Here is a 56,140-nt window from a genome sequence, read left to right as displayed (position 1 = left end):
GGGGGCCCCTGGGGGGGGGGGGGGGGGGCGGGCCGGGCGGGCGGGGTTGTCCGGGGGGGGCCGGCAACGCCCGCCCCCCCCCCCCGGGGGGGGGGGGCCCCCCCCCCCCCGGCCCCCCCCCCCCCACGGCGTCATTCGCTCGGCACGACGTGCCGTTCCTCCGCGAAGTGGCAGGCCGATGCGTGCTTGGCCGGGCCCTCGGCGTCCCGGAACTCCGCGGGCACCTCCAGCGGCGGGACGACCTCCGCGCACAGCGGCTGCGCCTTCCAGCACCGCGTGCGGAAGCGGCAGCCGGACGGCGGATTCGCGGGCGAGGGGACGTCACCGGCCAGCAGGATGCGTTCGCGGCGCTCGCGGGCGTCCGGGTCCGGCACGGGCACGGCGGACAGCAGCGCCTGGGTGTACGGGTGCGTGGGATGCTCGTAGATCTGCTCGTCGGTGCCGGTCTCGGCGAGGCGGCCCAGATACATCACCGCGACCCGGTCGGAGATGTGCCGGACGACCGACAGATCGTGTGCGATGAAGACGTAGGAGAGGTCGAACTCGTCCTGCAACTGGTCCAGCAGATTGACCACTTGGGCCTGGACGGAGACATCCAGCGCGGAGACCGGCTCATCGGCGACGATGATCTCCGGCCGCAGCGCCAGGCCCCGTGCGATGCCGATGCGCTGCCGCTGCCCGCCGGAGAACTGATGCGGATAGCGGTTGATGTACTCCGGGTTGAGCCCCACCACATCCAGCAGTTCCTGGACCTTCTTGCGGCGGTCTCCCTTGGGGGCCACCTCGGGGTGGATCTCATACGGCTCGCCGACGATGTCGCCGACCGTCATCCGCGGGTTCAGGGAGGTGTAGGGGTCCTGGAAGACCATCTGGATGTTGCGCCGTACGGCCTTCATCGCGCGCCCGGACAGCGTGGTGATGTCCTGCCCCTGGTAGCGGATCTGACCGGACGTCGGACGCTCCAGCCCCACCAGCATCTTGGCGAGCGTGGACTTCCCGCAGCCCGATTCGCCGACGATGCCGAGCGTCTCGCCCTTGCGCAGGTCGAACGTGACCCCGTCGACGGCCTTCACCGCGCCGATCTGCTTCTTGATGAGCACGCCCTGGGTGAGCGGGTAGTGCTTGACCAGGTCGCGGATCTCCAGGATCGGCTCGCCGAGCGCCGCCCGCGCCTGGGGTCCGTCACCGTGCGCCATCGAGCGTCTCCTTCCAGAAGTGGCAGGCGCTGGCCCGGCCGGGGCCCACGTCGTAGAGCGGCGGACGGTCCGTCAGGCAGACGTCCTGGGCGAGCGGGCAGCGCGGGTTGAAGGGGCAGCCCGGTGGGATGGCGGTGAGGTTGGGCGGCAGGCCCTTGATCGCGTACAGCTCGCGGCCCTTGCGGTCCAGGCGCGGGATGGATTCCAGCAGGCCTCGGGTGTAGGGGTGCGCGGGCGCCTTGTAGAGCTGGTGGACGGGCGCGGTCTCGACGATCCGTCCCGCGTACATCACCGCGATGGTGTCGGCGACATCCGCGACCACGCCCAGGTCGTGGGTGATCAGGATGAGCCCCATGCGGTACTCGCGCCGCAGCTCCGCGAGCAGATCCATGACCTGCGCCTGGACGGTGACGTCGAGGGCCGTGGTCGGCTCGTCGGCGATGATCAGTTCGGGGGCGAGCGCCAGCGCCATCGCGATCATGATGCGCTGGCGCATCCCGCCGGAGAACTGGTGCGGATAGTCCCCCACCCGCTCCCTCGCCGCGGGGATCCCCACCCGCTCCATCAGCCCGACGGCCTTCTCCCGGGCCTCCTTGCGGGACAGTCCCTCATGGACCCGGAACATCTCCCCCAGTTGCACCCCGACGCTCAGGACCGGGTTCAGGGAGGACAGCGCGTCCTGGAAGATCATCGCCATCTTCGCGCCGCGGACCCTGCGGCGCTCCTCCTTGTTCAGCCGGAGCAGATCGCGCCCCTGGAAGACGACCTCGCCGCCGGTCACGAACCCCGGCGGGGAGTCGAGAATGCCCATCACGGCCTGCGCGGTGACGGACTTGCCGGAGCCGGACTCCCCCAGCACCGCCAGCGTCTGCCCCGCCGCCACGCGGTAGCTCACGCCGTTGACGGCCTGGGCGACGCCGTCCCGGGTGCGGAACTCCACCCGCAGATCGCGTACGTCGAGCAGGACGTCACCGTCCGCCGTCGGCGCCGCGTCGTCCGGCGGGGCCGGGTCATCGCTCGGGTTGGTCATCCGCCCGCTCCTCAGCGCAGCTTGGGGTCGAGGGCGTCGCGCACCGCGTCGCCGAGCATGATGAACGCCAGCACCGTGATGCTCAGCGCGCCCGCGGGCCACAGCAGCATGTGCGGCGCATTGCGGATGTAGGTCGAGGCCGCGGAGATGTCGATGCCCCAGGAGACCGTCGGCGGCTTCAGGCCGGCGCCCAGGTAGGACAGGGTCGCCTCCAGGGCGATGTAGGTGCCCAGCGCGATGGTGGCGACGACGATGACCGGCGCGACGGCGTTCGGGGCGATATGCCGCAGCAGCAGCCGCCCGTTGCCGGCGCCCAGCGCCCTGGCCGCCTGGACGTAGTCGTTCTGTTTGGCGGTGACCACGGCGCCGCGGGCGATACGGGAGATCTGCGGCCAGCCCAGCAGCACGATGAAGCCGACCACCGGCCAGACGGTGCTGCTGGTGATGACGGAGAGGAAGACCAGGCCTCCGAGGATCACCGGGATGCCGAAGAAGATGTCCGCGAGGCGTGAGAGCAGGGTGTCCCACCAGCGGCCGAAGAACCCGGCCAGCCCGCCCAGCAGGCTGCCCAGCAGGGCGGCGCCCGCGGTGGCGCAGACGCCGACGGTGATGGAGGCGCGGGCGCCGTAGACCACCCGGGTGTAGACGTCCCGGCCCTGGGTGTCGAAGCCGAAGGGGTGGCCGGGCCGGGCGCCCTCCTGCGCCCTGGCCAGATCGCCGCGGTAGGGGTTCTGGGTGGCGATCAGCTGCGGCCAGATCGCGATGATCACCAGGAAGACGATGACCAGCGCGGAAACCACGAAGACGGGGTTGCGGCGCAGATCGTGCCAGGCGTCGCTCCACAGGCTGCGCGGTTTGCCCGTGGGCACACCCCCCGGCGGGCCGGCCCCCGGGACCCGCTCCAGCGACTCGGCCTCACCGATGGCCAGCGCGGCGGGGCCGCCGTCACCGTGGCCGATGGCTTCCTTCGACACATAGGCCCCATATGGCTCGTAGGGCTCAGGCATAACGGATCCTCGGGTCGAGGACGGCGTACAGCAGATCGACCAGCAGATTCGCGACCAGGAAGACCAGCACCAAAATCGTGACGAAGCCCACCACGGTCGGCGAATTCTGCCGCAGAATTCCCTGATAGAGCTGGAATCCCACGCCGTGGATATTGAAGATGCGCTCGGTGACGATGGCGCCGCCCATCAGCGCACCGATGTCCGTGCCGATGAAGGTGACGACGGGGATCAGCGAATTGCGCAGCAGATGACGGGTGATGACCCGGTGTCCGGGCAGCCCTTTGGCGACGGCCGTACGGACATAGTCCGCGCGGGCGTTCTCCGCGATCGACGTACGGGTCAGCCGGGTGACATACGCGAGCGACACCAGCGCCAGCACCAGCCCCGGCAGCAGGAGTTCATTGAGCGGCGCCTCGGTGGAGACGGTCGGCGCCGCCCATCCCCACTGCACGCCGAACAGAAACTGCATCACATAGCCGCTGACGAAGGTGGGGATGGACACCACGACGAGGGTGAGCAGCAGCACCGAGGTGTCCACGCTCCGGCCGCGCCGCAGCCCGCTGAACACTCCCAGCACCACACCCGCGATCATCTCGATGACGATGGCGACGAGCGTCAGCCGCAGCGTGACGGGAAAGGCGTCCGCCATCAGCTCGGTAACCGACTGGCCGTTGAAGGCGGTGCCGAAATTCCCCTGGAAGATCTGCCCCATGTAATGCACGTACTGCTTCCACAGCGGCTGGTCGAGATAGAGATCGGCACGGATCTGAGCGGCGGTGGCGGGGTCCGGCGCCCGGTCGCCGAACAGTGCGGCAACGGGGTCACCGAGCGCGTACACCATGAAGAAGATCAGGAACGTGCTGCCGATGAACACCGGGATCATCTGGAGCAGCCGCCGGATCACATAGCGTCCCATGAGCGGGGCCCGGTGGGCCTCACACCACCTTGATCTCGTTGTAGACCGGCACGCTGAACGGATTCAGCGACACATTGCTGATCCGTTCGGAATAGCCGGCGCTGCCGTTCTGGTACCACAGCGGGATGGCCGGCATCTGCTCGGCCAGGATCCGCTCCGCGTCCTGGAATTTCGCGACCGCCTTGCCGGTGTCGGTCTGCGCGTTCGCCTCGTCGACCAGATTGTCGAAGTCGGCGTTGCTGAACTTTCCGTCGTTGGACGCCGCATTCGTGTAGTACAGCGGCTGCAGGAAGTTCTGGATCAGCGGATAGTCCATCTGCCAGCCGGCCCGGAACGGCCCGGTCATCTGCTTCGCCGAGATCTTGTTGCGGAAGTCCGCGAAGGTGCCGACCGGTGCGCCGACGCACGCCTTGTCGCTGCCCAGCGCGTTGTTGATGCTGTTGCAGATCGCGTCGATCCAGTCCTTGTGCGACCCGGTGTCCGCGTTGTAGGCGAGCGTCATCTTCCCGCCGGGCAGCCCGCCGCCCTCTGCGATCAGCTGCTTCGCCTTGGCCGCGTCGAATTCACAGGCGGGCCCGCACAGGCCCCCCTTGAATCCGCCCTTCTCCCCCAGCACGGGCGAGGTCCAGTCCGTGGCGGGCGTCCGGGTCTTCTGGAAGATCTCCTTGGTGATCTGGTCGCGGTCGATGGCCATCGAGATGCCCTGCCGCAGCTTCGCCTTCTCGCCCTCGCCGCCCCAGTCCTTGTCGTACATGGGGAAGGTGAGGGTCTGAATGATTCCGGCCGGCTGATTGATGTAGCGGTTCCCGAGATCCCGCTTGACGTTCTTGAGCTGCGCGGCCGGCACATCGTCGACGAGGTCCAGATTGCCCGCCTGGAGATCGGTGTACGCGGTGTTGTTGTCGGTGTAGACGCGCAGGTCGATACCGCCGTTCTGCGCGGGGTCCGAGCCCGGGTACTTGTCCCACTTGCGCAACTTCAGCGCGGAGCCCTTGGTGTACGAGTCCACCGTGTAGGGGCCGTTGCCGACCGGCTTCTTCAGCCAGGCGTCGTGATCCTTGTAGAACGCCGCCGGCAGCGGCATGAAGGCCGTGTAGCCGAGGGTGTCGGGCCAGCTGGAGAACTTCTGGTTCAGCTTGACGGTGAAGGTCTTGTCGTCCTTCACCACCAGCCCGGACAACGTCTTGGCCGTCGGGGTGCCGCTGCTCGGATGCACCTTGTCGAAGCCGTCGATGTACTGGAAGAACGAGGCGTTCTTCTGCTTGTTGCTGAGCAGCGCACCGTAATTCCAGGCGTCCACAAAGGACTTGGCGGTGACCGGCTCGCCATTGCTGAAGGTCCAGCCGCCCTTCAGCTTCACGGTGAAATTCTGCGAGTCCGTCGTCTCGATCGAGTCCGCGATGACGTTCTCGGCGGCACCGGTCTTGGGGTTGTAGCGCTTGAGCCCCCGGAAGACCATCTCCATGACCTTGCCGCCCTGCACCTCATTGGTGTTCGCGGGCTCCAGCGGATTTTGCGGATCCCCCCAGGACGAGCTGACCACCCCGGCACTTTCCGAGCCGCCGCCGCCCCCGCCCCCACAGGCCGTGGCCGCGAGGGCGACGGCGACGGCGCATACGGCCCACTTCGCGCGCGTGGCTCCACGCATGGGGTGCTGCCTCCTCAGGTTTCCCAACACGCTTTGGCCATATAAGAGCGCAAAAGGGGGCATAATTCACCCAGCGCTGACCTCACGCGCTCCGAAAACCCGGGAAACCCCCCGAACGGCCGCGACCGGACGCCCGCATCGGCCGCCCGCGCGGGCCGGCTCACCGGCCGGCTTGACGCCCCCGCTCCCGCTGACCATGATCGGCGGAACCGAACGGGGGCACACGGGGGAGCGGACGGGAAGCATGGGTCACGTTGACGCGCACCACCGGGGGCGCGGGGACCTCGCCGGAGCGATCGGCAGCGCCGCGATACTGCTGCCGTCGAACCTGATCACCTGTTACATCCTCTTCGTGGCCCTGGTTTCGGCACCCGAGGGCCCGTGGGACGAGGCGGCCTCGGCCGGCACCGTAGAGACGGCCTCCCTGCTGGCCGGGGCGCTGGCGCTGGCCGTCACCCTGCTGACGCTGTTCGTCCTGGCCACGCAGTGGCTACGCAGCCGCTGGTGGCTGGCCGTGCCGGGCCTGCTGCTGGCCGGCTCCGTCATCCGCTGGCTCTTCCCTTCGGCGTAGCCGGCGCCTCGGCGGCCAGCGCCCGCAGGACCCGCAGGAAGGCGTCGCGGTCCACCGCCGGGAACGGTGCCAGCAGTTCGTCCTCGCCGCGCTGGATGTCCGCCTGTACGGCATCGCGGAGCCGGCGCCCCCCGGGGGTGAGCGACAGCAGCCGCACCCGGCGGTCGCCGGGGTCGGGGCGGCGGTCGATCAGATCGCGCGCTGCCAGATCGTCGAGTACGGCGATGAGCCGGGTCTTGTCCGCCCCGATGGCCTCGGCCAGCGCCGCCTGGGAGCGGATCGGGGTCGCGTCGAGCCGCAGCAGTACGGAGTAGGCCCACATGGTCAGCCCATGCGCGTCCAGGACCGGCCGTTCGGCCGCCATCAGGGCGCGACCCAGCGGCACCATCATCGCCGCGAGATCCGGCCGGCCGGACCGGGCCCCGCCGCCGGACGCACCCTCATTGCCGTCTGCACCGTCTCGCTCCACACCCATGGCCAGAAAAATACCGGTTGACAGATCATAAGCACGAGCACATCGTAAGCACATGCATACGACTTCGCCGCCCATGAATTCCGATCCCCGGCGCCTCCCGCTCCCCGTCCTGCGCGAGCTGCACGCCCTCGCCCTCCGGGACTCCGTAACCGCCGTGCGGCGCATCACCGCCGCCGACCTCGCGCGCCCCACGCCCTGCGCGGCCTGGACCCTGGGGGATCTGCTCGCCCATATGACCGCCCAGCACCGCGGCTTCGCCGCCGCCGCGCGGGGCGACGGGGCCGACCGCGCGCACTGGGCGCTCCCCCGGCCCGGACCGGACCCCGTCGCCGACCACGCCGCCGCGGCCGGGGAGGTCATCGCGGCCTTCGCCGCCGTCGGGGACCCCGGATCCCCGTTCACGCTCGCGGATCTCCCGGCCGCCCCGACCGTCCCCGCCCGCCGGGCGATCGGCTTCCACCTGGTGGACTGCGTCGTCCACGGCTGGGACGTCAGCCGGGCCCTGGACCTGCCGTACGCGCCCGGCCCCGACGTCCTGCGGGCCGCCCTGCCCGTCGCCGAGGCGGTGCCGGACGACGGCCGCCGGACGGCCCCGGGCAGCACCTTCCGCCCCGCCCTGCCGGCCGACGGCGACGGCGGCCCGCTGGAGCGGATCCTGACCCTCCTGGGCCGGTCACCTTCCTGGACGGCGGCGGCACCGTGCTGAGGTCGTCGTGGATCCCCGGCCCCGTACCCCGGCCGCCCGGCCCGGTGCTGGTCAGCGTCACCGACTTCCGCTTCCCCCGGCACGCCGACCTGCCGGGCATCTGGCGCGCGGCCACCCGCCTCGCCGCGGGGTGGCCGGAGCTGGAGGGGGCGGTCGGCGTGTGGCTGTGGGCGGCCCCGGCCCGGCGCCACTGCGGGGCGGTCGCCGTCTGGCGCGACGGCGCGGCCCTGCACGGGTTCGTCGGATGGCCGCCGCATGTGGCCGTCATGCGGGCGTACCGGGACCGCGGGCGGCTGACCTCGGCCACCTGGACGGCGGACCGCTTCGAGCCGTCCGCCGTCTGGGCCCGCGCGCGGACTGCCCTCCGGCAGCCGCCGCCGTGAGGTCGCGCGTGCCTCCCGGTGCCGGGCGACGGGTCAGGCGACGTCCTTGCGCGTGACCGTCACATAGCCGACGAAGCCGAGGATCGCGATCAGCCAGTAGAGGCTGACCGGCCCGGTACCGAGTCCCAGCCCGCCGTGGCGGACGGAGGTGGCCATCCAGTCCGCGACGGAGGCGCCCAGCGGCCGGGTCACCACATAGGCCCACCAGAAGGCGGGCACGGCGCCCAGGCCGAACGTCCGGTGCCCCAGGGCCGGCAGGGCCATCGCGACGGCGAACCCGCCGATGGAGCCGAGATATCCCCAGCCGAGGGTGCCGGCGGTCATATCGCCGGCCGCGGTGCCGAGCGCGAAAGTGGCCAGCACCGTGGCCCAGTAAAAGCATTCTCGGCGGCGGGTGTGAATCCCGTGAATGGACAGGGTTTTCTCGCTCGCGTACCAGAGCACGAAAATCACGGCGAGGAGGGCGAGAAAGATCAGCGTGGCCGTCAGATAGGGAATTCCCAGACCGACGTGGGCCGTATCGGCGGCCATGGTGCCGAAGACGCTCACCAGCACGATGGCGGTCCAGTAGACCCAAGCGACATAGCGCCGTATCCGAAGCTGCACCACCAGCGTGACCAGCAGCAACACCCCCGCAACGCCGACGGCGACCATCGGGTCGAGAAGATGGGCAAGGTAATCCGAAAGGGTTTCCCCCATACCCGTCGTCAGCAGTTTGATAATCCAGAAGTAAGCGGTGACTTCCGGGACCTTGCTCAGCGCATGCGGCGCCCTGTCCATTACCGTCCGGCCGGGACGGAGTTGTTCTGTCGTCATGGCCGGAAAGGATGGCACACCGGCGGTGCGCTGCGATCATCCCCCATGCCGTGGCGGAAAACGTAAGAGCGGGGTATGAAAAGCCGGGCCATTCGGTGTGAATTCCGGCGGCCCGGGAAACGCCGACGGGGCGCCCTCCCGAAGGAGGGCGCCCCGTATCGGACGGTGGCGACGGCTCAGCCGTGCTTGGCGCGCGAGGCGCTGCGGCCGCGCTCCTTCTGGTCCAGGACGACCTTGCGGATGCGGACGGCCTCCGGGGTCACCTCGACGCACTCGTCGTCGCGGCAGAACTCCAGGGACTGCTCCAGGGAGAGCTTGCGCGGCGGGACGATCGCCTCGAAGGAGTCGGCGGAGGAGGAGCGCATGTTGGTGAGCTTCTTCTCCTTGGTGATGTTCACGTCCATGTCGTCGGCGCGGGAGTTCTCGCCGACGATCATGCCCTCGTACACCTCGGTGCCGGGGTCGGTGAACAGCACACCGCGCTCCTGGAGGTTCGTCATCGCGAAGGCGGTGACGGCGCCGGAGCGGTCGGCGACCAGGGAGCCGTTGTTACGGGTCTTCAGCTCGCCGAACCACGGCTCGTGGCCCTCGTGGATGGAGTGGGCGATACCCGTACCGCGGGTGTTCGTCAGGAACTCCGTACGGAAGCCGATCAGACCGCGGGAGGGGACGACGAACTCCAGACGGACCCAGCCGGAGCCGTGGTTGGACATGTTGTCCATCCGGCCCTTGCGGGTGCCCATGAGCTGCGTGACGGCGCCCATGTGCTCCTCGGGCACGTCGATGGTCATGCGCTCGACGGGCTCGTGGGTCTTGCCGTCGACCTGCTTGGTGACGACCTGCGGCTTGCCGATGGTCATCTCGAAGCCCTCGCGGCGCATCTGCTCGACGAGGATCGCGAGCGCCAGCTCACCGCGGCCCTGCACCTCCCAGGCGTCGGGGCGCTCGGTGTCCAGGACGCGGAGCGAGACGTTACCGATCAGCTCGCGGTCCAGGCGGTCCTTGACCTGACGGGCGGTGACCTTGCGGTCCTTTATCGCCGCCTTGGCGTCCGCGCCCTTGCCCGTGCCGCCGCGGCCGACCAGCGGGGAGGTGTTCGTGCCGATGGTCATCGAGATGGCCGGCTCGTCCACCGTGATGAGCGGCAGGGCGATCGGGTTCTCCGGGTCGGCGAGGGTCTCGCCGATCATGATGTCGGGGATACCCGCGACGGCGCAGATGTCACCGGGGCCCGCCTTCTCGGCCGGCTTGCGGGTGAGCGCCTCGGTCATCATCAGCTCGCTGATGCGGACGTTCGCCACCGTGCCGTCGCGCTTGATCCAGGCGACGGACTGGCCCTTCTTCAGCTCGCCCTGCTCGACGCGGAGCAGCGCGATACGGCCGAGGAAGTTGTCCGCGTCGAGGTTGGTGACGTGCGCCTGGAGGGGCGCCGACTCGTCGTACTCGGGGGCCGGGACGTGCGCCAGCAGGGTGCTGAAGAACGGCTCGAGGTTCGTGCTGTCGGCCGGGACGGTGCCGTCCTCCGGCTTGGTCAGCGAGGCGACGCCGTCACGGGCACAGGCGTAGACGATCGGGAACTCGATCTGCTCCTCGTCCGCGTCCAGGTCCAGGAACAGGTCGTAGGTCTCGTTGACGACCTCGTCGATCCGGGAGTCGGGGCGGTCCGTCTTGTTGATGCACAGGATGACCGGCATCCGGGCCGCGAGGGCCTTGCGCAGCACGAAACGGGTCTGCGGGAGGGGGCCCTCGGAGGCGTCCACGAGCAGGACGACCGCATCCACCATCGACAGGCCGCGCTCGACCTCACCACCGAAGTCGGCGTGGCCGGGGGTGTCGATGATGTTGATGGTGATCGGGTCCCCGCCGTCCTTGGGGTGGTACTTGACGGCGGTGTTCTTCGCCAGGATCGTGATGCCCTTCTCACGCTCCAGGTCGTTCGAGTCCATCATCCGGTCGTCGAGCTTCTCGGCAGCGTGCTCGGCGAAGGCGCCGGCCTGCTTGAGCATGGCATCGACGAGGGTCGTCTTGCCGTGGTCGACGTGGGCGACGATGGCTACGTTACGAATGTCGTGACGGGTGGGCATACTGGCGGCGCTTCTCCCGGATCGTGGGTGGCGGCACGTACGGTCCGGTACGTGTGCCTCTCGGCCGGGCTTGCATACGCCACGACCTCACCCCATGGTACGGGGCTGCGGCGACTTCGGCCGCCACAGCCCGTACGCACACCATCTGACCTGCGGTTTCTTACCCTTTGTTAGCTCCCGGTCAGCTCTGGCTCCACCCTTACTTCGTGTAGCCGATGTCCTGGAAGCGGGGCGAGGCGAAACCGAAGGCGCCGATATTGGCGAGCGACTTCCTGGTGGCCACCAGTTCCGGGCGCTGGTAGAGGGGGATGGAGCCGGCGGCGGCCCAGATACGGGCGTCCGCCTGCGCCATGAGATTGCCGGCCTCCTCCTCGTCCAGCTCGGAGGTGGCCTGGTCGAAGAGCTGGTCGATGTGGTCGGTGCCGACCCTGGTGTAGTTCTGCTCGACGGCGAGGGAACCGTCGGCCGCGGGCTCGGGCTTGGCGTAGATCGGGCGGGCGTCGGTCGCGGGGTAGGCGGTGCCCGGCCAGGAGTAGAGCGCCAGGTCGTAGTCGCCGGCGGCGATGTGGTCCTGGAAGTAGCTGGCGTCGGCGACCCGCTGGACGGAGGTCTGGATGCCGATCTTGCCGAGCATCGCCGAGATGTGCTCCCCCACCGTGCGCAACTGCTCCGAACCCGCGCCGTCGGGGAGGACGAAGCGCAGGGTCAGCGGCTTGCCGTTCTTGCCCAAGGCCGGTGCCGTCACCGGCCTTGCCTGCCGCTGCGGCGCGCCCTTGGCCTCGGGGTCCTCGTCCGCGGCGACCTGGGCGGCGGCCACCGGGTGCGCCCGCTCCTCGTCGGCCCGCGCCTCGCGCGCCTGCTCGGCGCTCGGCGGGTGCGCCGCACCGGTCGCGGCGTCCTGCCCGGTCTCGACCCGCTCGGCGTCGCCCAGCGCCCGTGCCGCGCGCCGCTGGTACCGGCGGGAGGCCTCGGTGGCGCCGCCGTCGGCCTCCTGCCGGGCCGCGGCCTCCGCCTTGAAGAAGGCGGCGCTCTGCCGCAGCAGGGCGGACTGCTGGACCTCGGAGCCCACCGCGCCCGCGGCGGACAGCGGGGCCTCGGCGGCCGCGGGCCGGGCGCCGGGAGCCCGGGCATCGGACCGGGCGTCCGCGGCGGCCCGGCCCGGCCGCTCCGGGTTGCGGCCGTCCGAGGAGCCGCTCTTGGGGGACGCCTCTACGGCTGCGCCCGAGGCGCTGGGTGCGGCCGCGCCGGGCTTCCGGCGGGCCTGCTCGGTGGCCCCGCCCGGCTTCCAGCCCGCGTCGGCGAGCAGCGCCTTGGCGGCGGCGGTGTCCTGCCCGCCGATCGCGTCGCTGTGGTCCGCGTACCCGTCCTGCCCGGCCAGCAGCAGATGGCTGCCGAGCGGCTTCGCGGGCAGGCTGAGCGGCTTGAGGACGGTGTCGGCGAGCGCCTGCCGGTCGATGGCGCGGGCCACCGCGCGGCGGACCCGCTCATCGGTGAGCGGGCCGGTGCTGCCGTTGAGGGCGAGCTGGGTGTAGGCGGGTTCGAGGGCCTTGCGGACGGTGTAGCCGCGCAGCGTGGCGGGGGCCGCGGGCTTGGCGTCCGTACCGGCCTTGGGTGCGGAGCCCGCCGGGTGGCCGGCCGAGGCGACCTTCTTGGCGGCCCCCTGGTCGATCTCGGCGACATCGACGGACCCGGCGGCCAGGGCGGCGGCCCGTTTGTCCCGCGGCAGCTCCGTGAAGACGATCCGGTCGAGCTTGGCGCGGGCGCCCCACCACTTCGGGTTGCGGACCAGGGTGACGCGGTCGCTGTCCTTCTCCCACTCGCCCACCATGAACGGGCCGGCCGCCACCCCCAGCCGCTCGCGGGTCCCGTCGTTGAAGGCATCGGCGTCGCCCATCACGCTCTGCGGATACAGCGGTGTGAACAGGGACCGCCAGTCGGCGTACGGCCTGCCGAAGGTGACCTTGACCTCGTGTTTGTGCTTCCCCTGGGTGACCTTGGCGATCCGGTCGTAGCCGGCGTTACGGGCCGTCCAGAACGCGTTGTCCTTGCCGCGCAGCGCCTTCCACTGGGCGATGAAATCCTGCGCGCCGATCTTGCGGCCGTCGCTCCACCGCGCCTTGGGGTTGATCTTGTAAGTGACGACCTGCTTCGGTTCGCGGGCGGTGATGTCGGCGGCGTCCAGGTAGTCGGCGTTGCGCTGCGGTCTGCCGCGGTCGTCAAGGGTGAACAGAGTGGGCAGCACCGCGCCGGTGATCCGCGCGGTGGTGGCATCGGCGTCGGCCTGGAAGGCATTGAGGGTGCCGGGCATGGTGTCAACGGCCCAGCGGATCGTGCCGCCGTCCTTCAGCCGTTCCCGGGACGCCGGGGCGATGTCCTGGGAGGCGACCGCCGCGTCGGAGTCCTCGCCACTGCATCCGGCCAGGACGGGCAGCGGAAGCAGCACCCCCGCCGCGATCAGCGCGGCACAGCGGCGCCTGCGGCACGCTGAGCTGACTTGGTCGGTCATGGCAGTTACCTCCGAGGCTCGCCCGCGCCGCGCCAACACGTCCGGCCGACTTTGCGGCTCATCACATCTATGGCTCCCCCACTGAAGGCGACCGGTCGCGACGCGGCCACACGACACGTCGACCGCCCCGGGAAGGTCACCCGGGCGGCCCAGTGCCGGGCCCCGTGCGCCGGTGAAACGCCGCCCCAACGGCGGCGCGCGGACGGCCCGTACGCGCCGACTCCGCATCTCCGTTCGACCCCCGCCGCGGCGCATGTTTGCCGAAACGCACCGGTTCGAGTCGTAATCGCGCCGGACCCCTTCCCAACGCCTACTGTGACGCGCGACACTCGCGGGCGCATGAGATCGCCCACCACACCTTCGGAGGTGAGGGCACGTTATGTCCCTTAAGGACGAGATGACGGCGGTTGAAAGCAACCTGACGGAGCTGGTCCGGTCCGTATCGCGGCTGGAGAAGCAGGTCGGGACCGGTCTGGACATGCGCCGGGTGCTCAGCGACACGAACCATCTGCGCGAGAGCCTCGGCCTGTTGAAGGAGAGCGCCACGGGCGCGCAGCCGGCCCGCCCCGGCACCGCCGACGACGAGATGGTGCCGGTCTCCGACGCCCCCTACGACTCCGCGCTGTGGACCGACGCCGAGGACGAGGGACTCGGCGCCAAGGACCGGCACGCGCCTTAGGAGGAGGCCCCTGGAGGAGAGCCCTTAGGGAGAGCCCTTAAGGGGTGTCCTCGCCCCACTCACATCCCTACCCCGTTCCCGTACCCCGATCCCGCCCCGACGGAGCATCGCCCGCAGAGCAGCGCTCACGGAGCGATCTCCCGGAGCGCCCTTCACGGAGACCGACGTTGGCCACTGGCATCGAACCCTCACCGCAAGCGGGCGCGACCGGCGTGCATGCCGCCTCGCGTGCCGCCATTCCCGCCCGCCATCTGCGGACCGACCGCTGGTGGCTGGCGCCCGCCTGCACCGCCGCCGGGCTGCTCGCGTTCATCGTCTACTCGACGTGGCGGGCCTTCGCGAACGCCGACTACTACCACGCGCCCTATGTATCGCCGTTCTACTCGCCGTGCCTGGCGCAGAACTGCCACACCATGCGCGGCGGCCCCAACTGGGAGATCTTCGGTTCCTGGTGGGGCCTGTCCCCCGCGCTGCTGATCCTTATCTTCCCGCTGGGCTTCCGGCTGACCTGCTACTACTACCGCAAGGCCTACTACCGCGGCTTCTGGGCCTCGCCGCCGGCCTGCGCGGTCGCCGAGCCGCACAAGAAGTACACCGGCGAGACCCGCTTCCCGCTGATCCTGCAGAACATCCACCGCTACTTCTTCTACTTCGCGGTGCTGGTGGCCTGCATCCTGACGTACGACACCGCCCTGACCTTCCGCGACGAGCACTACGCCTGGGGTCATATGGGCCTGGGCACCCTGGTCTTCCTGGCGAACATCGCGCTGATCTGGGCGTACACCCTCTCGTGCCACTCCTGCCGGCACATCGTCGGCGGCCGGCTGCGGCACTTCTCCAAGCACCCGGTGCGCTACCGGCTGTGGGGCTGGGTCGGCAAGCTCAACGAACGCCACATGCTGCTCGCCTGGTCGTCGCTGATCAGCGTCGCGGTCGCCGATCTGTACGTCTATCTGCTGGCCACCGGGGCCTTCGCCGATCCGCGCTTCTTCTGAGCGCGCTGTCTTCCATTCATCGAAGGAAAGGTGTGTCTTCTGATGGCGCATGTGGACCGGCAGGCATGGGACGTGGTCGTGGTGGGCGCCGGCGGGGCCGGGCTGCGCGCCGCGATCGAGGCCCGCGAGGCGGGGATGCGGACGGCCGTGATCTGCAAGTCCCTGTTCGGCAAGGCCCATACGGTGATGGCCGAGGGCGGCATCGCCGCCAGCATGGGCAACGCCAACGAGCACGACAACTGGCAGGTGCACTTCCGCGACACCATGCGCGGCGGGAAGTTCCTCAACCACTGGCGGATGGCCGAGCTGCACGCCCGGGAGGCCCCCGACCGGGTCTGGGAGCTGGAGACCTGGGGCGCGCTCTTCGACCGCACCGCTGACGGCCGGATCTCGCAGCGCAACTTCGGCGGCCATGAATACCCGCGGCTCGCGCACGTCGGGGACCGTACGGGCCTGGAGCTGATCCGCACCCTGCAGCAGAAGATCGTCTCGCTGCAGCAGGAGGACGAGCGGGAATTCGGCTCCTACGACGCCCGGCTGAAGGTCTTCCAGGAGTGCACGGTCACCCGCGTCCTCAAGGAGGGCCCGCGCGTCGCGGGTGCCTTCTGCTACGAGCGCGAGTCCGGCCGCTTCTTCGTCCTCGAGGCGCCCGCCGTGGTGCTGGCCACCGGAGGCATCGGCAAGTCCTTCAAGGTGACCTCGAATTCCTGGGAGTACACGGGCGACGGGCACGCGCTGGCGCTGCTGGCCGGGGCGCCGCTGATCAACATGGAGTTCGTGCAGTTCCACCCGACCGGGATGGTCTGGCCGCCGTCGGTGAAGGGGATCCTCGTCACCGAATCCGTCCGCGGGGACGGCGGGGTGCTGCGCAACAGCGAGGGCAAGCGCTTCATGTTCGACTACATCCCGGACGTCTTCAAGGAGAAGTACGCCCAGTCCGAGGACGAGGGCGACCGCTGGTACGAGGACCCCGACAACAACCGGCGGCCGCCCGAGCTGCTGCCCCGCGACGAGGTCGCCCGCGCCATCAACTCCGAGGTCAAGGCGGGCCGCGGCTCCCCGCACGGCGGGGTGTTCCTGGACGTCTCCACCCGTATGCCGGCCGAGGTGATCAAACGGCGGCTGCCGTCCATGCACCACCAGTTCAAGGAGCTGGCGGATGTGGACATCACGGCCGAGCCGATGGAGGTCGGGCCGACCTGCCACTACGTGATGGGCGGGGTGGAGGTGGACCCGGACACCGCGGCGGCCACCGGCGTGCCCGGACTGTTCGCGGCCGGCGAGGTGGCCGGCGGAATGCACGGCTCCAACCGGCTGGGCGGCAATTCACTGTCCGACCTGCTGGTCTTCGGCCGCCGGGCCGGGCTGCACGCCGCCGAGTACGCCGCGACGGTCACCGGGCGGCCGGTCCCCGACGAGCGGGGGATCGACGCGGCCGAGGCGGAGGCGCTGCGCCCCTTCAGCGCCGAGGACGAACGGCGGGGCGCCGAGAGCGACGCGGAAGCCGCTACCGCCCCGGCCGAGAATCCGTACACCCTGCACCAGGAACTCCAGCAGGCGATGAACGATCTCGTCGGCATCATCCGCCGGGGAGGCGAGATGGCCGAGGCGCTGCAGCGGCTGGCGGGGCTGCGGGCCCGGGCCCGGCGGGCCGGCGTCGAGGGGCACCGGCAGTACAACCCCGGCTGGCATCTCGCGATCGATCTGCGGAACATGCTGCTGGTCAGCGAGTGTGTGGCGCGGGCCGCGCTGGAGCGCGAGGAGAGCCGCGGCGGGCACACGCGCGACGACCATCCGTCGATGGTCCGCAGCTGGCGCAACATCAATCTGGTCTGTGAGCTGGCCGATTACCGGACCGCCGGGGCGGAGACGGACCCGGGGCTGGGCCAGATCCGGCTGTCCCGCCGCGAGACCCCGCCGATCCGGCCCGATCTCCTCGAACTCTTCGAGAAGGAGGAGCTGGTGAAGTATCTGACGGACGAGGAGCTGAGCCGGTGAGCACGCAGCAGGCGAACGGGCAGCGGACGGAAGTTCAGCAGGCGAACGGGCCGTCCGGCGCGTACCAGGCGCACTTCCGGGTGTGGCGGGGCGACGAGGACGGCGGAGCCCTGGAGGACTACCGGGTCGAGGTGCACGAGGGCGAGGTGGTGCTGGACATCATCCACCGCCTGCAGGCGACCCAGGCCTCGGATCTCGCGGTGCGCTGGAACTGCAAGGCGGGCAAGTGCGGCTCGTGCAGCGCGGAGATCAACGGGCGGCCGCGGCTGATGTGCATGACACGGATGTCGGTGTTCGACCGTACGGAGACGATCACGGTCACCCCGATGCGGGCCTTCCCGGTCATCCGCGACCTGGTCACCGACGTCTCGTTCAACTACGCCAAGGCGCGCGAGGTCCCCGCCTTCGTCCCGCCGCCGGATCTGGGGCCCGGCGAGTACCGCATGCAGCAGGAGGATGTGAACCGCTCACAGGAGTTCCGTAAGTGCATCGAGTGCTTCCTGTGCCAGGACACCTGCCATGTGGTGCGTGACCACGAGGAGAACAAGTCCGCCTTCGCCGGTCCGCGTTTCCTGATGCGCATCGCCGAGCTGGACATGCATCCGCTGGACGCCGCCCCGGAGTCCGGGCTGGACCGCAAGAGCACCGCGCAGGACGAGCACGGACTGGGCTACTGCAACATCACCAAGTGCTGCACGGAGGTCTGCCCGGAGAACATCAAGATCACCGACAATGCGCTGATCCCGCTCAAGGAGCGTGCGGCGGACCGCAAATACGATCCGCTGGTGTGGCTCGGGAACAAGATCCGGCGGCGTGGCGAATGACCGGCAACCATGCGATGAGTGCGCGAAAGCCCCGCGCAGGCCGCCCGTGAACATCCCCTAAGTCGGCATTGCTCACGACTTCCTGACGACACGTCACTTGGCTGGAAGTCATCTCACGGCGTCGGCTCGCCACCGCGGTATAAGAACGGAATGAACTTTCCGAAAGCGAGCCGGCGCAGGGTTTTGGCAGGTATCGGCAGTGTGCCGCTGGCGGCGGCCGCCGGTGTGCCCACGGCACACCGGGAACGGCCGCGGAGACCGGCGGCACCGGAGGAGATACGCGGCGAGCGGCGGACCACCGTGCTGCGCGGCGCGGACCTGGTGCTCACCATGGACCCCGAGGTGGGCAAGGGCGCACTGGGCACGCTCGAGGGCGGCACCGACGTCCTGATGCAGGACGGCAGGATCGCCGCCGTCGGCAAGGGGCTCCCGGTGCCGCCCGGCACCCGGGTGGTGGACGCGAGCGGGCAGCTCGTCCTCCCCGGCTTCGTCGATCTGCACAACCACCTGTGGCAATCCAGCATCCGCGGCGGCTGCTCGACGCAGGACCTCTACGGCTGGCTGGCCGACTGCAACCGCGCCACCCTGCCCAGGATCGACGCCCGGGACATGTACCGCTTCGTCCATCTGGCCGCCCTCGACGCCCTCCAGGCGGGCGTCACCACCGTCGTCGACTGGGTCCATCCGATCCCGTACGACACCAGCGAGCGCTACATCCGCGCGCTGGACGACGCGGGACTGCGGTTCGTCTACGCCTCGACGCAGGGCGCCGCCGACATCCCCCTCATCCCGAAGATCAAGAAGGACTTCCTCGACCCGCTGCCGCTGGCCTCCGCCCAGGTGTCGGTGCATGCGGGGATGTCCGCGCTCAAGGAACTGCGGCAGTTCCACGAGGTGGCCCGGGACCTCGGCGTGATGCTCAACTCCCATGTCCTCGAACACCGCGACGACCGCAAGGACGACCCGATCCGCGCGCTGCGCGAGATCGGCGCCTTCGGGCCGGACCTGCTGATGAACCACGCCATCCACCTCACCGACGAGGAGATCGCGCTGACCGGCGAGCGGGACGTACGCGTCGCGCACTGCCCACTCAGCAATATGCGGCTGGCGTCCGGCATCATGCCGCTGCCCGCGATGCACCGGCACGGCGTACGGGCCGGGCTCGGGCACGACGGCGGGACCAACGACACCTCCGACATGTTCAATGTGATGAAGGCGGCCGTCGGGCTGCAACGGGCCCGCCACGAGGACGCCGAGATCCATCCGACGATCCCGGCCGTGCTGCGGATGGCGACGCTGGGCGGCGCGGAGTGCATCGGAATGGCCGACCGGATCGGCTCACTCACCCCCGGCAAGCGCGCCGACGTCCTGGTCCTGGACCCCGGCACGCTCAACTTCGCTCCGCGCTTCGACTGGACCAGCCAGATCGTGCTCAACGGCCAGCCGCCGAACGTGAGTCATGTCTTCGTCGACGGCCATCTGCGCAAGGCGCACGGCGAGCTGCTGCACGTCGACACCGAGCAGGTCGTACGGGAGGCGGAACTGGCCGCGGAACACGTACGGGGCGCCTGAACGGGGAGCCGGGGGGACGGGGGGCGGCGGGACGGGGGGCGGCGGGGTCCCGCGGGGGCGGCCCGTACAAGGCATCCCGTACGGGCCTGCCGTACGGGCCTGCCGTACGGGCCTGCCGTACGGGCCTGCCGTACGGGCCTGCCGTACGGGGGGTCCACTGCCGCGCATCTCGTACGGGGCATCCCGTAAGGGTGCCCCCTAGGGGATGAGCGGGCCCCCTTTCACCCAGGGTAGGCGGGGGCCGCTCGCCACGGCAGGGCCTGTGGACGGCCCTCAGAACAGGCTCAGCAAGGCCTCCGTCGGGTCCGTCGTCGCCGACTCGCCGTCGGGCAGGGCGAGTTCGAACCAGACGGTCTTGCCGCGCGGGGTGCGGCGGCTGCCCCAGCCGGCGCTGAGCAGGCCGACCAGCTGGAGGCCGCGGCCGCCCTCGTCGGTGTCCCGGGCGCGGCGGCGGCGCGGCTGGGCGAGATCGGCGTCCCACACCTCGCACACCAGGGTGCGGTCCAGCAGCAGCCGCAGCCGGATCTCGCCGTGGCCGTGCCGTAGCGCATTGGTCACCAGCTCGCTGACCAGCAGTTCCGTCGTATCGACCAGATCTTGCAGGCCCCAGTCCGTCAGCTGGTCGCGGGCCAGCTCACGGGCGCGGGCCACCGAACGGGCCTCCGGCGCCAGGCTCCAGTCGCCCACCGCGTCCTTGGGCAGGCCGTGCACCCGGGCCATCAGCAGCGCGATGTCGTCCTCGCCGTGCGAGGTGTCCAGGGCGCTCAGGACGTGGTCACAGACGTCCTCCAGCGGCCGGTCGGAGTCCGAGAGGGCCTGCCGGAAGGCCCGCAGGCCCTCCTCGAGGGGATGGTGGCGGGACTCCACCAGGCCGTCGGTGTAGAGCGCGAGCAGCGCACCGTCCGGCAGATCCACCTCGATCTCCTCGAACGGCTCGCCGCCGACGCCCAGCGGCATGCCCGGCGGTACGTCCAGCAGCAGCGCGTCCTCGCCGTCCTCGACCAGCACCGGCGGCAGATGCCCGGCGTTGGCGAACGTGCAGCGCCGGGTTACGGGGTCGTAGACGGCGTAGACGCAGGTGGCGAGGTAGACCTCGGAGAGATCGGCGGTATGGGTCAGGGCGCGGTGCTCGGGCACCTTTGCGGCCGCGCCGGTCAGGCTGCGCGGCCCGCGTGCGGTGGAGCGGCCGTCGCCGCCACCGCCGAGCCCGCGGGCGATCTCGTCCAGCGCGGAGAGCACCTCGGCGGGCTCCAGGTCCAGCAACGCCAACGTCCTTACGGCGGTGCGTAGTTCACCCATCGCGACGGCGGCGCGCAGACCGCGGCCCATCACGTCCCCGACGACCAGCGCGGTGCGGTGGCCGGGGAGTTCGATGACGTCGAACCAGTCGCCGCCGACCTCGGTGGCGGTGGTGCCGGGCAGATAGCGGCAGGCGATGTCGAGGCCGGCGGCCTCCGGGTCGCCCGGCGGGAGCAGGCTGCGCTGGAGGATCAGGGCGCGTTCGTGCTCGCGGCGGTAGAGGCGGGCGTTGTCGATGCAGACCGCGGCGCGCGCGGCCAGTTCGACGGCGAGGGCCGTATCGCGTTCGCCGAACGGTTCGCTGCCCTTGGTGCGGGAGAACTGCACCAGCCCGACGATGGTGTCCCGGGCGACCATCGGGACGGCGAGGGTGGAGTGCACCACCGCGCCGAGCTCCTGCCGTTCGTCGTTCTCCCGGCCCGGGATGATCTGCGCCTGGCCGGTGCGCAGGGCGCCCGCGCAGGGCGAGTTGAACGGGTAGCGGTGGACGGCGCCGACGGCCACCGGACCGTCGGCGTTGTCGGGGACGCAGCAGGTGGAAGTGGCCAGCGGGGCGTCGGAGACGGCGCTGGCGAAGGCCACCCGGCGCAGCTCCGCGCTGCCGTCGCTCATCCCCGGCGGGGCCTCGTCGCCGGCCAGCAGGCCTTGGTAGAGGTCCACCGACGCCAGATCGCAGAACTGCGGGACGGCGACGTCGAGGAGGGTGCGGGCGGTGGTCTCCAGGTCGAGCGAATTGCCTATCCGGGCGCCCGCTTCGTTCAGGAGCGCGAGGTTGCGGCGGGCGTTGGCGGCCTCGCGTTCGGCGCGGCGGCGGCCGGTGACGTCGGCGGCGAGGGCGGCGACGCCGATGGGGCGGCCGCTGGCGCCGTGCAGCCGGTAGAGGGAGACCGACCAGCGGCGGCGGTCCTCCTCGCCCGGCACCGTGCCGACCAGCTGCATCTCGGTGACCGGCTCGCCGGTGTCCAGGACGCGGCGCAGCGCGGCGGTCATCCGCTCGGCCTCGGAGCGCGGCAGGAAGTCGTGCGGGCTACGGCCGCGGTACTTGCCGGCCGGGCCGCCGAAGACCGTGGCGAAGCGTTCGTTGACGCGCAGCAGCTTCAGATCCGTGCCGAACAGGGTGAAGCCCATGGGAGATTGACCGAAAACGGCCTGCGAGGCGGCGAGGTCGGTCTCGATACCGCGCAGCGCCCGTACGTCGACGACCAGGCAGACCGCGGCGCGCTCGCCGCGCTCGGTCTGAGACGGCATCACATAGATCTCGGCGAGCCCGTCGGTGTCGCCCCCCGGCTCCCTGCGGTAGGGCACCAGGCCGGTCCACTCGCGGCCGTCGAGGATCTCGGACACCTTGCGGCGGCCGGTGGCGCGCAGTTCGCGGGGGACGAACGCCTCTACGGGGTCCTTGCCGACGGCGTGGCGGGCCGGGATGCCGAGCATCTCGGCGGCGCGCTCGCTCCACTGGTCGATGCATCCGTCGGGCCCCAGCGAGAAGGAGGCGACGCGGATGTAGTCGTAGATCGATCCGGGCTGGCTGCTCTGCCAGACGGGCAGGGCGTGCGGACCGTGCGCATGCCGGTGTCTGCCTGGGTCACCCGGGCCGTCCACACCGCCCTGGCCCTCGGTCTGCGCGGATTCCGCCCCGCCACGTGACATCTCGCTCACGAGCCCCGTCCCCTCCAGCTCATCGTGCCCGGACCGGACCAGCCTGAGTATCCAGCACCTCGGCTATCCGGAACACGGTCTTCACGATCACAGCACAGTCTCGATCGCAGCCCATCTACAAAATGTCGATGAAATGGCAACGATCAGGACTCCACATGTCTCCTAACCAGCCACGGACAGCTCGAACCACACTGTCTTGCCACTCTTTCCCCGCCGGGTGCCCCAGCGTCGCGAACTGCACGCGACCAGCTGCAATCCGCGGCCGCCCTCGTCGTCGGGGGTGGCGGTGCGTTCCTGCGGGGGGTCGGGCAGGGGATCGGAGACTTCGACGAGGAGCGCGCCGCCGCTGAGCAGCACCATCCGGACGCCGATGGGGCCGGTGGCATGGCGCAGGGAGTTGGTGACGAGTTCGCTGACGAGCAGGACGGCCACGTCGACGGCGCCGTCCAGGCCCCAGTCGGCGAGCGTCTGACGGACCTTGGAGCGGGCGGTGCGTACCGCGCCGGGGTCGGCCGGGAAGCTCCATTCGGCGGTGGGTGAACCGGATGCCAGGCCGCGCTTGCGGACATTCGGGGAGGAGGCCGACTCCGGGGCCCCTGCCGCTGCGCTGTCGCTCACGCCGATCACTTCCCAGCCCGATGGGATCCCCGCAGATTCGCCCGCGTCATTCGCCTGCTCTGCCGGGGTTAATCACGACATACCCGGTATCAGGGCCCGAGTATCGCCTTCAACCGTGCACTGTGGCACAAATGGCGCATCTTGGCGCGGCGGGCGGACCGGGTGGGCATCGTCGCGCGCTCCGCCCCTCGCACGCACGCCGCTGCGGGTGTGCGCCTTGTTTGCGGGCGCGCACGCTGACCAGGGCCGCGCGCTCGGTGACGACGCGGTCCGTTGCGACGCGGCCCGCGCCGCCGCGGCCTTCGTTGCGCCTGTCGCTGCCGACGCGCCTGTCGCTGCCGGCGCGGCCGTTGCTGCCGTTGCTGGGCTTACGACGCCTGCGACTTGCGGCGCCTACGACGCGGTGCGCTGCCGTACGGGCGTCGCCGACAGCCGGCGCATCGCCTCGGCGACGGCCGGGCGGTCCTGGTCGAGCCAGTCGACCTGCTGCTCCTCCGAGGGCCGCAGCCAGCGCAGCTCGTCGTGATCCTGCAGCGGGCGCGGCTCGCCGGACAGCAGCCGGGCCGTCCACACCCGCAGCACAAAGCCGGGCCGCAGCACCCATTCGCCCGGGATCCGCTCCAGGGGAGCCGCCTCGACACCCAGCTCCTCGCGCAGCTCGCGGACCAGCGCCTGCTCGGGCGTCTCGCCGTCCTCCACCTTGCCGCCGGGCAGCTCCCAGCGGCCTGCCAGGGCGGGCGGCGCACTGCGCCGGGCGGCCAGCAGCCGTCCCCGGTCGCACACCGCTGCACCCACCACTACGCGCACGGTCGTCATGCGCCGCAGCCTACGTCCCCCGTCGTCGTCCCGCTCCCCCTCGGCCGCCCCTCAGGTCATCGCCCGGCCCACCCTCTCCACCACGTAAAGCTGCTGGTGACCCCTGGTGTCCAGCCGGTCGGCCACCCGCTCCGCCTCCGCCCGGGTGGCATAACGGCCGACGCGATAGCGGTTGCCACCTTCGTCCTGGCGGATGACGAGCCAGGGCAGTACGGCCCCAGTGTCGGTCATTGCGACCCTCCGTCCGCCGTACAGTGCGCCGTCATGCGCCCCTCCTGTGCTGATGCCGAAATCGCAATCCGCATATGCCCGAGCGTACGCCCGACCTTCACGCACCGCATACGAATTTGCACAAAGAGATACCGAACCGGCCACCCGCGGGCCCCCGGGAACCGGGAGCGGCCCGCGAGTGGCCGGTGAGAAACGGGGGGAGTACGAGGGCTCAGGCGCCCACGGGGGCCTTGTCCGCGGCCTCCTGGACCGGCTGGTCCGCCTCGGCGGCCTGGAGCTCCGCCTCGGCCTGCACCAGCGACGGGTTGCGCCAGGCGCTGCGCACGCCCCAGTAGTAGAAGGCCAGGCCCAGCGCGACGACCAGGGCGAGGTCGACGCCCTCCGGGATGTAGCCCTTGCCGCCGAACTCCTTGCCGCCCGCGTACGAGACGCCCGCCATGATCAGCAGGTACGCCACCATCCAGGCGCCGGCCTTGAGGTGCGGGGCCAGCGCGGCCCACGGCTTGCGGCCCTGGGTGAGCGGCTTGCCGATCTCGTACCAGGCCCACACCGGCAGTCCGACGGCCATGATCAGGATGACCTTGCCGGTCAGCGGCCAGCGGCCCCAGTACAGCACCAGCGAGCCGAAGACCATCGCGACCGGCGCGATGACCGGCATCGCACGCAGCTTCACCGGGCGGGTGAGGTCCGGCGAGATGCGGCGCAGCGACATCACGGCGACCGGGCCGGTGATGTACGAGATGACCGTGGCGATCGAGACGATCTCGGCGAGCGAGCCCCAGCCGCGGAAGACCGCGAGGAAGAGGAAGGCGATCACGAGGTTGAGCAGCAGCGCCGGGCGCGGCACGCCGGTCTTCTTGTCGACCTTGCCGAAGACGCCGGGCAGATGGCCGTTCTCCTGCACGCCGTGGATCATGCGCGAGGTGGTGGCCGCGTAGATCATGCCCGTACCGGACGGGGAGACGAACGCGTCCGCGTAGAGCAGCAGCGCCAGCCAGTTCAGGCCCCAGGCGACGGCGAGGTCGGCGAGCGGGGAGTTGAAGTTGAGCCCGGCCCAGCCGCCGTGCCCGCCCAGCTTGTCGCCGGGCACCGCCATCAGGAACGCCACCTGGAGGGCGACGTAGATGACCAGCGCGATGATGATCGAGGAGATGACGGCCTTGGGGAGCGACTTGCCCGGGTTGCGGGCCTCGCCGGCGAGGTTCAGCGGGGACTGGAAGCCGTTGTAGGCCCAGACGATGCCGGAGACGGCGACGGCGGTGAAGACCGAGCTCCAGCCGTTGGGCGTGAAGCCGCCGTGGTGGGCGATGTTGCCCGTGTCGAAGTGCGCCGCCATCAGCGCGCTCGCGGTCAGCACCGGCACCACGACCTTGAACACCGTGATCGCGGTGTTGGTCTTGGCGAACAGCGAGATCGCGAACCAGTTCATGAAGAAGTAGAAGACCAGCAGGATGCTGGCGAGCCCGACGCCGGTGCCGGTCAGCTCCTTGCCGTCGTACAGGGCGTGCGCCCAGCCGAAGTTCCACGAGCTCATGTACTGGACGGAGGCGGTCGCCTCACCCGGGATGACCGAGACGATGGCGATCCAGTTCGCCCAGGCCGCGAGGTATCCGGCGAGCGAGCCGTGGGAGTACTGGCCGTAGCGGACCATGCCGCCGGCCTTCGGGAACATCGCGCCGAGCTCGGAATAGGTGAGCGCGATCGTCAGCGCCACCAGCGCCCCGATGATCCAGGCCACGATCGCGGCCGGTCCGGCGATGGCGGCGGCCCGCTCGGCCCCGAAGAGCCAGCCGGAACCGATGATGGACCCGAGACCAGTGGCGGTCAGGGCGATGGTCCCGAGGGACCGGCGGTAATTCGAATGCGACCCCTGCTCCGCATCCTGCGATTTCGTCGTGCTCACGTGCTGGTCTCCTGGTCTTCCCCGGTCCGTGCACAAACTTCGCCATCGTAAGAGCGAATCCGAAGATCGGGTTCCCGAACGGACGAAAAAGACCCGCCCAGTTGAGGCGGTGTGACGTTTCCAACACCGATATACGGACCCCTTTTGTGGATGTAGCCGTGCAAAAGGGACACATAGATGACGGATTGCGGACCGTACGGGATCCGTTGAGTGGACGTACGGGATCCGTCGGGGCCGCACCGGGGACCCCAGGGGGCGGGCCCGCCGACCGCGGCGGGCCCGCCCGCTACTTGACCGGCAAGTGGTAGGTGACGCGGTGGCGGTCCGCGAGCGTGACGACATCGGCCGTCTCCACCGGGCGGCCGCCCGCGAAGTACGTCCGCGAGATGACCAGCACGGCATGCCCCGGCACCCCGCCCAGCGTCATCGCCTCCTCCGCCAGCCCCGGCCGCGCCCCGATCTCCTCCACGACGTTGTCCACCACCACGTCGATGGCCGCCATCCGCTCGACCACGCCGCGCCCGGCCAGCGGCCCCTCCTCCGGCAGCATCACGGGCGTCCGCCCCGTCACCTCGAGCGGCTCCCAGGAAGTGGAGAGCATCGCGGGCTCCCCCTCCGCCCGGAAGAGATAACGCGTGCGCATCACCCTGGCGCCGGCCGGGATGCGCAGCCGCGCCGCGACCGCCGCGCCGGCCTCCTCCTGGCGGCTGCTGGACTCCCAGGTCCCCTTCACCCGCTCGTCGGTCTGCTCCTGACGGAAGGGGGTGGAGCAGACGCCCGACCGGTAGCCGGCGCGGGCGATACGGCGCGGTACGGGCTGTTCGCGCACATAGGTGCCCGACCCCGAACGGCCCTCGACCAGCCCCTCGGCCATCAGGACCTTGCGCGCCTCCAGGGCGACGGTGTCCGAGACGCCGTACTCCTCGCGGATCCGGGCCTGGGAGGGGAGGCGGGTATGCGGCGGCAGCAATCCGTCGACGATCTTCTGGCGCAGGTCGCCTGCGACGCGGAGGTACGCGGGCTGCTCACCGAAAGGCACGTGCCCCTCCCAACAGCTTGACAGTCAGCAACAGCGTGGCAACCGCGCGTTCATGACCGCAACCTTGGGCCAAAGCTTGACTTGAGGCGATGAACCCCAGCTCAACCGGGATACGAACTCGCGGGCGGCCAGGAATCCGGGCCGCGCCACCTCACACCCCCCGCGCTATCGACCTCCTACGCGCTCCCTAAGCGCCCCCATGCGCCCCCACCTCCACACCCCCACACGCATCTCGGCACACGCGGTACCCCTCCCCACGGCGTGACACGATCGGATCGCAGGAATCGCAGGAATCTCAGCAAAGAGAACAACGAGAACAAACAGAACAAAAGGAAGCACATGCCCGACGAGCCCGGCTCGCCGCCCTCGCCGACGTCGACTCCCTCCCGTACGGGCGAGGAGCTCCGCCTCTCCCCCATGCCCGACACCTGGCAGCGCGCGCTCGCCATCGCCGCCCACCCCGACGACCTCGAGTACGGAGCCGCGGCCGCCATCGCCGAATGGACCGCCGCCGGGCGCGAGATCACGTACGTCCTGGTCACCCGCGGCGAGGCCGGTATCGACGGGCTCCCGCCGGACGAGTGCGCCGCGGTCCGGGAGGCCGAGCAGCGGGCCGGGGCGGCCCGCGTCGGCGTCCACACCGTCGAATTCCTCGACGGCCACCGCGACGGCGTCATCGAGGCCGGTACGGCGCTGCGCCGCGATCTGTCCGCCGCCATCCGGCGCCACCGACCCGAGCTGCTGATCACCCTCAACCACCACGACACCTGGGGCGGCGTCCGGTGGAACACCCCCGACCACCGGGTCGTCGGGCGCGCCGTCCTGGACGCGGCGGGCGACGCCGGCAACCGCTGGCTCTTCCCCGAGCTCAAGGCCACCCAGGGGCTCGCCCCCTGGACGGGTGTCCGCTGGGTGGCCGTCGCGGGCTCCCCCTTCCCCACGCATGCCATGGAGGTCGGCCCCGGCATCGAGCGGGCCGTCGCCTCACTCGCCTGCCACGAGGCGTACATCAAGGGCCTGGGCGGCCCCGACCAGGATCCGGCCGCCTACGCCCGCACCTTCATCGAGCAGATGGTCCGGGCGGGCGGCGACCGCTACCGGGGCCGCCCGGCGACCCTCTTCCAGCTCTTCCCGCGCTAGGAGGTGTCGTCAGCGCCCCGACCTGCGCGGCCCGTGCGCGGCCGCCACGCATCCCGACACCAGTTCCGCTATCTCCGCGGGCCGTTCGAGCAGCATGGCGTGGGTGGCGTCGACCCCGGTGACGCTCACCCACTCCCGCTCCCCCGCAAGCTCGTCGAGGTCCCGCCGCAGACCCTCCTGGTAGGCCCCCATCAGCTCGTCGAACCACGGCGGGGCGCCCGGCACCGGCGGATTCGGCCGCAGCGCGCGGGCGATCAGCAGCGGCCGCGTCACCCTCCGGTACAGCCCGAACAGATCGAGCCCCGCCATCGCTTCCTGCGCCTGTCGCGCCCGCTCGCGGCCCGGCCGCAGGAACAGCTGCCCGTCCGCCGTCTCCCCCAGCGACCGCCGCACCCCCGCCTCCAGCAGGCCGTACGCAATCCCCAACTCGGCTGCCATGGCGGCCTGATGGCCCAGCACCCCCGCCAGCGCCTCTGCCGCGAAGGGCCGCCCGACGGCCTCGTCCGCGAACTTCCGTGCCTCGGCGAGCCGTTCCCTCACATACCCGGCGTCCAGCCCCGCGTACTGCTCGGCCCGCCCCATCCCGTGACCGTCGAGATTCACCGCCGCCGAGGCCCCCCGCTCCAGACACAGCGCGGCGACCATTCCGCCCATCGAATGCCCTACGACCACGGCATCCGGTATCCCGTACGTCCGCAGCACCGTCATCACGTCCTCGACGGCCACCTCGAACGTCCACGGCACGGCGCCGTCCCCCGACCGCCCGTGCCCCCGCAGATCCACCGCCACGACCCGGTGCCGTACGGCGAGCAGCGACGCGGCCGGCTCCCAGTCCACCAGCGTCCGCCCCGCCCCGTGCAGCAGCAGCACGGCGGGCCCTTCGCCCCCGTAATCCCGTACGGCCAGCCGCACGCCGTCGTCCGTTACGCACATGTCCTCCGTCAATTCCTCGGCCATGCGCCCAAGCTAGCCCCGTAAAAAGTGTCCGAAATCCTCTCCGCGGCCGATGAATTCACCGGCTCTTTCGCCCCATAATGAATCAACCCCCTTTTCCCTACGGCTCTTCCGCGACCGTCCCCGGTCCGTCGGCCAGGGTCCCGAGAACGCCGAGGACCGTGCCCCGGAGGAGAGGCACGGCCCGGTCGGCGGGGCGCCAGGGGCGCCCGGAGGGTTACTGCTTCGGCCCGAAGACCATGGCCAGCGGCTGCTTCTCCTTGTAGACGTTGTCCGGCGCGCTGACGGCGCCGGTCCCCACATAGAGTCGGCCGCCGGCGTAGCCGAGCTCTCGGTCCGAGGTGAACCGCCCCTCGATCTCGGCGTGGGCGGCGGGGTTCTGCAGCACCTTGGTCTTCTTGTACGAGGCGGGGTCGATCCGCCAGACCGCGCCGGCGTCCTCCGAGATGCTGTCGGCCTCCTGATAGGCGATCACCTGGCCGCCCTCGTCCAGCCCGATCGGCAGCAGCCGGCCCTCCTCGGCCCCCGCGACCTTCCCGATCCGCTTCCCCGTCTTCAGGCTGAACGCCACGACGTCGTTCTTGGCTTCGGAGCCGGCGTCGAGCGGATCCTGCGTCCCCAGATACAGCGCGCCGGCCTTCTTGCTCACCGCGAGCTGGCTGCACCCCTCGACCTCGGTGGCCGGGCAGTCGATCTCGTACTTCCCGTACTTCCCACCCGACGTCGCGATCGTGCCGAGCAGCTTGCCGCGTGCCGCGCTGTCGTCGATCGACAGGAACTCCGAGACGGACATGCCGCCCTGTGCCTTCCCGCTGTCGATCCCGACGACCAGCGGATCGACGGACACCACATGTGCGTTCTCGGTGCCGGCCGGCAGCGAATGGCTCGACTTCACCGCCCGCGTCCTGGGGTCCACCGTCTGCACGTCCAGCTTGGGATGCTCGGCGTCGCCGCCGCAGTCCCGCACCGCGATCAGCTTGTCGTCGCCGCCCGCATACCCGACGTCCTGACACTTCTTGCCCGGGTCGGACTTCCACAGCGGTTTGCCGCCGACCGTCCAGGCCGCGGAGCCGCTGGTGCCGGCCGCGGCGACGGTGCCGCCGCCGATGGTGACCTCGTCAAACATCTGCGCACTGCCGTCTTCGAGGGCCTGCTTGTGCCAGCGCATCGTGCCCTTGTTCAGATCGACCAGGCCTATTTCGGTGCAGACCGCGGGGTCGTCCTTGTCGTTCTTGAAAACGACGGCGATCAGACCGTCTTCGGTGGGCCGCGACGACGACCAGCAGATCTCGCCGCTGAGCGGAACCGTCCACTGGGCCTTTCCACCGGCCGGCGGATACCCCACAATCTTTTTCAGATCCGCCTTGACGAAATTCTTCTTCGTCGTCCACATTCCCCTGGCACCGGTCAGCGCGCTGACCTTGGCCATCGGTACTTGGTTCAGCAACACCCCCTGGGCGGCCGCGGACTCCGCCCCGGAGCCGCCCTTCCCGCCCCCGCCGCCCCCGTCCGCGCCACAGCCACTGACCACCAGTCCCGCCGCGAGCACCGCACCACCAACGACCGCCATACGCGACCTGGACAAATCACTTTCCCCTTCACACGCGAAAGCCGGGCCGGACGCGGCCAAGCGATTTCCTCGCGATCAGATCCTTCCTTTTACGCATCCGAATTTCAACCGGGAATTACTGATCGTCAGGCCAGTTGGAATGTTCCGGAGATGATTTCGGAAGGGATTCGCGATGGGGACCGGAAATACTTCCGGCGAGGCTCCCGGAAAGGGCGAATGATGTCCGGTTATCCCTTGTCCGCACGCATGGCCGGGCAAACCCGGCCACGACGACACCTCCCGGGCGGACGGGGCGGCCGTCCGCCCCCTTGCGTACGCCGCCGCCAGCTCGCCACTCCTGAGCGCATGGCGCGGATACCCATGGAGTCCCTCCGCGACACCTTCCACCCGAGGCCCGGTCCGCACTCCACGAGATCCCGCGGGACGCGGCGCCGCGCATCCTGGCCGAGCCGACGGAACCGGAGCAGGACCCGTACGACCGACGGTACGGGTCGTACGCGTCGGACACCGATCGGCGGTCCATGGAATCTGAAGGAGTGTCACCCGCGCCGCCGGTATGACTAAGACGGGGCCTACGGGATGATTCCGCCGCGGTCGGACACGGAGCGCAAATTGGTGTGGAACACCCGGGAGGACTACTGCTAGTGTGCGTGCGGTCACAGTAGGCAATCAGGCCTCTACGTACAGGCAATGAAGGACCGAGGGTTCCATGCGCAAGCTTCATCAGGTCGTGATCGTCGCCGCAGCGGCCGGCGGTCTGTCAGCCATCGGTGCCGGCGCCGGCACCGCCTTCGCCGACGGCGGCCACAAGCAGAAAGACCTCTTCCGGCCGTACCAGGAGTGCAGCCCGCAGACGGTGGCCGCGACCGACCTCCCGGTCGCCGCGCTCGGCCTCGCGGACACCTTCGACACCACCTGCGGCCAGTTCAACCACGCCTTCCACCGCTAAGACCGGCGAGGGCAGCCGCACGCGCCGTTCACCGCGGGCCCTTCGGGATCACCCCCCGAAGGGCCCGTTCGCGTGTCGTGCGGGGGACTCCCGGGCGGTCCCCTCTTGCGGCGGTCATCAAATCCGGCGCGTCGCCAAGGGGTTGCGGGTATTTCGTATTAACTTGCCGTAACTGTACGAAGTCGATCGTTCACCGATCGAATCCGCTCAATCTACCCGGAGATGAAATGCGCAAGCTTCACAAGGCTGCCGTCGTCGCAGTCACCCTCGGCAGCATCGGCTTCCTCGGTGCCGGCACCGCCTACGCCGGCGGCGGCGGGGTCGGCGTCGGCCAGGGCAGCTCGTGCCGCTCGCACGACCTGAACGTCGACGTCCTCGGCGAGGTCGGAGTCCTCAACGGCGTGCTGGCCAACGCCCTTAACGGCGAGGGCGCCGCGGGCGCGCAGTCCACCCCGATCGGCTCGAGCATGGGCTGCAACAACAGCGCCTTCAGCAAGTAACGGAAAAGGGCCCCGGCGTCCTGGCCGCAGGCCTGGCGCCGGGGCCCGCTTTTCTCCCCCCCCCTCAGAGCCCTGGGCGCGGGCCTGTTCGCGGTGTACGACGCCCGGGCACGGATCACAAAGGAACACACAGCACATGTTCAGTGGGAAGAAGATCGCGGTCGCCTCGGGGCTCCTGGGCGGCCTCGCCATGACCTGCGCCGGTGCCACTCTGGCGTATGCCGGAGGATCCGCGGGCACCTGCGCCCCCGATCTCCAGGGCAACATCACGTGCATGCAGCAGAACAACGGCTACGTCAGTGAGGACGGCAGATACACCCTCAACCAGGCGCAGGACTGCCTGTCGACGAGGCCGCTGTCGTTGCCCGCGGAGGGCCTGCTGAACAAGGGGACCATGCAGATCGGGCCCGCCGTGAACTGCTCCAACACGGCACCCGCGCCCCAGAACTTCGTGCAGCCCGCATGGGGGAACGAGCCTCAGAAGCAGTGATACGCGGCTCGCGCCGAGCGGGCTGCGGTAGCGGCCGCTTCCCCGTTCCCCGCGAAACGCATGAAGAGTTGGAGCGGACACAGAGGGCGCCGGGTGCGCCCTTTCGGGCGGTGGACGGCCGGGCCGGGTTGATCCCGCCCCGGCCGTCCGTCGTTCGGGAGCCCGCACGAGCGGGGCGCGGGGACCTCACGGCCCGACGGCGCCGCTGCCGTCGCGATTCCTGACGTACCGTCACCATCGCGCCGTGCAGCGGCGACCTCGCGACCCGCGAGGCCTTCGACGACGGCGTCTGCGCGCATGAAACCCCCGGGGTGCAGTGATCGACAGCGGAATACTCATGATTGCACCGTTGATCAGCATTTCGTCTGCTTGGCCTTCGGCGGGCGCGTCGGCGCTGTCCCCACGCCGCCGCACCCCCACGCCGTCACGCCCCCACGCCGTCACGCCCCCGCGCCCTCAGGTGCGCTGAGCGGCGAACGGTCCGCCGGCGTCGAAGGCCAGCTTGGCGAAGTGTTCGCCGATGCGGCGGTGTGTGGCGGCGTCGGGGTGGAGCTGATCGGGCAGCGGCAGGTCGACGAAGTCCGCCTCGCCGTAGAGATCGCGGCCGTCGAGGTAATGGAGATGGGGGTCGTCGGCCGCCCGCTGCCGCACGATGCGGGAGAGCTCCGCACGGATGACGTTGAGCGTCAGCTTCCCGGCGGCGCGCTCCGCGGGGTCCCCCGCCGCCCGGAACTGCAGCTTCCCGGCGTCGAGGTTGCTGAAGTCCGGGGCGCTGGGGCCGGGGACGTCCTCGTGGATGGGGCAGTACAGGGGCGAGACGACCAGCAGCGGCGCGGTGGGATGCCCCTCGCGGAGGGTGTCGAGGAAGCCGTGCACGGCCGGGGTGAAGGCGCGCAGTCGCATCACGTCGGCGTTGACCAGGTTGAGACCGATCTTGACGCTGATCAGGTCCGCGGGTGTGTCACGCATGGCGCGTGCGGTGAACGCATCGAGCAGGGCGCTGCCGCCCAGGCCGAGGTTGATCAGTTCCGCGCCGCCGAGGGAGGCGGCCAGCGCCGGCCAGGTCGTGGTGGGAGTCGCGGCGTTCGAGCCCTGGCTGACCGAACTGCCGTGATGCAGCCACACGGGGCGGCCCCCCTTCGGCGCGGCCTCCACGGGGGCGTCGGTGCGCAGGGCGACCAGCTGGGTGATCTCGTTGTGGGGCAGCCAGATCTCGATGTCCTTCACACGGTCGGGCAGGCCGGTGAAGCGCACCGTGCCGACCGGGCCGGGCCGCGTTTCGGCGGACCCGGTGGCCATGTCCATCATCAGGACGTTGCCGCCGGTCACGCCGCCCTGGCCGGCCAGGCGGCCGTCGACGAGCAGGTCGTACACGCCGTCCGGACGGGGCGGGGCGCCCTGGTAGGCCATCTTGGTGCGGAGCGTGTCCAGCTCGATGGCGGCGGCCCGGGTACGGAATGCCAGCCGTACGCCGGAGGGCTGGGCCTCCGCCATGGCCAGCTGCCCGTCGGCGCACTGTGCGCGGGCCCGGGCGGGCAGCCGGTGCGGCAGCACACCGTGCTCGGTGTGCTCCAGGTCGAGCGCGCCGCGCAGGAGGTCCGCGGTGATGGGCGTGGTGATCCACTCCGTCGCCCGGGGGGTCGTGGCGGTGGGGACGGGGTCGGGTCGGCGATTCATGGCCTCAGCCTGTCAACCGGGTGACCGAGCCGCACATCGTTTTCCGGCGTGGGCTCTCCGGAGGGAGGAATCCGGCCAACCGGACCGGGCCTCGGTGCCGGCGTCCCCGGTCCGGGTGGTGGTGAGGGCGCCGACACGGGCCGGACCCGGTTGACGGTGGGGACACCGGTCCGTGGCGGCCCGGCATGCGCGGCCGTGGCCTCGGCGGGCCGTCGCGGCGCCTCACCCTGCCGGATGCCACCGGGTGCGCGCGGGGAGAAGCTCTGCTGATGTTGTCGGCATGACGCTTCAAGCAGGCATCGGACGCGAGCCAGTGCGCTCGGGCAGGGACGTCACCGGACCTGAGGCGCCACGGGCGGCCGCTCCGCGCCCGGAGAATGCGGTGGGCGCCCGCGGTCCCGCGAGGGCGATCGGCACGGTCTTCGTCAGCGGTATGCACAGCGGCCCGAACCCCTCGCCGGGGTTGAGCGTGGCCCGCTCGTTGCGTCTGGCCCGGCCCGATCTGCGGATCGTCGGCCTGGACTATTCGCGGGAGAGTTCGGGGCTGCACTCGGAGCTGCTGGACGACCTGGTCTGTCTCCCCGCGTGGCGCGAGGCGCACCTGACCACATGGATCGAGCAGGTGGACCGGCTCCTGGAGCCCGAGGACGCGGTCCTGATCCCCTGTCTGGATCTGGAAGTGCGGCTGCTGGCACGGGAGCTCGGGTCCCATGACCGGATTCTGGGGCCCTCGAAGACGGCGCTGGAGCTGGTGGGCAAGCCTCCGGTCGAGGCGGCGGAACGGCTCGGCCTGTCCTTTGCGACGTACGAGACCGACACCAGCTGGGAGGCCGTCGACCGGTTCATCCGCCGGTCCCCCTACGGGGTGTGGGTCAAGGGCCAGCACTACGACGCGTACCGGGCCTACACCGCAGGGGCCGCGCTGGCCCTGGGCGATGTCGTCCAGCGGACCTGGGGCGGCGACTGGCACCTGGAGGCGCACGTGGCCGGGCAGGAGTGCAGCATCGCGTTCTGCGCCCTGGACGGCCGGCTGCTCGACGCGGTCTTCATCACGAAGGCGATGGTCACGACCGAGGGCAAGACCTGGGCCGGCGAGGTCGCCGAGCTGGACGGGCCGATGCACGACCGTCTGGCGGACCTGATCGCCGACGCCCAGTGGACCGGCGGCGGCGAGCTGGAGCTGCTGCGCAGCTGGAGCGGCGAACTCACCCTCATGGAGATCAACCCGCGGCTGCCCGCCTGGATCCACGGCGCTTCGGTGTGCGGCGCCAACCTGCCCGCTGCCATGGTGATGGGCCGGGTCGCCGACCCCGGACGGCGGCTGACGCCGGGCTTCACCCGCGTGGTGGAGGAGATTCCGGTGCACCCGGGCCTGGGCATCACCCCCATCGCCTGGGTCGCGGGCGGCATCTCCCATCCGGGTGACAAGCGGCATTCCGGGATGCCGTCGCTGGGCCAACGGCGCCTGGTCCCGTCCGAGGACGCCGAGGCGGACGAGGGGCCGGTGGTGAGCCGCCCGGCATCGGCCGCGCTCTCGGCCGTGACGGACGCACCCGTGGCGGAAACGGCCGCGCATCTGACGGAAACGGTCGGCCAGGTTGCGGACACGGCCGGGCGATCCAGCGGGACCGCCGCGCCCACCGGTGGCTTCGAGGAACTGCTCGATCCTCCCGGGGACGCGGCCACTCCGAGCCGGCATCTCCTCCTTCCCCTGTTCACCGAGCAGGTACGGGCGCTGCGACGGGAGGTCGAGGGGGTCGGCCGGGTGCTTCTCGCGCACAGCGTGAAGACCTGCCCCCAGCCCGCCGTGCTGCGTGAGGCCGCGCGGCTGGGCATGGCCGCCGAGGCGATCAGCCTGGCCGAGCTCGAAGCGGCGGAGCGGCACGGCATGGCGGCGGAACGGGCGATCCTCAACGGGCCCGCGAAGTGGTGGCCCACCACCGACCGCGTCCGCTGCTTCGCCTTCTTCGCCGACTCGCTGGCGGAACTGAGCAGACTCCACACCCTGTTGGACGACGGTTTCCAGCTGCAGGCCGAGGTCGTCGGGGTGCGCGTCGCGCCCGCCGGGCTCGTCAGCCGCTTCGGCGTCCCGCTGCACGAACGCGACACCATGGCGGAGACGGCGCGGCTGCTCGGCACGCTCGCCGAGCGGCTCGGGGCCGGGTGGGGGATGCACTTCCACTTCGCGCAGAGCGTCCTGGGCGCGCCGCGCTGGCAGCGCGAATGCGTGGCGGCGCTCAGCGCGGCCGATCCGCTGGCGGACCAGTTGGGCGGGCCCCCGGCCGTGGTGGACATCGGCGGCGGCTGGCATGTCGACGACCTGTCGTACCTGCGCGCCTCGCTGGAGTACGTGATCGCGCACGGCCCCGCCGCCGCACGCGAGGGGGACCCCCTGTGGGTGATGGAGCCGGGCAAGCTCCTCACCCAGCCGTCGGCCGCGGTCGTGACGCAGGTCCTGGCGCGCCGGGCCTCGCACCGCGGTTTCGACATCGTCGTCGACGCGGCCGAAGGCGATATGCCCGAGGCCCCCTTCCATCCGCACCCGGTGGCCCGTTTCGACGGCTCCCGCTGGGTGCCGCTGCGGCCCGGCCGGAGCTGGATTCTGGGCAGGTCCTGCATGGAGCACGATGTGCTCTCGGTCCGGCTGGATCTGACCGATGTCCGGGAGGGCGACCACCTCGCCTTCGGCATGTGCGGCGGCTACGACACCTCGATGGCCTACGACTTCGGGCGCGGGACCGCGCCGCGGGAACTGGGAGCGCCATGAGCGGCCTGAGCACAGATCTGAAGCGGTTCGACCGGATCGGCCTGTCCCGGGTGGGCATTCATCCGACGGCGTGCTGCCAGATGGTCAGACACAGCGTATTCGCCCAGCTCATGCACTTCGGGGACACGGGGACCGCGCTCGCCGCCGTCCCCGGGCTCTTCCGGTGGGGGCCCGTGCAGTGGCCGGCGCACTGGTGCGACCTGGTGGACCACGGTGAGCTCGTCGGCGACTGCGGGGTGCACGCCGATGTCGCGGCGGCGCTCCTCACCCTGAAGTCCGTACCGCACATCCGCGCCCGCGCCGCCGTGGCGACGCCGCCGATGGCCCCCGCGCACTGGCGGGCCGTCTGGAACGAGGCCCAGGCCTGCGACGCGTGGCTGGGGCGGTCCTCGGTGCATCACGAGGTGATCCGGATCGGGGACCGCTGGTGGGACCCGAGCGACGCCCGCTGGTTCTCGGGGCCGGGCGGACATACGGGCAGCGGACACGTCCTCGCCCTCCGCGAGGAGGGCGGGCAGTGGCAGATCGCCCCCGACGCCATGGCGGCGCCCGCCCCTGACGCTTCGCCGAAGGCCCACGGTTCCGAGGGTTCGTCGACGCCGCGTGCCCCGCGCCCCCCGCACACTCCCCTGCCGACACACGCCCTGCCCTCGACACATGTCCTGCCGCAAGGCGTCCTGCCGTAGGGCCGGACGCGGTGGTGCGCCGCGGTCCGTGCGCTGTGGGTCCCCCTTTCCGTAGCGGACACGGCAGCAGCGCACCCGGACCGCCTAGGAGGCACTGTGCTCACTCCCGACACCTGGAAGCCGGCCGAGGCCGACACCCCCACGGAGGCCCCGGCGCGCTCCGGCCCGGTCCGTCTCACGGCTCAGCTGGTCCGCAGCTTCGGCCAGTTCAGCCTGCTGACGAACGTCTGGACCGGCGTCCTGTTCATGCTGGCGCTCTTCGTGGGCAGCTGGCAGGCGGGCCTCCTCGGGCTGGTGGGCGCCGCGGTCTCCACCGCGACCGCGTACGCCATGGGTGTCGACCGACGCACCATCGACCTGGGAACGCAGGGCTTCAGCGGCTGCCTGACCGGCATCGCCCTGTACATCTTTCTGGGCCCCCACCCCTCGACGTACGCGCTGACCATCGGCGGCGCCGTCGTCTGCGTACTGGCCTACTCGGCGCTGACCGCCATTCTTTCGCCCTGGCGGCTGCCGGTGCTGACCTCGCCGTTCTGTGTGGTCGTCGGGGTGGCGCTGACGGCGGCCCCGGCCTTCACCCGGGTCTGGCCCGGCGGGGGCGTCGCGGCTCTGCCGATCGCCGCCGTCCCCGGCGTCAAGTACACCTGGACCGACCTGTGGCACGGGTTCTTCGCCAACATCTCCCAGGTCGGCCTCTCGGCGCACTGGTACGTCGGCGCGATCATGCTGGTGGGGCTCTTCGTCGGCGGTGTCCGCCACGGGCTGGCCGCCGCCCTGGGGAGCGCCGTCGCGGTGGCCCTGTCCTGGGCCCTGGGCGTCCCGCCGGCGGCGCTCGCCACGGGCGTCTACGGCTACAACGCGGTCCTCGTGGCCATCGCCCTGGGCACCCTCTTCCTGGCCAGGACGACGGCGACCGCGCTCTACACGCTGGTGGCCGTCGCCGTCACGACGGTGCTGACGGCCGCCCTGAACTCCTTCTTCGCACCGTTCGGCGGACGCACCCTCAGCTGGCCCTTCATCATCACCGCCTGGCTGTTCCTCGCCGCGGCCTCGTCCTTCCCCCGGCTCCGGCGCACCGCCTGACGGGCCGACCGGCCACGCGACGCGCAGGCGATCACGGCATACCGGCGGGACCGACGGGACCGGCCGGACCAGTGCCCGATCGCGACCGTCACGAGACTCTGCGCGTCGCTGAGCTATTGCCCGATATTTCCTATTAGTCTCCTGTAGCTGTACGAAGTCGATCGCTCACAGATCGAATCCGCTCAATCTACCGGAGATGAAATGCGCAAGCTTCGCAAGGCTGCCGTTGTGGTAGCCGTCCTGGGCACCGTCGGCCTCCTCGGCGCCGGCACCGCCTCCGCCGACGGCGGCAAGTACAGCGGCGAGAAGGGCGGCCAGTCGTGGAACGTCAAGCAGGGCAACTCGTGCCGGTCGCACGACCTGAACGTTGACGTCCTCGGCGAGGTCGGAGTCCTCAACGGCGTGGCGGCCAACCTGCTCAACGGCGAGGGGGCCGCGGGCTCGCAGCAGACGCCGATCGGCTCGAGCATGGGCTGTAACACGAGCGTCGGCAGCGGCGGCGGCGGCAAGTAAGGAAAATGAGCCCCGGCGCCCTGGCCACTGGCCTGGCTCCGGGGCTCATTCATGCCCTTCGACGGCGCCCGGACGCGCGAACGGCGCCGACCGAGCGGGCCCCGGCGCCGGCCGTGCGGCTCGGACGTCGGGCCCCTCGATGCCCGTACGAGGCGCGGCGCTCAGTGAGCCGCGTTGTTGCAACCCAGACTCGAACCCATGCGGGTGGGCTGCGAACCCGGGGAGCCCTCGCCGTTGAGCGCGTTGCCGAGCAGGCCGTTGACGGCGCCGACATCCCCGAGGACGTCAATGTTCATGTCGTGTGTCCGGCACGAGGTGTTCTGCGAGCTGACGATGTCGTGGGCGCCCGCCTCGCCGTGGGCGAAGGCGGTACCGGCCCCGAGGGAGCCGACGCTGCCGAGGATGGCGCCCAGGACGGCAGCCTTCTGAAGCTTGCGCATTTCTTCTCCGTTGATTGAGCTGATGCGATCTGCAGGAGATCGAGTTCTTACGGTGACGAGAGGCCTGGAGCGGGCCGGCCGAGGCGGCTCGCGCCTGCTCCGCCTGACCTTCGATGGCGGCCAGAGGCGGCTCCCGTCCGCCGTTGCGGCACTCCGGGAGCCGGGACCCTGACCGCCCTGGAACGTCAGGAGGAAAGTCGAGGCAGCTCGACCTGCCCCAGCGGAGCCGCCGCGAGCCGCCCGAGACCGACCGGGGAGACCTGCGGAACCTGGGGGACGCCCGGCGCGACCAGCGGGTTGACCAGCGGGTTCACCTGAGGATTCACCTGCGGGTTGACCTGCGGAGCGGCCTGCGGAACCGACTGCGGCTGGACGACCTGCGGGACGACGACCTCCGGGGCGACCCTCGGGGTGACCTCCGGGGCCGCCTGCGGGGCCACCTGGGGGACGACCTGAGACGTCGGCTGCGGGACGTAGGCCTGCTGCGGGGCCGGGGCCTGCTGCGGGGCCGCCTGATGCGGAGCGGCCTGCTGCTGCGAATCGCCGTGCGAGGCGGACGCGTGCGCGGCGCCCTGCGACGAGGCCCATGCCGTGGTCGTCGGGCCGGACTGCTGGGGAGCGGCAGCCTGCGGCGCGGGGGCCTGCGGGGCGGCCTGCGGAGCCGCTTGCTGCGGGGCCGGGGCCGGAGCGGCGGCCGGCTGCGGCGCGGGGGCCGGGGCGTAGGCCTGCTGCGGGGCCGCCTGTTGCGGGGCCGGGGCCGGCTGCGGCGCGTAGACCGGCTGCGGAGCCGGCGCCGGAGCGTAGGCCGGCTGCGGGGCCGGGGCCGGCTGCGGCGCGTAGACCGGCTGCGGAGCGGGAGCCGGCGCCGGGGCGTAGGCCGGCTGCGGGGCCGGAGCGGGGGCGGCAACCGGCTGGGGAGCGACCTGCTGCGGAGCAGCGGGCGGGGCGGCGCCGTTGTATCCGACGGGAGCGTCGGCATGACTGACGCCGGCACCGATGGCGGACAGACCACCGGCCGCCGCGACGACGAGCATGGCCTGGTGAAGCTTGCGCATGGAACCCTCGGCCCTTCATTACCTGTACATGGAAATCTGAATTACTTATTGCAGTCTTGCGCGCGCTAACAGTGGCAATGCCGGAGTTTCACGCCCCGCGCACCCCGTGCCGAACCACGGTGAAAGCCTCCCGCAGGCCCACGACGAAACCCACCGGCCCGCCCTCCCACGCCCCCGAAGTCAACGGCGGATCCCATCGCCTCTCCTCCGATTCGCGTCGGACAACATTGCCGGCGTGACCGCCGAGGGCCGCCCCGGCACCGGAGAGGAGCAATTCCGGTGGCGGCCCACGGGCCCATTCGCTGCTCTCTCCCAGCGGGCAACGAGATTTCCCCTGTTCCGGTCACGGGAACCCGGGCGCCGTCACCCATTTGCCACCGTGCGGATTATCCGGCTGCCGGTGTCGGCGAGTCGGTTCTTCACCGATCACCGCTACCGCTCGGGGAGTTGACGCTCCGCCTGCGAGGGAGGCGGCCGAGGTCGAGGGCGTTCCGAGTGTCCATATGATCCGATCAATCAGCCGAAGGGACTGTCGCTCGTCAGGCAATGCGATGCGCCCCGATGCGAACCGTCCCGGCCCGATCCGCCATAACGGCACCGCAGTTGTATCAGTCCGGCCGGGAGAGTTTGCGATGAATCCCAGCGGATCGGCTTCCACCACATGGACCAACCGAGGGAGGAGAAAGCCGTCTTGAGTACGTCGCAACGGAAGGCGGCCGCCCGTCCCAGTGCCGGGATATCCACCCGCAGAGCCGAATTGACCTCCTGCAACGAGGCTTCGGACAAAGCCGCGCCTCGTGCGCTTTTGCCGCCGTCGTGCGTTCAGGTGACCGCTTGGCGTGGGCGCCGGAACCCGCCTCGCCCGGGTGGAAGGGTGACCTGCGCAAGCACCACGAACACGCCACCCACGCGAATGAAGCAGGAGCCGCTATGCGCCGTGTATTCGCCACCCTTTTGGGAGCACTCGCTCTCGCCGGGACCCTCTCGATCCCCGCCCACGCCGGCCCTCCCGCCCCGGACCCCCTCGGCGGCGTCCTCGGCATCCCCCTGAAGGCAAACTCCACGCTTGGCCCGCTGCACGTCGGCCAGCTGCCGCTGATCGATCTCCCCCGCTGACCATCCGATCGCGCCGGGGCACCGGCCGCGGCGCGCCCGCGAGGACGGACGGGCCCGTGGCACGGGGTGGCTGCCGTCTCCGCCCGGCCGGTGGCAACGCCGTCCGGCAGCCTTCCGGGCTGCCGGAGGGCCCCCAACGCCGCACGGGACGGCCGCTGTTCCCCCGTCGGCTCCGACTCGACGAGCGGCCCCCGGATGCGACCGGTGACCGGTGATCGCATTTCCCGACCCGCCGCTTGTATTCCACTGCGGGTCGCCGGCAGCCGGACCGGCAAGGCCGCGCTCGCCCTCAATCCCGCCTGGAATGAACCGACCTGGAAATGATCACTGCTGAAATCCTCTTCATTCAATCGGAATTGATGTCTCTCCTCGGCCGATCGGGTGTATAGACCAGGCTGAAAGAGTGATCGAAATGACGGATTCGTGGCCTAGCCATTTCGGTCTCGTTGAGTCTTGCGCGGTCCGCGGGCGTGACCGCACTGCCACGAAGGAGAAACGTGATCAAGAAGGTCATCGCCGCTTCGGCCGCTGCCGGCGGCCTGCTGCTCGCGAGCGCGGGCACGACCCTCGCCGACAGTGGCGCCCGGGGCGCTGCCGTCGGCTCTCCCGGCGTCCTGTCCGGGAACGTGGTCCAGGCACCCATCCACATCCCGGTCAATGTCTGCGGCAACGCGGTCCACTTCGTCGGGGTGCTCAGCCCCGCCCTCCACAACACCTGCGCCAACATCGACAAGCACCACGGCCACGGCGGCGGGGCCCGTGCCGAGGGTGTGGCCAAGGGGTCCCCCGGAGTCCTGTCCGGGAACCTCGTGCAGCTTCCGGTGCATGCGCCGGTGAACGTGTGCGGCAACACCGCGAGCGTTCTCGGAGTTCTCGATGGTGCCTTCGGCAACGACTGCGCCAACATCGAGCGGCATGGCCACCGACGCCACCACTCGCAGATGCACCACAAGCCGCAGCAGCACCACGACAAGCCGTCGACTCAGCACCGTCCGCCGGCCGCTCCGGGTCACCACCCGGCGGCTCCGGTCGTCACCCCCGCGATGGGGCACCACCCGCACCACCACATCGCGGCGCCCGTCCGCCCCGAGCTGGCGAAGACCGGTGCCGCGGAAAAGCTCGGCCTGGCGAGTGCGGCCAGCGCCGGGCTGATGCTCGGCGGCGTTCTGCTCTACCGCCGGGGCCGCCGCGCCTCCGGCCGCGGCTGAACGCAGGTAGCGACGGCCGGTTGAGGCTGCCGCTACGTCATGCATGAGTGTGGGGCCCGGTAGCGATCGGGCCCCACACTCATGCGCCTTCCCGGATCACCCCGGCCCGGCCTCGGCCACCGCGGGTTCATGACTGCCTCCGGCCGGCGCATGGACGGCGGAGGCGCCGCGCGGCGATCAACGGTGAACTGCCTTACCGGCGATGCGTTCTGGCGTCCGGAGTGCAGGAGGCCCGCGGCCGGCTCGCCCCCAGTGCGGTGTTCCCCCAAACGGTCATCCCGCTCCGGTGCACGGCTTCACCGGCGACCTCACCGAATGCCGCCGACCGGGCCGGACCTGATATGTCATCAAGGCCGTTCCGCTTCACCCCACATGGTGATGAAGCCGCGCGACCGGTCACAAAATACGGAAGTCATCCAGGCGCGGATAGCGGAAGCCGCGGAGTGCCCGGGCCGCATCACTCCCGCCACAAAGGCGGGGCTCCCAACACCCCAAATGATTTACGACAGTGGGCAAATGGGTGACGGCGCCGGGGCTCCCGTGACCGGAGCGGGGGAAATCTCGTTGCCCGCTGGGAGAGAACAGTGAAGGGACCCTTCGGGTGCTACCGGGGAAAATCCTCCTCCTGGCGCCGGGGCGGCCCGCGGCGGCGACGCCGGCAATGCTGCCCGACGCGAATCGGAGGAGAGGCGATGGGATCCGCCGTTGACTTCGGGGGCGTTGGCGGGCGGCGCAGTGAATGCCGTCGTGGTCCTGTCGGAGGCTTCCGCCGTGGTCCGGCACGGGGTACTCAGGGCGTGAACCCCGGGATTGCCACTGTCAGCGCAGACAAAACTGCAAATAAGTAATTCAGATTTCCATGCACAGGTAATGAAGGGCCGAGGGTTCCATGCGCAAGCTTCACCAGGTCGCGCTCGTCTTCGCGGCGGCAGGCGGCCTGTCCGCCATCGGTGCCGGCGTCGGCAATGCTGACGCTCCCGTCGGATACAGCGGCGCCACCCCGCCCGCTGCTCCGCAGCCGGACACCCCACAGACCACTGCCTGGTCCGCTTCGCAGGCCACTTCGCACGCCTCCGGCTCCCAGGCCCGTCCGCAGCAGCAGGGCGCCGCCCCGCAGGCCACCGCCCCACAGGTCAACCCGCAGCTCAACCCCCAGCTCAACCCGCAACTCTCCCCGCAGATCTCGCCGCAGGCGGCCCCGCAGGCCGCTCCGCAGGCATCCCCGCTGGGCGGCGCCCTGCAGGATCAGAACAACCTCTTCCGCCCGTACCAGGAGTGCAGTCCGCAGAACCTGCTGGACGCCAACCTCCCGATCGCGCTGCTGGCGGCCGCCGAGACCCGGGGCACCACGTGCACCCAGGCCAACAGCCAGACCAACTCCCAGGCCAACGCCTTCGCCCACGCCAGGTAAGACCGCTGGGCGAGCACGCGCAGCGCACATGAACGGGCTCTTCGAGGACGATCCCCCGAAGGGCCCGTTCCGTGCGGTGCAGGCGGGGTGCGGGCGGCACCTCGCGCGCGACGGTCGCGGAATTCGGCGCGTCGCTGAGCGAGTTGTCCGATATTTCCTATTAACCTCCTGTAACTGAAGGAAGTCGATCGGTCACAGATCGCATCCGCTCAATCCACCGGAGATGAAATGCGCAAGCTTCGCAAGGCTGCCGTCGTGGCTGCCGTCCTCGGCAGCGTCGGCCTCCTCGGCGCCGGCACCGCCCACGCAGAGGGCGGCAAGTACGGCGGCGGCAAGGACGGAAACTTCAACATCAAGCAGGGCAGCTCGTGTCGGTCGCACGACACGAACGTCGATGTCCTCGGCGAGGTCGGGATCGCGAACGGCCTGCTGGGCAACCTGCTCGGCGGCGAGGGCTCCCCGGGTGCGCAGTCCACCACGATGGGCTCGTCCATGGGCTGCAACAACAGCGCTTTCTGAGCGCCGACCGGCACCTAGAGCGCCGGAATGAGTCCCGGCACCGAGCTCACGGCTCGGTGCCGGGACCTTTTTCACCTTCCTCGCGACCCCGATTCCGGCACCGAAGCCGGGTGGCAGAGACATGGCGCAGCGGCGGCCCGGTCGCTGAAATGTCTTACCTGCTACCGCCGTTGCCCGCAGCGCGCCGTGTTCTCGTCGGCAAGATATGGAATGGCGCAGATACCGAGGCGATACGCGACGGGCCGCCAAAGTTCTCACGCCAAGACGATTCCGCGCCCGCCAGAGGGGAAGACCACGAGGTGAGCATCGACGAAGACCGCGGCTTTCGCCGGACCCGGTAAGGGTGTTGGAGCGGGGCGCCCGATCCCGTTGCGGCCGGTCGAATCCCCGACTCGCCCAAGGTGCAGGGTATTTCGGAGCCGACAGCGGTTCGAGTTCGGAACGTCAGGGGAATTCGGCGCGTCGCCGTGTTATTGCAGGATATTTCGCATTACCCTTTGGTGACTGAACGAAGCCGATCAGTTACTGATCGCATCCGCTCGATCTACCGGAGATGAAATGCGCAAGCTTCGCAAGGCTGCCGTCGTGATCGCCGCCCTCGGCAGCGTCGCCCTCCTCGGTGCCGGCACCGCTCACGCCGACGGCGGGAAGGGAGACACCTTCGACATCAAGCAGGGCAGCTCGTGCAGATCGCATGACGTGAACGTCGATATCCTCGGCGAGGTCGGGATCGCGAACGGCCTGGGCGGCAACCTGCTCGGCGGCGAGGGCTCCCCGGGTGCGCAGTCCACCAAGATGGGCTCGAGCATGGGCTGCAACAACAGCGCCTTCGACAAGTGACGGAAATGGGTCACGGTGTCCGAGCCACCGGCCCGGCACCGTGGCCCATTCTTCTGCCCTCCGGCAGATTCCGGTCGCGGGCGTCCGCCCGATCCGCAGTCGGGCCGAAAGGCCGCTGAACAGCCTCTCGGGGAGGCTCGGTCAGCGCCTGGAGGCCCGGCCCCGGTCCGGCGGTCCCGGCACCGGGGAATCTGCCACCTCTGGGGCGACGGCGAGGCTCTCCGCCGTCGCCCCGCAGCATGTGGGCAGGCCGGCGCACGTATGGCGCGCCGTCGGCGAGGGCACGCCAATCCGGCAGGAGATGTCGTCCGTGGACGGCCGGCAGGCGCGGTGCTCTCACCAACAGCCCTTGACCGCAATCTGGTTGAGGGCTACTCGTATGCCTCGCCGGCCGGCGGGGCCCGCCGACCGGCGGATGCCCCTTCCCTGGACGGTGGAGGGCGGGCGGCGGTTGACGGCGGTTCTGGATTGCCGGTCGCCGGCGTGAACTGCGGGGACTCCGTGGACATTTGGCGTCGACCGCGGTGAATCCGTCGCCGATCTAAAGCGAGCCGTACGCCATGGCGTACGGCTTCACCGGCGTCGACCAGCGCGCCGGGATCCACATGCGAAAGGGCCGCCCGGGGATCGCCCGCGCGGCCTGTCCGGTCTCCGGTCACCATCGGCGGGAATCTCCGCTCGACGCCGGCCCGCCCCTCGGCCGGCTGCGATCAGGAGCCATGGAATCCCCGCTCATGCCGCATTGCGCCCCAGCGGTGCCGAGGGCGGCGCGCGCCGGCCGGGAACGTGGGATCGCGGAGGAGTGGTTACCCGCACGACCGCCGGTGCGCGGGTCGGTCCGCGTCCTCTTGGGGCGGTGGCGCCGGGCTCGGGATCAGCGCGGTCCGACCGGTTGGCGAATGAGGCTCAGAACCCGATGTGGGGGAGCTTGAAGTGCTTGGGCAGGTGCACCCTGTTGGAACAGCTCACGGCGGGCCCGATCTTCGTACTCTGACGCGCACCGTTCAGCAGGGCGTCTTCGGGCCAGAGCAGGCGCTGCCGGGAGATCGTCGTGCAGTCCTTCGACTGCTTGATGACGTAGCTGCCGTTCTTGCTCTTGTAGACGTGCTGGCCCTTGTGGATGCAGACGCGGTTACCGAGGGCGGAGCGGGCGCAGTCGCTCACGGACCCTCCGGCGTACGCCTGGGTGACGCCGGCGCAGGTCATGGCGAGGCCGCCCAGGAGCCCCGAGACGGCTGCGATCTTCTTCCGACTGAACATGTGGTGCGTTCCTTTGTGATCGATGCCCGGGCGCCGTGCACCGCGAACGGTCCGCGCCCGGGCCCTGACGAACGTCGAAAAACGGGTCCCGGCGCCGGGCCTGTGGCCACGGCACCGGGACCCCTGTCCGTTACTTGTGGGCAGCGGTGTTGTTGCAGCCCATGCTCGAGCCCTGGCGGGTGCCCTGCTTGCCCGGGTGGCCCTCGCCGTTGATCGCGTTGCCCAGCGCGCCGTTGAGGATCCCGACCGTGCCGAGGATGTTGACGTTCAGGTCGTGCGACCTGCAGGAGGTGTTCTGGCGGAGGTCGACGTGCTTTTCGTGCTTCTCCCCGTACGACTGCGGCGCGGGCTGCGGGGCGATGGCCTGCGGGGCGGGCTGGGGAGCCGGCTGCGGGGCGATCGCCTGCGGCGCGGGCTGCGGGGCCGGCTGCGGGGCGATGATCTGCGGAGCGGGCTGGGGAGCCGGCTGCGGAGCGTACGCCTGCGGGGCCGGCTGGGGGGCCGGCTGCGGGGCGATCGCCTGCGGCGCGGCGGCGTGCGGGGAGTACGGGGAGCCGCCCGTCGCAGTGGCTCCCGCAGCGGACTGCGAAGTCGCCCATGCAGTGGCCTGCGGACCATGGAACGAGCCACCCTGGAGCTCGGGAGCGTCGGCGAAGCCGACGCCGGCACCGAGGTTGGACAGACCGGCGACCGCTGCGACGACGACCGCGAGTTGCTGAATTTTGCGCATGGAACCGTTGACCCTTCATTACATGTGCATGGAGCCCTGACGACTACTTAATGTGAGCATATACACACTAAAAGTGGGCATTCTGGCATTTCGCGCCCTTTGCGCCCGTGTCGGAGCACGGTGCCAGCCTTTCGCAAGCGCACGGCGGCCAAATGGAGCAGGGAAGCACCGGCCACGCCGCGCGGGCCGCCAGGCCCCGCCCAAAGCCGTCGAAGACTCATATGACACTCCCTCAGGCGGCATTGAGGGCACTGCTTACCGGGGGCCCGTTCGCTGCTCTCTCCGAGAGGGCAACGAGAATTCCCCCCGGCCGGGTCACGGGGGCGGATGCGCGGTCACCCGTTTGCCCGCCGACTCGGACGACGAAAACGCAAGCGGGGCCGCGCCCCGAAGGGCGCGACCCCGCTTGACCTGCTGCTTTCCGGACCGGTCGGATAAGGCCCGGGCAGGTATTAGACGTTGAAGCGGAACTCCACCACGTCGCCGTCCTGCATCACATATTCCTTGCCTTCCATACGGGCCTTGCCCGCCGCGCGGGCCTCGGCGACCGAGCCGGTTTCGACCAGGTCGGCGAAGGAGATGACCTCGGCCTTGATGAAGCCCTTTTGGAAGTCGGTGTGGATGACGCCCGCGGCCTCGGGGGCGGTGGCGCCCTTCTTGATGGTCCAGGCGCGGGTTTCCTTGGGGCCGGCCGTCAGATAGGTCTGCAGGCCAAGGGTGTTGAAGCCGACGTGGGCGAGGGTGGCGAGGCCGGGCTCGTCCTGACCGACGGACTGGAGGAGTTCGAGGGCCTCCTCCTCGTCGAGCTCCGCGAGGTCCGCCTCGAGCTTGGCGTTGAGGAAGATCGCCTCGGCGGGGGCGACCAGTGCGCGCTGGTCGTTCTTGAAGTCCTCGTCGATCAGCTCGTCCTCGTCGACGTTGAAGACGTAGAGGAAGGGCTTGGTGGTGAGGAGGTGGAGGTCGTGGAGGAGCTCCTCCTTGCCCGAGCCCTGGACGATGCCCTGGGAGAAGAGGGTGTCGCCCTTCTCGAGGATCTCCTTGGCGGCCTCGACCGCCGCGACCTTCGGGGCCACGTCCTTCTTGATCCGGGACTCCTTCTGGAGACGCGGCAGGACCTTCTCGATGGTCTGGAGGTCGGCCAGGATCAGCTCGGTGTTGATGGTCTCGATGTCGTCCTTGGGCGAGACCTTGCCGTCGACGTGGACGACGTTCTCGTCCTTGAAGGCGCGGATGACCTGGCAGATCGCATCGGACTCGCGGATGTTCGCGAGGAACTTGTTGCCCAGACCCTCGCCCTCGGAGGCGCCGCGGACGATGCCCGCGATGTCGACGAAGTCGACGGTGGCCGGGAGGATCTTCTGGGAGGAGAAGATCCCGGCCAGCTTGGCCAGGCGGGGGTCGGGGACGCCGACGACGCCGACGTTCGGCTCGATGGTGGCGAACGGGTAGTTGGCCGCCAGCACGTCGTTCTTGGTCAGGGCATTGAACATGGTCGACTTGCCGACATTCGGCAGACCGACGATTCCGATCGTGAGCGACACGGTGGCGACTCGACTTCCCAAGGGAGAGGTGATGGGGTGGGCAGCCGTTCCGGGACCGGGTCCCGGGAGGGCCGATCCACCAGTCTACGGGGCGGGGCGCGGGCCGGCGGGCGGGTGGCCGCCCGGCCCGGGAGCGGGAGGTCCCGCGCGTCCACCGAACAGACCGCCCACCTCGCCCAAAGCGCGTGTCCTGCGAGCGATTAATCCCACTTCGCGGCCTACCGTTGGCGAGTGGAGCAACACGAAGCGCGCAGGTACCAGCACAGTCCGTCCCGAAGCGGCCGGGCCACGGCTACGGGGCCCGATGCCCGGCTGCCACGGCCCGCGGAGGCCGCGGCGCCGCCCAGTGGCGAGACCGCGACCGTGTACCGCGTCCGGCCACGGCGGCCACCACCGCCCGCCCCGCTGGCCAAGCTGCTGCGCCGGATGCCGCGGCCCATGCTCACCGGCCTCGGCTGCTGGCTGCTCGCCACCCTCGCGCTGGTCGTCTTCGCGTTTGTGGACCTGCTGCTGTTCGGCTCCGCCCAGGCCCCGTACGGCGTGTTCTTCGTGCTGGTCAGCATGTGCGCGTCGCTGTGGGTACGGCCGTACGACCTGATCGCCGCGCCGGTCGCCCTGCCGATCGCGTTCGCGCTGGGTGCGCTGCCGATCCAGCGCGGGCCGGACGGGTTCGGCGGGCTGCTGATGGGCATCTTCACGATCCTCGCGCTGAATGCGCCCTGGCTCTACGCCGGCACCCTGATCTGCGCGCTGGTGGCGCTGTTCCGCAAGGCGATGATCATCGCGCAACGTCGGGCCAGCCGACCGGTGAGTCCACAACCGATCGGGCCGGTGGGGCGGGGGACGGGGCACCGTCCGCGCGAGGTGGCGCAGCAGCCCGACAGGCATGGGCAGCCATCGCGGCGCCCACGATCCCCGCATCGTTCTGAAGCTGGGCAGGCACGATCTCGGCCCTGATGCCCTCGATCAGCGGCAGGAATTTCTCCGCCTTGCGGCTGACGCCGCCGCCGATCACGAACAGATCGGGCGAGAACAGCATCTCCACATGGGCGAGGTATTTCCGCAGGCGGTGCGCCCACTGCTGCCAGCTCAGTCCCGCGTCCTCCTTGGCCTTGGTCGAGGCGCGCTTCTCGGCGTCGTGGCCGTGCAGCTCCAGGTGGCCGAGCTCGGTGTTGGGGACCAGCCGGCCGCCGGTGAAGACGGCGCTGCCGATGCCCGTGCCGAGGGTGAGCAGGATGACCGTGCCGGTGCGGCCGCGGCCCGCGCCGTACTGCATCTCGGCCAGACCGGCCGCGTCCGCGTCGTTGAGCAGCGTGACGGGGGTGCTCTCGCCCAGCCGTCCGGTGAGCAGGGCCGCGGCGTCGAGGCCGATCCAGCCCTTGTCGACATTGGCGGCCGTACGGGTCGTGCCGTCGGTGACCACGCCCGGGAAGGTGGCGCCGACCGGTCCCGACCAGCCGAAGTGGTCCACGACCTGCTTGACGCAGTCCGCGACCGCCTCCGGGGTGGCCGGGTGCGGGGTCAGTACCTTGTAGCGCTCGTCGGCGAGATCGCCGCGGTCGAGATCCACCGGGGCACCCTTGATGCCCGATCCGCCGATGTCCACACCGAAGACCCTCATGGGAAAAGGCTAGGCGTCCGGGCGGCCGCTCACCCCTTGAATGGCCTACTGGATCCCCGGGCTGACGGCACCCGGTGGATTCGTTACGGGATCCCGGCCCGCGTTCAGCCTTCGGTGGCCGCCCTGGCTTCGGCGCGCAGATCGCGGCGGAGCTCCTTGGGCAGCGAGAAGGTGATGGACTCCTCGGCGGCCGTGACGGTCTCGACGTCCTCGTAGCCGCGCGCGGCGAGCCAGTCCAGGACGCCGTGGACGAGGACGTCGGGGACGGAGGCACCGGAGGTGACGCCGACCGTGCCGACGCCTTCGAGCCAGGCCTCGTCGATCTCCTCGGCGTAGTCGACCAGGTGGGCGTCGCGGGCGCCCGCGCCCAGCGCCACCTCGACCAGGCGGACGGAGTTCGAGGAGTTCTTGGAGCCGACGACGATGACGAGGTCGGCCTCGGCGCCCATCTGCTTGACCGCGATCTGGCGGTTCTGGGTGGCGTAGCAGATGTCGTCGCTGGGCGGCGAGAGGAGGTTGGGGTAGCGGCCCTTGAGGGCGTCGACGGTCTCCATGGTCTCGTCGACGGAGAGGGTGGTCTGGGAGAGCCAGACGACCTTGTCGGGGTCGCGGACCTCGACGTTCTCGACGTCGCCGGGGCCGTCGACCAGGGTGATGTGGTCGGGCGCCTCGCCGCTGGTGCCGATGACCTCTTCGTGGCCCTCGTGGCCGATCAGGAGGATGTCGTAGTCCTCGTTGGCGAACCTTACGGCTTCCTTGTGGACCTTGGTGACCAGCGGGCAGGTGGCGTCGATGGTGGCGAGCTTGCCGCGCTTGGCCTCTTCGTGGACGACGGGGGCGACGCCGTGCGCGGAGAAGATGACGATGTTGCCCTCGGGCACCTCCTCCGTCTCGTCGACGAAGATCGCGCCCTTCTTCTCCAGGGTCTTCACGACGTACTTGTTGTGCACGATCTCGTGGCGTACGTAGACGGGCGCGCCGTACTGCTCGAGGGCCTTCTCGACGGCGATCACGGCGCGGTCCACGCCCGCGCAGTAGCCACGGGGGGCGGCGAGCAGAACTTTGCGGCGGGGCGAGGAAGTCATGGGATCCATCGTAGGGCGTGCGTCGCCGCCGTCGGATCGCCCCGGGGGCCCACACTGGGCAAGGGCGTACGAAGGAGGACGGATGCCGGGTGCGATCGGCCTCACCACGGGGAACGGAGCGGACGGGAGCACCGGGGCGGCGGGCGGGGGCCTGCGGCGGACGCTGACGTTCCGGGATCTGGTCGTCTACGGGTTGCTGTTCATCGCCCCGATGGCGCCGGTGGGGATCTTCGGCACCCTCCAGGCCACGTCGCACGGCGCGATCGCGCTCGTCTATCTGGTGGCCACGGTCGCGATGGCCTTCACGGCGTATTCGTACGCCCTGATGGTGCGGGTCGCGCCGCGGGCCGGGTCGGTCTATACCTACGCCCGGGCGGGGCTGGGTGAGGGGGCGGGGTTCGTCGCCGGGTGGATGGCGATGCTGGACTATCTGCTGATCCCGGCGGTGGCGTATCTCTTCTCCGGGATCGCGATGCACGCGCTGGTGCCGTCGGTGTCCCCGTGGGTGTGGACGGCGCTCGCGGTGGCCGTCACGACGCTGCTGAACCTGTGGGGCGTACGGGTCGCGGCCGTCGTCGGGTTCGCGGTGCTGGCACTGGAGATCGCGGTGCTGGCGGTGTTCGTGGTGGCGGCGGGGGTGGCGCTGGCCGTCCACGGTGCGCAGCGCGGCTGGACGGTGCCGCTCACCGGGGAGGGCGGCTTCTCCGGTACGGCGGTGCTGTCGGCGGTGTCCGTGGCGGTGCTGTCCTACCTGGGCTTCGATGCGATCGCGTCGTTCGCGGAGGAGGCGGCCGGCGGGGCGGAGCGGGTGGCGCGGGCGGTGATCGCCTGCCTGGTGGTGGCCGGGGTGCTCTTCGCCGTGCAGACGTATCTGGCGGCGCTGCTGGCCCCGATGACGGCGGGCGAGCTGGCGGCGAGGCCCGGTGAGCAGGGCGCCGCCTTCTACACGACGGTCGATGCGGCGGTCGGCGGGTGGCTGCACGACCTGGTGGCGGTGAGCAAGGCCGTCGGCGCGGCGTTCGCGGCGCTGGCGGGGCAGGCCGCGGCGGGGCGGCTGCTGTTCGCGATGGCGCGGGACCGGCGGCTGCCGGGGGCGATGGCGAAGGTGGACGCGGGCAGCGGGGTGCCGCGCCGGGCGCTGCTGGGCGCGGCGGTGGTGACGCTGGTGGCGGCGGTGTGGGCGGCGCGCCGGGACGACGGGCTCGACCAGCTGTCGTCGATCGTGAACGTCGGGGCGCTGACCGCGTTCGCGCTGCTGCACGCCTCGGTGATCGGCTGGTTCCGGGTACGGGGGCGGGCCGGGGTGCCGAGCGTGCTGCGGCATGTGGTGGTGCCGCTGCTGGGGCTGGCGGTGGTGGTCGCGGTGATCGTGGAGGCGTCGGCGACGGCGCAGGTGGTGGGCGGCATCTGGCTGGCGGTGGGGCTGGTGGTACCGGTGGCGCGGTACGTGGGCCGGGCGCGGGCCCGGCGGGCGCGGGACTGACCGCCGCCGGGCCGGCACTGTCAGTGGCCGCCGCTACTCTCGCTCGTATGGCTGTCTCAACGTCTGCGGAAGCGCCGATCCCGGTCGGCGAGGTGTCCCGGCTCATCGGGGGGTGGGTCGACCGCCTCGGCGCCGTCTGGGTGGAGGGGCAGATCACCCAGCTCTCGCGGCGGCCCGGCGCGGGGGTGGTGTTCCTGACGCTGCGCGATCCCTCGTACGACATCTCGCTGAGCGTGACGTGCTACCGCCAGGTCTTCGACAAGGTGGCCGACGTGATCAGCGAGGGCGCCCGGGTGGTGGTGCACGCCAAGCCGGAGTGGTACGCCCCGCGCGGCCAGCTGTCGCTGCGGGCCGCCGAGATCCGGCCCGTCGGGGTCGGTGAACTCCTCGCCCGGCTGGAGCAGTTGAAGAAATCGCTGGCGGCGGAGGGGCTGTTCGCGGCGGACCGCAAGAAGCCGCTGCCGTTCCTGCCGCAGCTGATCGGGCTGGTCTGCGGCCGGGCCAGCGCCGCCGAACGCGACGTCCTGGAGAACGCCCGGCACCGCTGGCCGGCCGTCCGCTTCGAGGTGCGCAATGTGCCGGTGCAGGGGGTGCATGCGGTGCCGAAGGTGATCGAGGCGGTGCAGGAGCTCGATGCGCTGCCCGAGGTGGACGTGATCATCGTGGCGCGCGGCGGCGGCAGCGTGGAGGACCTGCTGCCGTTCTCCGACGAGCAGCTGGTGCGGGCGGTGGGCGCGGCCCGGACGCCCGTCGTCTCCGCGATCGGCCATGAGCCGGACACCCCGCTGCTGGATCTGGTGGCCGATCTGCGGGCGTCGACGCCCACGGACGCGGCGAAGAAGGTCGTACCGGACGTGGGCGAGGAGCTGGCCCGGGTGCGGCAGCTGCGGGAGCGGGCGCTGCGCGCGGTCGGCGGGTTCCTGGAGCGGGAGGAGCGGGGGCTGGCGGCGGCGCTGCACCGGCCGTCGATGCAGCGGCCGCAGCGCATGGTCGAGGAGCGCGAGGAGCAGATCACCGCGCTGCTGGAGCGCGGGCGGCGGACGCTGGGGCATCTGCTGGACCGCGCCGACTCGGAGCTGGCGCACACCCTGGCGCGGGTGGTCGCGCTCTCCCCCAAGGCGACGCTGGAGCGCGGCTATGCGGTGCTGCAGAAGGCGGGCGGGGCGGCGGTGCGCTCGCCGCAAGAGGTGGGCGCGGACGAGGAATTGCGCGCCCGGGTGGCCGGAGGCGAATTCAGGGTGCGGGTGGCCGGCGGCCCGGATGCCGCCGCCGCGGCGCACACGGACTCATAGGGTGGGAGACGAGGAAGACATGGCGAAGGCGAAGACGGCGACGACGGACGGCGTGGTGGACGGCATGACGGACGCCGAAGGGGGCGCGGAGGCCGGGGCGGAGCCCCAGGTGGCGTCCGTGCTCGGTTATGAGCAGGCGCGGGACGAGCTGATCGAGGTCGTCCGCAGCCTGGAGGCGGGCGGCACGACGCTCGAGGAGTCGCTGGCGCTGTGGGAGCGCGGCGAGGAGCTGGCGAAGGTCTGCCGTCACTGGCTGGAGGGCGCGCGGGCCCGGCTGGACGCGGCGCTGGCGGAGTCGCCGGGGGACGCGTAGCCGCCGAGGGGGCGGGCGGCGGGGCCGTGCGGGGGAAGTGTGCCACCTCGACGCCCTCTTATGTGAACCCGCTCACAATCCATCGCGTTTTAGTTGAAAGTTAACGTACCCGCTTTACAGTAGTTTTCGCAGAACCTGATACCCAGCCGACTCACCGAGGTGCCCTTATGTCTCTCGCCCTTGACGCCGCCGCTCAGGACCTCCTGTTCCGCGAGGCCCAGACCGCCAATACGTTCACGGACGAGCCGGTCACCGACGAGCAGGTCCAGGCCATTTACGACCTGGTCAAGTACGCCCCGACCGCCTTCAACCAGTCCCCGCTGCGGATAACCCTGGTCCGTTCCGAGGAGGCCCGGCAGCGCCTGGTCAACCACGCCATGGGCGCCAACGGCCCGAAGACGCTGACCGCGCCGCTGACCCTGGTCCTCTCCGTCGACCTGGACTTCCACGAGAAGCTGCCCCAGCTCTTCCCGCACGCCCCGGGCATCAAGGACACCTTCTTCGCCGAGGCCGCCGTCCGCGAGGTCGCCGGCACCCAGAACGCCACCCTCCAGGCCGGTTACCTCATCCTGGGCATCCGCGCCGCCGGCCTGGCCGCCGGCCCGATGACCGGCTTCGACTTCACCGGCGTCGACAAGGAGTTCTTCGGCGACGGCACGCAGAAGTCCTTCCTGATCATCAACGTCGGCAAGCCGGGCGCCGACGCCTTCTTCCCGCGCTCCCCGCGCCTGACCTTCGACGAGGCCGTCGCCACGGTCTGAGCGCCGTAGGGCGCGCCCGTAGCGCGTCTGTGCAGCGCAAGGAGAGGCCGGCGCCCCCCCCCGGGGGGGGGGGGGCGCCCCCGTGCGTTGCCTGGGGTTGGCCGCGGTTGACCCGCCGGGGCCCCCCCCCCCCCCCCGGGGCCGCGGCCCCCCCCCCCCCCAAAA

Annotated in this window: 50 protein-coding genes and 1 pseudogene; 26 read left to right on the top strand and 25 right to left on the bottom strand. The window is 70.7% G+C overall.

Features of this window, described 5'->3' with window-relative positions; all coding sequences use genetic code 11:
- Nucleotides 1–131: 131 nt before the first annotated feature.
- The 5 genes from ACIRPT_RS39790 to ACIRPT_RS39770 are packed head-to-tail and all read right to left on the bottom strand — an operon-like array spanning nt 132 to nt 5,797.
- Complete coding sequence (locus ACIRPT_RS39790) at nt 132–1,196, bottom strand: ABC transporter ATP-binding protein (protein WP_403836596.1); 1,065 nt, start codon at nt 1,194–1,196, stop codon at nt 132–134.
- Nucleotides 1,183–2,226 (bottom strand): ABC transporter ATP-binding protein, encoded by a 1,044-nt coding sequence (locus ACIRPT_RS39785; RefSeq protein WP_403836594.1) that lies wholly within the window; start codon nt 2,224–2,226, stop codon nt 1,183–1,185. The genes ACIRPT_RS39790 and ACIRPT_RS39785 overlap by 14 nt, the downstream gene beginning before the upstream one ends.
- An 11-nt stretch (nt 2,227–2,237) precedes the next feature.
- Nucleotides 2,238–3,233, bottom strand: a complete 996-nt coding sequence (locus ACIRPT_RS39780) for an ABC transporter permease (RefSeq protein ID WP_403501007.1) — start codon at nt 3,231–3,233, stop codon at nt 2,238–2,240.
- Nucleotides 3,226–4,149 (bottom strand): ABC transporter permease, encoded by a 924-nt coding sequence (locus ACIRPT_RS39775; protein ID WP_403501004.1) that lies wholly within the window; start codon nt 4,147–4,149, stop codon nt 3,226–3,228. The genes ACIRPT_RS39780 and ACIRPT_RS39775 overlap by 8 nt, the downstream gene beginning before the upstream one ends.
- 19 nt (nt 4,150–4,168) lie before the next feature.
- Nucleotides 4,169–5,797: an ABC transporter substrate-binding protein gene (locus tag ACIRPT_RS39770; protein ID WP_403836592.1), complete on the bottom strand. Its 1,629-nt coding sequence runs from the start codon at nt 5,795–5,797 to the stop codon at nt 4,169–4,171.
- A 244-nt stretch (nt 5,798–6,041) separates the two neighbouring features.
- Between ACIRPT_RS39770 and ACIRPT_RS39765 the strand changes: the two genes are divergently transcribed.
- Nucleotides 6,042–6,368: a hypothetical protein gene (locus tag ACIRPT_RS39765; RefSeq protein WP_403836590.1), complete on the top strand. Its 327-nt coding sequence runs from the start codon at nt 6,042–6,044 to the stop codon at nt 6,366–6,368.
- Here ACIRPT_RS39765 and ACIRPT_RS39760 read toward each other — a convergent pair.
- Nucleotides 6,340–6,843 carry a MarR family winged helix-turn-helix transcriptional regulator gene (locus tag ACIRPT_RS39760; RefSeq protein ID WP_403836588.1) on the bottom strand — a complete coding sequence of 168 codons (504 nt, stop codon included), beginning with the start codon at nt 6,841–6,843 and terminating at the stop codon, nt 6,340–6,342. The two genes, ACIRPT_RS39765 and ACIRPT_RS39760, sit on opposite strands and share 29 nt — an antisense overlap.
- 52 nt (nt 6,844–6,895) lie before the next feature.
- On the opposite strand from ACIRPT_RS39760, the gene ACIRPT_RS39755 reads away from it, so the two are divergent.
- Complete coding sequence (locus tag ACIRPT_RS39755) at nt 6,896–7,549, top strand: TIGR03086 family metal-binding protein (protein ID WP_403836586.1); 654 nt, start codon at nt 6,896–6,898, stop codon at nt 7,547–7,549.
- On the top strand, nt 7,543–7,932 hold the full coding sequence (locus ACIRPT_RS39750) for a hypothetical protein (RefSeq protein WP_403836584.1): 390 nt from the start codon (nt 7,543–7,545) through the stop codon (nt 7,930–7,932). Before ACIRPT_RS39755 ends, ACIRPT_RS39750 begins: the two co-directional genes overlap by 7 nt.
- Nucleotides 7,933–7,965: 33 nt before the next feature.
- Here the strand turns inward: ACIRPT_RS39750 and ACIRPT_RS39745 are convergent, their stop codons facing one another.
- The 3 genes from ACIRPT_RS39745 to ACIRPT_RS39735 all read right to left on the bottom strand — a co-directional run bounded on the left by ACIRPT_RS39745 (nt 7,966) and on the right by ACIRPT_RS39735 (nt 13,338).
- A complete protein-coding gene (locus ACIRPT_RS39745; protein ID WP_403836582.1) occupies nt 7,966–8,748 on the bottom strand; it encodes a hypothetical protein in 783 nt (260 codons plus the stop codon).
- 176 nt (nt 8,749–8,924) lie between these two features.
- Entirely contained in the window at nt 8,925–10,832 is a 1,908-nt protein-coding gene (typA, locus tag ACIRPT_RS39740; RefSeq protein WP_403836580.1) for a translational GTPase TypA, read from the bottom strand.
- 199 nt (nt 10,833–11,031) lie between these two features.
- Complete coding sequence (locus ACIRPT_RS39735; RefSeq protein ID WP_403836578.1) at nt 11,032–13,338, bottom strand: ABC transporter family substrate-binding protein; 2,307 nt, start codon at nt 13,336–13,338, stop codon at nt 11,032–11,034.
- A 379-nt stretch (nt 13,339–13,717) separates the two neighbouring features.
- Here ACIRPT_RS39735 and ACIRPT_RS39730 point away from each other — a divergent pair, with 379 nt between their 5' ends.
- The 5 genes from ACIRPT_RS39730 to ACIRPT_RS39710 all read left to right on the top strand — a co-directional run bounded on the left by ACIRPT_RS39730 (nt 13,718) and on the right by ACIRPT_RS39710 (nt 19,406).
- Entirely contained in the window at nt 13,718–14,017 is a 300-nt protein-coding gene (locus tag ACIRPT_RS39730) for a hypothetical protein (RefSeq protein ID WP_403500981.1), read from the top strand.
- A 167-nt stretch (nt 14,018–14,184) separates the two neighbouring features.
- Nucleotides 14,185–15,012 carry a hypothetical protein gene (locus tag ACIRPT_RS39725; RefSeq protein ID WP_403836576.1) on the top strand — a complete coding sequence of 276 codons (828 nt, stop codon included), beginning with the start codon at nt 14,185–14,187 and terminating at the stop codon, nt 15,010–15,012.
- A gap of 42 nt (nt 15,013–15,054) precedes the next feature.
- Nucleotides 15,055–17,010, top strand: coding sequence for a fumarate reductase/succinate dehydrogenase flavoprotein subunit (locus tag ACIRPT_RS39720; protein ID WP_403836574.1), 1,956 nt, complete (start codon nt 15,055–15,057; stop codon nt 17,008–17,010).
- Nucleotides 17,007–17,834: a succinate dehydrogenase/fumarate reductase iron-sulfur subunit gene (locus ACIRPT_RS39715; protein ID WP_403500972.1), complete on the top strand. Its 828-nt coding sequence runs from the start codon at nt 17,007–17,009 to the stop codon at nt 17,832–17,834. The genes ACIRPT_RS39720 and ACIRPT_RS39715 overlap by 4 nt, the downstream gene beginning before the upstream one ends.
- Nucleotides 17,835–17,984: 150 nt before the next feature.
- Nucleotides 17,985–19,406 (top strand): amidohydrolase family protein, encoded by a 1,422-nt coding sequence (locus ACIRPT_RS39710; protein ID WP_403836572.1) that lies wholly within the window; start codon nt 17,985–17,987, stop codon nt 19,404–19,406.
- Between the two features lie 273 nt (nt 19,407–19,679).
- Here the strand turns inward: ACIRPT_RS39710 and ACIRPT_RS39705 are convergent, their stop codons facing one another.
- From ACIRPT_RS39705 to ACIRPT_RS39680, 6 genes are all read right to left on the bottom strand, one after another.
- Nucleotides 19,680–22,355, bottom strand: a complete 2,676-nt coding sequence (locus tag ACIRPT_RS39705; RefSeq protein WP_403836602.1) for a SpoIIE family protein phosphatase — start codon at nt 22,353–22,355, stop codon at nt 19,680–19,682.
- Nucleotides 22,356–22,526: 171 nt separating this feature from the next.
- Nucleotides 22,527–22,916, bottom strand: a complete 390-nt coding sequence (locus tag ACIRPT_RS39700) for an ATP-binding protein (protein ID WP_403502225.1) — start codon at nt 22,914–22,916, stop codon at nt 22,527–22,529.
- Nucleotides 22,917–23,375: 459 nt separating this feature from the next.
- Nucleotides 23,376–23,798 carry a (deoxy)nucleoside triphosphate pyrophosphohydrolase gene (locus ACIRPT_RS39695; protein WP_403500966.1) on the bottom strand — a complete coding sequence of 141 codons (423 nt, stop codon included), beginning with the start codon at nt 23,796–23,798 and terminating at the stop codon, nt 23,376–23,378.
- Nucleotides 23,799–23,849: 51 nt separating this feature from the next.
- Complete coding sequence (locus tag ACIRPT_RS39690; RefSeq protein ID WP_400063428.1) at nt 23,850–24,029, bottom strand: SPOR domain-containing protein; 180 nt, start codon at nt 24,027–24,029, stop codon at nt 23,850–23,852.
- A gap of 211 nt (nt 24,030–24,240) precedes the next feature.
- Nucleotides 24,241–25,932, bottom strand: a complete 1,692-nt coding sequence (locus ACIRPT_RS39685) for an APC family permease (RefSeq protein WP_403836569.1) — start codon at nt 25,930–25,932, stop codon at nt 24,241–24,243.
- 286 nt (nt 25,933–26,218) lie between these two features.
- Complete coding sequence (locus tag ACIRPT_RS39680) at nt 26,219–26,971, bottom strand: GntR family transcriptional regulator (RefSeq protein ID WP_403500961.1); 753 nt, start codon at nt 26,969–26,971, stop codon at nt 26,219–26,221.
- Between the two features lie 417 nt (nt 26,972–27,388).
- On the opposite strand from ACIRPT_RS39680, the gene ACIRPT_RS39675 reads away from it, so the two are divergent.
- Nucleotides 27,389–28,111: a PIG-L deacetylase family protein gene (locus ACIRPT_RS39675; RefSeq protein WP_403836600.1), complete on the top strand. Its 723-nt coding sequence runs from the start codon at nt 27,389–27,391 to the stop codon at nt 28,109–28,111.
- 9 nt (nt 28,112–28,120) lie between these two features.
- Here the strand turns inward: ACIRPT_RS39675 and ACIRPT_RS39670 are convergent, their stop codons facing one another.
- Nucleotides 28,121–29,068 carry an alpha/beta fold hydrolase gene (locus tag ACIRPT_RS39670; protein WP_403836567.1) on the bottom strand — a complete coding sequence of 316 codons (948 nt, stop codon included), beginning with the start codon at nt 29,066–29,068 and terminating at the stop codon, nt 28,121–28,123.
- 214 nt (nt 29,069–29,282) lie between these two features.
- Nucleotides 29,283–30,650: a hypothetical protein gene (locus ACIRPT_RS39665; RefSeq protein WP_403836565.1), complete on the bottom strand. Its 1,368-nt coding sequence runs from the start codon at nt 30,648–30,650 to the stop codon at nt 29,283–29,285.
- Nucleotides 30,651–31,344: 694 nt separating this feature from the next.
- Between ACIRPT_RS39665 and ACIRPT_RS39660 the strand changes: the two genes are divergently transcribed.
- From ACIRPT_RS39660 to ACIRPT_RS39650, 3 genes are all read left to right on the top strand, one after another.
- On the top strand, nt 31,345–31,584 hold the full coding sequence (locus tag ACIRPT_RS39660; protein ID WP_403836563.1) for a hypothetical protein: 240 nt from the start codon (nt 31,345–31,347) through the stop codon (nt 31,582–31,584).
- A 227-nt stretch (nt 31,585–31,811) separates the two neighbouring features.
- Nucleotides 31,812–32,084, top strand: coding sequence for a hypothetical protein (locus ACIRPT_RS39655; RefSeq protein WP_403836561.1), 273 nt, complete (start codon nt 31,812–31,814; stop codon nt 32,082–32,084).
- A gap of 136 nt (nt 32,085–32,220) precedes the next feature.
- On the top strand, nt 32,221–32,574 hold the full coding sequence (locus ACIRPT_RS39650) for a hypothetical protein (protein WP_403836559.1): 354 nt from the start codon (nt 32,221–32,223) through the stop codon (nt 32,572–32,574).
- A gap of 456 nt (nt 32,575–33,030) precedes the next feature.
- Here ACIRPT_RS39650 and ACIRPT_RS39645 read toward each other — a convergent pair whose 3' ends face one another.
- The gene (locus tag ACIRPT_RS39645; protein WP_403836557.1) at nt 33,031–34,251 is read right to left on the bottom strand and encodes a GDSL-type esterase/lipase family protein; all 1,221 of its coding nucleotides are present in this window, start codon (nt 34,249–34,251) and stop codon (nt 33,031–33,033) included.
- A gap of 280 nt (nt 34,252–34,531) precedes the next feature.
- On the opposite strand from ACIRPT_RS39645, the gene ACIRPT_RS39640 reads away from it, so the two are divergent.
- The 4 genes from ACIRPT_RS39640 (at nt 34,532) to ACIRPT_RS39625 (ending at nt 39,300) form a co-directional block, all read left to right on the top strand.
- A complete protein-coding gene (locus tag ACIRPT_RS39640; RefSeq protein WP_403836555.1) occupies nt 34,532–37,018 on the top strand; it encodes a hypothetical protein in 2,487 nt (828 codons plus the stop codon).
- Nucleotides 37,015–37,704 carry a hypothetical protein gene (locus ACIRPT_RS39635; RefSeq protein ID WP_403836553.1) on the top strand — a complete coding sequence of 230 codons (690 nt, stop codon included), beginning with the start codon at nt 37,015–37,017 and terminating at the stop codon, nt 37,702–37,704. Before ACIRPT_RS39640 ends, ACIRPT_RS39635 begins: the two co-directional genes overlap by 4 nt.
- A 96-nt stretch (nt 37,705–37,800) precedes the next feature.
- Entirely contained in the window at nt 37,801–38,787 is a 987-nt protein-coding gene (locus ACIRPT_RS39630) for an urea transporter (protein ID WP_403836551.1), read from the top strand.
- 201 nt (nt 38,788–38,988) lie between these two features.
- Entirely contained in the window at nt 38,989–39,300 is a 312-nt protein-coding gene (locus tag ACIRPT_RS39625) for a hypothetical protein (protein ID WP_403836549.1), read from the top strand.
- A 161-nt stretch (nt 39,301–39,461) separates the two neighbouring features.
- Here the strand turns inward: ACIRPT_RS39625 and ACIRPT_RS39620 are convergent, their stop codons facing one another.
- Both ACIRPT_RS39620 and ACIRPT_RS39615 read right to left on the bottom strand, forming a co-directional pair.
- Nucleotides 39,462–39,740, bottom strand: a complete 279-nt coding sequence (locus ACIRPT_RS39620) for a hypothetical protein (RefSeq protein ID WP_403500929.1) — start codon at nt 39,738–39,740, stop codon at nt 39,462–39,464.
- Nucleotides 39,741–39,925: 185 nt separating this feature from the next.
- Nucleotides 39,926–40,795 (bottom strand): hypothetical protein, encoded by an 870-nt coding sequence (locus ACIRPT_RS39615; protein WP_403836547.1) that lies wholly within the window; start codon nt 40,793–40,795, stop codon nt 39,926–39,928.
- A gap of 930 nt (nt 40,796–41,725) precedes the next feature.
- On the opposite strand from ACIRPT_RS39615, the gene ACIRPT_RS39610 reads away from it, so the two are divergent.
- The 5 genes from ACIRPT_RS39610 to ACIRPT_RS39590 all read left to right on the top strand — a co-directional run bounded on the left by ACIRPT_RS39610 (nt 41,726) and on the right by ACIRPT_RS39590 (nt 45,889).
- Nucleotides 41,726–41,911: a hypothetical protein gene (locus ACIRPT_RS39610; RefSeq protein WP_403836545.1), complete on the top strand. Its 186-nt coding sequence runs from the start codon at nt 41,726–41,728 to the stop codon at nt 41,909–41,911.
- Between the two features lie 497 nt (nt 41,912–42,408).
- A complete protein-coding gene (locus ACIRPT_RS39605) occupies nt 42,409–43,119 on the top strand; it encodes a chaplin (protein ID WP_403836543.1) in 711 nt (236 codons plus the stop codon).
- Between the two features lie 889 nt (nt 43,120–44,008).
- Entirely contained in the window at nt 44,009–44,530 is a 522-nt protein-coding gene (locus ACIRPT_RS39600) for a hypothetical protein (protein ID WP_403836541.1), read from the top strand.
- Nucleotides 44,531–44,758: 228 nt separating this feature from the next.
- Entirely contained in the window at nt 44,759–45,049 is a 291-nt protein-coding gene (locus ACIRPT_RS39595; protein ID WP_403836539.1) for a hypothetical protein, read from the top strand.
- 558 nt (nt 45,050–45,607) lie between these two features.
- Nucleotides 45,608–45,889, top strand: a complete 282-nt coding sequence (locus ACIRPT_RS39590; protein WP_403500913.1) for a hypothetical protein — start codon at nt 45,608–45,610, stop codon at nt 45,887–45,889.
- A 906-nt stretch (nt 45,890–46,795) separates the two neighbouring features.
- Here ACIRPT_RS39590 and ACIRPT_RS39585 read toward each other — a convergent pair.
- The 3 genes from ACIRPT_RS39585 to ychF all read right to left on the bottom strand — a co-directional run bounded on the left by ACIRPT_RS39585 (nt 46,796) and on the right by ychF (nt 49,420).
- Nucleotides 46,796–47,149, bottom strand: a complete 354-nt coding sequence (locus ACIRPT_RS39585; RefSeq protein ID WP_403836537.1) for a hypothetical protein — start codon at nt 47,147–47,149, stop codon at nt 46,796–46,798.
- 130 nt (nt 47,150–47,279) lie between these two features.
- Nucleotides 47,280–47,879, bottom strand: a complete 600-nt coding sequence (locus ACIRPT_RS39580; protein ID WP_403836535.1) for a hypothetical protein — start codon at nt 47,877–47,879, stop codon at nt 47,280–47,282.
- A 452-nt stretch (nt 47,880–48,331) separates the two neighbouring features.
- Nucleotides 48,332–49,420: a redox-regulated ATPase YchF gene (ychF, locus tag ACIRPT_RS39575; RefSeq protein WP_403836533.1), complete on the bottom strand. Its 1,089-nt coding sequence runs from the start codon at nt 49,418–49,420 to the stop codon at nt 48,332–48,334.
- A gap of 426 nt (nt 49,421–49,846) precedes the next feature.
- On the opposite strand from ychF, the pseudogene ACIRPT_RS39570 reads away from it, so the two are divergent.
- A pseudogene (locus tag ACIRPT_RS39570) lies at nt 49,847–50,137 on the top strand (DUF6542 domain-containing protein); the annotation flags it as partial.
- A 61-nt stretch (nt 50,138–50,198) separates the two neighbouring features.
- On the opposite strand, the gene ppgK reads toward ACIRPT_RS39570, so the two are convergent.
- Complete coding sequence (ppgK, locus tag ACIRPT_RS39565; protein ID WP_403836531.1) at nt 50,199–51,041, bottom strand: polyphosphate--glucose phosphotransferase; 843 nt, start codon at nt 51,039–51,041, stop codon at nt 50,199–50,201.
- 104 nt (nt 51,042–51,145) lie between these two features.
- On the bottom strand, nt 51,146–52,135 hold the full coding sequence (locus ACIRPT_RS39560; protein ID WP_403836529.1) for a 4-hydroxy-3-methylbut-2-enyl diphosphate reductase: 990 nt from the start codon (nt 52,133–52,135) through the stop codon (nt 51,146–51,148).
- A gap of 73 nt (nt 52,136–52,208) precedes the next feature.
- On the opposite strand from ACIRPT_RS39560, the gene ACIRPT_RS39555 reads away from it, so the two are divergent.
- From ACIRPT_RS39555 to ACIRPT_RS39540, 4 genes are all read left to right on the top strand, one after another.
- Nucleotides 52,209–53,609, top strand: coding sequence for an APC family permease (locus ACIRPT_RS39555; RefSeq protein ID WP_403836527.1), 1,401 nt, complete (start codon nt 52,209–52,211; stop codon nt 53,607–53,609).
- A gap of 47 nt (nt 53,610–53,656) precedes the next feature.
- A complete protein-coding gene (gene xseA / locus ACIRPT_RS39550; RefSeq protein WP_403500868.1) occupies nt 53,657–54,901 on the top strand; it encodes an exodeoxyribonuclease VII large subunit in 1,245 nt (414 codons plus the stop codon).
- A gap of 64 nt (nt 54,902–54,965) precedes the next feature.
- The gene (locus ACIRPT_RS39545) at nt 54,966–55,214 is read left to right on the top strand and encodes an exodeoxyribonuclease VII small subunit (protein ID WP_403836598.1); all 249 of its coding nucleotides are present in this window, start codon (nt 54,966–54,968) and stop codon (nt 55,212–55,214) included.
- A gap of 167 nt (nt 55,215–55,381) precedes the next feature.
- Entirely contained in the window at nt 55,382–55,975 is a 594-nt protein-coding gene (locus ACIRPT_RS39540) for a malonic semialdehyde reductase (RefSeq protein ID WP_403836525.1), read from the top strand.
- Nucleotides 55,976–56,140: the final 165 nt, after the last annotated feature.

The organism is Streptomyces sp. NPDC101227 (assembly GCF_044767545.1).
In the GTDB taxonomy this organism is placed as follows: Bacteria; Actinomycetota; Actinomycetes; order Streptomycetales; family Streptomycetaceae; genus Streptomyces.
This window is presented reverse-complemented; position numbering and strand designations above follow the sequence as displayed.

Bases quoted from the DNA above. Each gene is read 5' to 3' on its own strand.
- ACIRPT_RS39775 (WP_403501004.1), bottom strand. From the start codon at position 4,149: ATGGGACGCTATGTGATCCGGCGGCTGCTCCAGATGATCCCGGTGTTC.
- ACIRPT_RS39615 (WP_403836547.1), bottom strand. From the start codon at position 40,795: ATGCGCAAGCTTCACCAGGCCATGCTCGTCGTCGCGGCGGCCGGTGGT.
- ACIRPT_RS39660 (WP_403836563.1), top strand. From the start codon at position 31,345: ATGCGCAAGCTTCATCAGGTCGTGATCGTCGCCGCAGCGGCCGGCGGT.
- ACIRPT_RS39600 (WP_403836541.1), top strand. From the start codon at position 44,009: ATGCGCAAGCTTCACCAGGTCGCGCTCGTCTTCGCGGCGGCAGGCGGC.
- ACIRPT_RS39540 (WP_403836525.1), top strand. From the start codon at position 55,382: ATGTCTCTCGCCCTTGACGCCGCCGCTCAGGACCTCCTGTTCCGCGAG.
- ACIRPT_RS39690 (WP_400063428.1), bottom strand. From the start codon at position 24,029: ATGACCGACACTGGGGCCGTACTGCCCTGGCTCGTCATCCGCCAGGAC.
- ACIRPT_RS39580 (WP_403836535.1), bottom strand. From the start codon at position 47,879: ATGCGCAAAATTCAGCAACTCGCGGTCGTCGTCGCAGCGGTCGCCGGT.
- ACIRPT_RS39705 (WP_403836602.1), bottom strand. From the start codon at position 22,355: ATGTCACGTGGCGGGGCGGAATCCGCGCAGACCGAGGGCCAGGGCGGT.
- ACIRPT_RS39765 (WP_403836590.1), top strand. From the start codon at position 6,042: ATGGGTCACGTTGACGCGCACCACCGGGGGCGCGGGGACCTCGCCGGA.
- ACIRPT_RS39595 (WP_403836539.1), top strand. From the start codon at position 44,759: ATGCGCAAGCTTCGCAAGGCTGCCGTCGTGGCTGCCGTCCTCGGCAGC.
- ACIRPT_RS39695 (WP_403500966.1), bottom strand. From the start codon at position 23,798: ATGACGACCGTGCGCGTAGTGGTGGGTGCAGCGGTGTGCGACCGGGGA.
- ACIRPT_RS39545 (WP_403836598.1), top strand. From the start codon at position 54,966: ATGACGGACGCCGAAGGGGGCGCGGAGGCCGGGGCGGAGCCCCAGGTG.
- ACIRPT_RS39770 (WP_403836592.1), bottom strand. From the start codon at position 5,797: ATGCGTGGAGCCACGCGCGCGAAGTGGGCCGTATGCGCCGTCGCCGTC.
- ppgK (WP_403836531.1), bottom strand. From the start codon at position 51,041: ATGAGGGTCTTCGGTGTGGACATCGGCGGATCGGGCATCAAGGGTGCC.
- typA (WP_403836580.1), bottom strand. From the start codon at position 10,832: ATGCCCACCCGTCACGACATTCGTAACGTAGCCATCGTCGCCCACGTC.
- ACIRPT_RS39730 (WP_403500981.1), top strand. From the start codon at position 13,718: ATGTCCCTTAAGGACGAGATGACGGCGGTTGAAAGCAACCTGACGGAG.
- ACIRPT_RS39710 (WP_403836572.1), top strand. From the start codon at position 17,985: ATGAACTTTCCGAAAGCGAGCCGGCGCAGGGTTTTGGCAGGTATCGGC.
- ACIRPT_RS39760 (WP_403836588.1), bottom strand. From the start codon at position 6,843: ATGGGTGTGGAGCGAGACGGTGCAGACGGCAATGAGGGTGCGTCCGGC.
- ACIRPT_RS39560 (WP_403836529.1), bottom strand. From the start codon at position 52,135: ATGGATCCCATGACTTCCTCGCCCCGCCGCAAAGTTCTGCTCGCCGCC.
- ACIRPT_RS39675 (WP_403836600.1), top strand. From the start codon at position 27,389: ATGCCCGACACCTGGCAGCGCGCGCTCGCCATCGCCGCCCACCCCGAC.
- ACIRPT_RS39635 (WP_403836553.1), top strand. From the start codon at position 37,015: ATGAGCGGCCTGAGCACAGATCTGAAGCGGTTCGACCGGATCGGCCTG.
- ACIRPT_RS39640 (WP_403836555.1), top strand. From the start codon at position 34,532: ATGACGCTTCAAGCAGGCATCGGACGCGAGCCAGTGCGCTCGGGCAGG.
- ACIRPT_RS39555 (WP_403836527.1), top strand. From the start codon at position 52,209: ATGCCGGGTGCGATCGGCCTCACCACGGGGAACGGAGCGGACGGGAGC.
- ACIRPT_RS39585 (WP_403836537.1), bottom strand. From the start codon at position 47,149: ATGTTCAGTCGGAAGAAGATCGCAGCCGTCTCGGGGCTCCTGGGCGGC.
- ACIRPT_RS39785 (WP_403836594.1), bottom strand. From the start codon at position 2,226: ATGACCAACCCGAGCGATGACCCGGCCCCGCCGGACGACGCGGCGCCG.
- ACIRPT_RS39790 (WP_403836596.1), bottom strand. From the start codon at position 1,196: ATGGCGCACGGTGACGGACCCCAGGCGCGGGCGGCGCTCGGCGAGCCG.
- xseA (WP_403500868.1), top strand. From the start codon at position 53,657: ATGGCTGTCTCAACGTCTGCGGAAGCGCCGATCCCGGTCGGCGAGGTG.
- ACIRPT_RS39625 (WP_403836549.1), top strand. From the start codon at position 38,989: ATGCGCAAGCTTCGCAAGGCTGCCGTTGTGGTAGCCGTCCTGGGCACC.
- ACIRPT_RS39780 (WP_403501007.1), bottom strand. From the start codon at position 3,233: ATGCCTGAGCCCTACGAGCCATATGGGGCCTATGTGTCGAAGGAAGCC.
- ACIRPT_RS39720 (WP_403836574.1), top strand. From the start codon at position 15,055: ATGGCGCATGTGGACCGGCAGGCATGGGACGTGGTCGTGGTGGGCGCC.
- ACIRPT_RS39745 (WP_403836582.1), bottom strand. From the start codon at position 8,748: ATGACGACAGAACAACTCCGTCCCGGCCGGACGGTAATGGACAGGGCG.
- ACIRPT_RS39620 (WP_403500929.1), bottom strand. From the start codon at position 39,740: ATGCGCAAGCTTCAGAAGGCTGCCGTCCTGGGCGCCATCCTCGGCAGC.
- ACIRPT_RS39650 (WP_403836559.1), top strand. From the start codon at position 32,221: ATGTTCAGTGGGAAGAAGATCGCGGTCGCCTCGGGGCTCCTGGGCGGC.
- ACIRPT_RS39755 (WP_403836586.1), top strand. From the start codon at position 6,896: ATGCATACGACTTCGCCGCCCATGAATTCCGATCCCCGGCGCCTCCCG.
- ACIRPT_RS39610 (WP_403836545.1), top strand. From the start codon at position 41,726: ATGCGCCGTGTATTCGCCACCCTTTTGGGAGCACTCGCTCTCGCCGGG.
- ACIRPT_RS39670 (WP_403836567.1), bottom strand. From the start codon at position 29,068: ATGGCCGAGGAATTGACGGAGGACATGTGCGTAACGGACGACGGCGTG.
- ACIRPT_RS39645 (WP_403836557.1), bottom strand. From the start codon at position 34,251: ATGAATCGCCGACCCGACCCCGTCCCCACCGCCACGACCCCCCGGGCG.
- ACIRPT_RS39735 (WP_403836578.1), bottom strand. From the start codon at position 13,338: ATGACCGACCAAGTCAGCTCAGCGTGCCGCAGGCGCCGCTGTGCCGCG.
- ACIRPT_RS39655 (WP_403836561.1), top strand. From the start codon at position 31,812: ATGCGCAAGCTTCACAAGGCTGCCGTCGTCGCAGTCACCCTCGGCAGC.
- ACIRPT_RS39590 (WP_403500913.1), top strand. From the start codon at position 45,608: ATGCGCAAGCTTCGCAAGGCTGCCGTCGTGATCGCCGCCCTCGGCAGC.